The sequence below is a fragment of the Photorhabdus viridis genome, from assembly GCF_040256935.1.
Classification (GTDB): domain Bacteria; phylum Pseudomonadota; class Gammaproteobacteria; order Enterobacterales; family Enterobacteriaceae; genus Photorhabdus; species Photorhabdus viridis.
Map to the genome: position 1 here is coordinate 1 of NZ_JBEJZY010000021.1, position 57,671 is coordinate 57,671.

Sequence of the window (57,671 nt, forward strand, 5' to 3'; positions counted from 1 at the left end):
TGATGGTAATCCCCGTAGGCAAGAGTCGCTTCCCGGATAGGGTTCAGCAGGGGCAACTGTAAGTTTCCGTTGCGGTCTTCCCCTTTGGGTGGGGGAATGGACAGGAAGGTTTTAGCCTGTGCCAGCACTTCTTCACCGGCCCGATAGTTCTTCTGATAGTTATCGTGCCAGCCTGCCCACAGCGCCAGAGCGACCGCGGCGCCGGCGGTGGAGAAGGTCAGGAGTTTGCGGCGGTTACGGCTTAACCACAGGCGGTTTTCCGCCGCCAGATTGGGCTCGGCCAGCAACACGTCTTCAAACAGCGAGCGGGTGAAGTAAGGAGCGGTATCGGCCACCGGCCAGGTCGGAAAGGCCTGTGGTCCCAGGTGATATTGCACGGCGGCAGACTGGGTAAAGATGTCATCCATCTGGCCGATTTGTCTGGAGGAGGTGAGATAAACGCCGCGCAGTCCGGGCTGTGCCGGGCCGCCATTGTAGAGGATGCCCTCCAGCAACTGGATCAGGTAGCTGTGCAGCCCCTGTATCTGGCGGGTGAAGCTGAACAGCGGGCTGCGCTGGTTGATATCCACCCTGTTGAGCATCATGTCCGGCATCGCGGCATTGAGTTGTTGCATCCACTGGCGCCAGAACTGCGCCAGTTCAGTACGCCAGCTGTGTTCATCATGCGCATTCAGGCTGAAGGTGACGCCCAGTATCTGGGTGCGTTGTGGCTTGTCCAGCGACTGGAACGCCGCACTGAATCCATGCAGCAGATCCAGTTTGGTCAGCACCAGATAAAAGGGCAGGTGGTTGTGCAGGGTTAACCGCAGATCTTGCAGGCGCAGATGGAGCGCGGCGATATACCGTTCGCGCTGCTCTTTGTTGTCGGTCAGTAAACGGTGGGTGTCCACCGTCAGAATAATGCCGTTGAGGGGCTGACGCTGACGGTTTTCGGTCAGCCAGGTGAGCAGGGATTGCCACAGGCGGGCGGGCAGCTGAGGCTTGCCGGCGTCTGACGGCGATATCTGGTCGATAAGAAAGCCGTCCGGGTCAATGATGACCGCTTTTTCCCCCAGCCAGCAGCGCAGGTGCAGGGGGTGAGCCTCTTCCCCTTTATGGCTGTCCGGAAGGGCAATGTCAGTCAGTTTGTAGCCTTCCTGAATCAGTGCGGTCTTGCCGCTGCCGGTGTTGCCCAACATCAGGTACCAGGGGCGCTGGTAGAGGTAATTCCAGGTGCCGAGATGGCGTTGTAACCGCTCTTTCCAGTGATTAAGGTAGCTGTCCTGATGAGTAATATCGGCCAGTACCGGATCGACTTCCCTTAACTCCACATCCAGTTTGAGTTTCTCGAGCTGACGCAGACGGCGCCAGATTTTGGTCCCGATAAAGCCCAGTGCCAACAGCAGAATAATGACGGTCGCTAGCCAGCGGGCGGAGAGATTTTCCAGCGGGTGGGTTTGTCTGAATTGCCAGCCGGGCCCCCACCACCATATCCAGATGAGGGCAATACAGGGCAGTAGGGCCAGTATCAGCGAGGCGGTGGCTTTGAGCGGCGGCAGGCGCGGCATCGCCGGTTTTTTGATATTTTTCAGAAGAAGAGAGAGCCAGTTCATGGGTTAACGCTCCTGTTTGTCATCGTATCCTTTGAGGCGGCGATCATTGCGGCTTTTTCTGCCAGTACCGCCAGCAGGCCGGGCTCCCAATGGGTGAGTAACAGGTGTTGTCCTACCTGTAACAGATGCCGGTAATGTTGTTGCGCCAGGGCCGTCATGCCCGCCTGTTCAAGCAGCTGTGCCGTGAGCAGCTGACCGTAGAATTGATCCCGGGGTTCGGTCAGTTGTTGCTGGCGCTGCTCTGCCGCGTTGAGTGCGGCTTCCAGTCCGTGTTGCCGGAAACAGTGCCAGATGGCTTCCTGATCCTGTGTTGCGCCGCTGTTAACGGCCGCCGTTGCCGGCGGTTGCAGCCAGTTCAGGGTTGAGGATGAGATAAACGGACTCATATCGGAAAAAGAGAGGGTCTGTAAAACCGGCAGGCGTTCTAGAAACACGTTCAGTTCATCACGGATGGCCGAAGCGACGGTGGTATAGCCGAGTTTTTCGGCGGCCTGAGCCGCGATAGCGTGACCGTCAAGCCAGTAAGGGGCGAGGGTCAGGCTCTGTTCTATCTGTCGCAGCAAAGCGTTATCGGCTGTGGGCAGTTTTGCCAGATAATCAGCGGTACGGTCTGCCGAAGCAGGCGCGAGCGGGGTTTTGCCTTTACTGCTGGCCATCGGGGCGGTGGTCAGTGTGGACCAGATGGCATAACGGCGCAGACGGTAACCGGTGGCGGTGTCGGGCTGGCGTTCGCACAGGAGATCAGCGACGGTGAGTAAGGTTTGTTTCCAGGCTTTTTCACTGGAGCTGTCTACCGCGACATCTGGTGCCGGTGTCAGCGCTGAGGCGCCTGCGGGCTGTGCGGCGGTTTCTGCTGAGTCAGCCGGTGCGGCGACGGGTTTTGGCGCGGGTTTGCGGGCATAGCGGGGGCGCAGCTGATCGATCTCTTTAGCCAGTGCGGGTTCATCGGTATGCCAGCATTGCGCCAGATGAGCCAGTGCGCCTTGTGCCTCTTCGCGCTGAGTCTCATCAGCCTGTTCGCAGAAGCCGGCCTGAGCAGAAGCAAAACGTTTAATGACCTGTTGTGCCAGGCGACGTTTGAGCTGGGGTTTTTGCGGCCAGGCAGTTTGCCAGTAATGCTGGATGTAGCCAGCCAGCAGCTCCATTGCCAGTATTAGTTCAGTGGGATTGCTGCTGTGTTGCAGTGTGCGCAACAAATGAACCATCAGCCTGAAATCTTTGCTTTTTTCGCTGAACAGTTGCAGCGCCTGACGCTGGATTTCTTCAATATCAAGGGTGGAATGGGCCAGTGATCCCAGCTTAACCATTTCCCCGTCAATATATTCCCAGGCGGGTTCGTTTTCATCGAGTTCTCTGCCAGTCAGTTCATCCGATAAGGGGGTCAGCAGGAGCTCCTGCCAGTCAAATTGTTTCCTGATATCCATGGGATCACCAACGACAGGCGGTGCGTAAAGGTTTCACCGCCTGTTCCAGTTGAGAAATGTTGAATGTTATCTGACTGCCGTTGTCAGTTTTGATGGTCAGGCTGTGGCCTGTCATCAGTCGTTTAAGTTGTTCAATACTTGGTAGCCCACGGCTGGATTCCAGCAGGTAGCCATTTTCGCGTAAGAACCAGTCGGCGCTGAATTGGGTTATGTCAGTCGAAATCATCACCGTGCCACTGTCTTGTGGTTTAGCTAGGGCGACCTGTATCCGGGTGATGCTATCGATACAACTTAGCATCAGTACCGGCCGTGGCGGCAGTGCGCCGATCGCGGGCGTGGTGAGTATGACGCGGGTCGGTGTTCCCGTGGATTGGGTCGTGATAAAACCAGTTGAATGGTCAGTTCGTTTCATTTCCTGTTCCATTGCCTGTCTCCAGACCGGACCGGTTTTTTCTAACGGGATAACGGCAATGTTATCCACTTTATCTAATAGACGGTCATAGCAATCGAGTCTGATCAGCGGTGAAGGCTCTGAACGACATTGCAGTAAGGCCGATAATAGGGGCTCTGTTGTGGTTTCCTGAGCTGGCTGAATATCAGGTGTGCCCGTCAGAGATGCGATTAATGAACTGACAAGTAGCAAGAAGCTCATAATTTACACCTGTATTTCGCCAGCTTATAAGTCAATGTGCGGGGAGCAATTCCCAGGCTTTCAGCAATTTGTTTGGTGTTGCTGCCGTAGACATGCTGGCGTTGTATCAATACCGCACATTCAAACTCTTCGATTGCCTGAGGCAGGTTGTCAATTTTGCTGTAATCGTGAGAGACGTTGGCCGATGTTTTGTTTTCTGCTGTGGTGCTTAATGAAGCCAATAATTCATCAAGCTGTTTTTCTTTTTGGCGCTGGGTCTGAAAGACTTGGCGGATCTGGCGCAGTTGTCCACGCAGTTGTTCTAATTCCTGCAATCTTTTCAGCCGGTGCTGCATGACATAGCAGTAGATGTAAAATATGTTGCTATCGTCAGTAAAGCGACTGACATCTTCGGCGAAAACAGCAATTACACCACATGCTTGTCCGTTGCAGTTAAATAGCGGGATGGCATGCAGACCGCAGCGGTGGGGAAGCTCTTCTACAAAGGTACGAAAGTTTTGATTGTCTACTCGCACTCCTTGATTGAGCGACCCCCAAGTTGTGGGGGTTCCTTTGTACAGGATTTGTACCAGCGGATGGTTGATATCGCCAATATTGACGTCCAATTGCAGAGCGCTTATTTGGTTTGGCGCTGGCAGCCGGTAGCATTCAAGGCGGTTTTCATTCACGTTAAGCAGAGAGACCAGCAAGGCGTCAAAACGCTGGCGTTGGTGATTCACCTGAAGAAAGTGGTGAACCAGCTGCTCAATAGAGTCATTTTCCAATAACGCTAATGCGCTTTTCAGCCGTTGTTTCATGGTATCTCCTCAACCACCGCGTTGAATTCATGTGCATCAACGGTTAGCTGGATGGTACTGATCTGTTTCCCTGAAGCCATTTTTTGCAGCAGCAGCAGGGATAGTGGCGGCAATAAAGCGCCATCAATGATCGATTCCAGCATACGTGCGCCGTTTTCAGCTCGGGTTGCTCGTTGCAGTATCTCTTCAATGACATCGTCACTGATGGTGACTTCGGCATTGAAACGTTGACGTAATAGGTTATCAAGGCGAACCAGTTTGCCCTGGATAATGGTTTTCAGGGTGTCGTATCCCAACGGCAGATAAGGCACCACTTCCATTCGCGCCAGTAGTGCCGGTTTGAAGAAAGCCGCCAGTTCAGGGTAGAGCAGGTCGTTCATCTCTTCCGGTTTATCAGCGTTATCAACAATGGTTTGATAGCCCAGGTTGGAGGTCAGGAAGAAGACCACGTTTTTACAATCAATCACCCGGCCTTCACCATCGGCCAGTTCACCTTTGTCGAATGCCTGATAGAACAGGTTCAGTACGTCAGGATGGGCTTTTTCCACTTCGTCAAGCAGGACAACGGAGTAAGGTTTTTGGCGAATAGCTTCGGTGAGTACGCCACCTTCACCATATCCCACATAGCCGGGAGGTGAGCCAATCAAGCGGGAAACGGTGTGTTTTTCCTGAAATTCGGACATATTGATGGTGGTCAGGTATTGACGGCCTCCGAACATTAATTCCGCAATTTGCAAAACGGTTTCCGTTTTGCCAACACCGCTTGGCCCTACCAACAGAAAAGCGCCTAGTGGGCGACCGGGGCGACGCAGGTCGGCTCTGGCTGTCAGCAGATGTTGATGCAGACATTTGATGGCGAGATCTTGCCCTTTGATGCTTTGTCCCAGATGGATTGGTAGTTCAGTGACAACAGAGAGTTCACTTTGTGAAAGACGATTAAGTGGTACGCCGGTCCATTCAGCGATAACCGCCGCAATCTGGTTTTTATTCACATGAGGAGAAACTAAGGTTTGTTGTTGCTGTAACTGCTCCAACTGTTGATTAAGTTCAGCCAGTTTGGTAATCAATTCTTCGGTTGTTATCTCTGCGGATGATGCACTTTCTTCTGTTTTATCAGTTGTTTCATCCGTTAGTAGCTGACAACGAAGTTCAATAATTTGATGAACCAGTTGCTGTTGTTGCTGCCAACTGGCTTCCAGTTCAGTTAGTTTTTCTGTTGTTTCTTGCTGTTGCTGCTGTAGTTCACCCAGTCTGTCAGTATGCTGGTTAAGCCCCATCCGTTGTTCCCTTGCCAGCACATCTGATTCCATTTGCTGCTGGTGGCGTTGGTTTTTCAGTGCGGAAATCTGACGCGGAGGTGCTGTCAGGTTGATGGCAACACGTGCACAAGCGGTATCCAGTACATCAATTGCTTTGTCTGGTAGCTGGCGACCGGAGAGGTAGCGGTCACTTAATACCGCAGAGGCTTTCAGCGCTTCGTCATCGATCAATACGCCATGAGCTTGTTCATAGATTGCTCGCAGGCCACGCATAATAATAGTGGCTTCTTCTGCTGTCGGTTCGGCTACTTTGACCAGTTGGAAACGGCGGGAGAGGGCTGCGTCTTTTTCGAAATATTTTTTGTATTCGCCCCAAGTGGTTGCGGCGATAGTTTTCAATTCACCACGAGCCAAGGCGGGTTTCAGCAGGTTGGAGATATCCAGCCCGCCCTGTTGATTGCCTGCGCCAATCAGCGTATGGGCTTCGTCAATGAATAGAATAACCGGTACGGATGATTGGCTGATTTCACTCATGATGCCTTTGAATCGTTTTTCAAATTCACCTTTTACCGCCGCTCCCGCTTGTAACGCGCCTAGATCCAGCGTCATCAGTTCACTGTTGCGCAATTTTTCCGGTACTTGGTTATCGATAATGCGCAAAGCCAGTCCTTCAATCAGTGCGCTTTTACCCACGCCCGCTTCACCCACCACAATTGGGTTGTTTTTACGGCGACGGCAGAGAATATCGATCATCAGGTCGATTTCGGTGTCACGGCACAGAACGGGATCGAGTTTTCCCTGACGGGCCTGTTCGGTCATATTCTGGGTAAAACGGGCGAGCAGGCTGTCACTGTTGGCGGGAGTTTTGCCTTGTCCGTTTTTATCGTTCTCTACATCAGGTTGTTCGGCAGAGCCGGTAGTCCATTGTGTGAAATTCTGACGCAGCAATTCGCGGTTTATTCCCGACAGAAGACGAGCAGATTGTGGTGTCAGGTAGCGTAACGGGCTGAACAGCAATGTCATCAACATGACTCCGCTGCGTAATTCTTGATGCTGCATTTCGGTTGATGCTAACAGCCAGCTATCCTGTAACCACTCCACCAGCATCGGGGAAAAGTTGGGGTAGGCTTGAATCATCGTTTGATGGTGAGGGATCATTTGATCAAGCTGTTCTTTCAGCAAGTCACTGTCCACCTCGGCTTGACTGAAGATCGCTCTGACATCACTGAGAGGTGTGTTGATCATTTGCAGCAGTAGCTGAGAGACAGTGATCTCAGGTTGCTGCTGACTGACACACTGTGCCGCCGCCGTTTCCAGGGCGTGCCGGGTCATCGGATTTAAGCGGTTAACTAATGTGGGTAGATCAATCTGGATCATCGGTTCTTTCCTAGCTCAGTAAATTATTTAGCTGTTGTAAGATGTTCTCGGTCTGGCTGTGCAGCCGGGCAGCATAGAAGCCATAAACCACGGCGAGCAGCGCAGTGCCGCTCCAGAACAGGTGTTTGATGGTCAGACGTTTACCCAGTCGGTAGCGGCCATCACGCTCGTTAGCGTTACTGTGCAGAATGGTTGTTGGCGCTTCTCCCCGCAGTGTGTGCAGTTGTTGGTGTAACCGGCGGAATAAATGTTCAAAATCATCACCTTTCTGCGAAGCCACTTTGTAGCGGCCACGGTAGCCAAGGCAGAAGCAGAGATAGATAAATTCCAGCAGATGCTGATAGCGCTTAGGTTCACCCATTAAACGCTCCAGCAATTGAAAGACTTTTTCACCGCCCCAGGTTTCATTGTGAAATCTCACCAGCAGTGATTGTTGCAACCACTCATTTTTGCTGTTCCAACCATGTCCCAGTGCGGTTTCGTCAATGAAGGTACAGAGCATGTAGCGAAAAGAGACAATTGCGCCCGGTTCATAACCTTGAGTTTGCAGAAATTGTTCGATTGCCTGAATATCGGTCACGACCTGTTGGTAAAGCTGGTCCGGCAGTGGCTGATCACCCATGTCTTTCATTCGCATTACCATACCGAGTAGCGGCGTGGCGGCATCAATCATTGGGTTCAGGCTTTCTCCACGCAGCGGTAGCTGATACTGACGATGCAAAACAGTATCAGTGACTTCCGGCGTTAGTGCCGGGTTGTCATTGATGGCTTCGGTTTTCATTAGTCACTCCCATTGCTGACTGCCCAGAATTGCATGTCTAATCCAGGGAAGTCCCCCGAGACATGGAAGGCAATGGTGGTGCCTTTAAGAATCTCTTGCCACGCCGAGCCTTGTTGATCAAAACGGAAATAGGTGTAGCCAGCGTGATAAGGCAACTGACGTGGAGCCGCAGGAAGTGCGACCAGTGCTACGCCAGGCAACTGGACGCTGACTCTTTCGCGGATTTTTTCCAACGATGTGACTTTGGTTTGCTGAGAGAATTGGCGGAGTAATTGATCCTGTGGCATCTGTGCGCGGACTGCCAGAATGAAATCCGCTTTGGTCAAGACATCACGATCATGAATGTTTGCCACCTGGATGCCATTTGATTGAGTCTGTAGCTTAATCGGGATCGCGCGTGGGGTCAGGACAACACCCAGTGCTTCGCGCATGGGGACCATGATTTCCTTGAATGTCTTCGTGAGATTGTCATGAGTGTAATTTGGTACAATGCCAACCTGACGTGATGCAGCCGTGAATGTTCTTAGTTCACCACAGGTTTGGATTAACTGAGTGAAAAAATCTTGTGGGTGCAGAATGGATTGTCTGGCGTAGTGGGTAAACCATGGTTGAACCCGGTTAACTAACTGGAGCATCATAAATTCAGCAACATCAGCGACTCCTTGCTGACTAGGCGAACCAATCCGATCAGAGAGTGATCTACCTCGTTCTATCAGTGCCCTATCCACTTCATCCATGTAGACTTTTAACCGGCTGGAAACATTGATGGATGTACAAGTTGGCACGAATTCTTCATTCAGTATGAGAGTCCCGGTCGGCAACTTTTCTACTATCTGGCATAGCGGCAGCAAAGAGAACGCGCTGAGATCCTCTGAGCCCTGTTTCAAAACTGGTGTCAGTTGTGCCAGCGTGAGCTGGCTGACATCACCGCCATCGGTGTGCAGGTCACGGATATCCGCCGTATGTTCACGGTAGCGTACAGCCCCGGCCTGATTGGATTCCGAATGGGAGATTTCATTGAGGGTGTCGTTGGCTATTGGCAGTGCCAGGTAGATATTTTTGCTGTCGCTATCGTGAAGATTCTCTACATCAAGTGGTTGGGGTGTGGCATCCTGGTGAGGAATGGAGAATACGGTGCCATCCGGCATGATACCGCTGGCTTCGGTGATACCGATACGCCCCAGAGCGAGAAGATCCTTGTCGATAGTCAGGGAACTGAAACCGTAACCGTAACTGGTTATGGTTGCCAAGCGGCTGTGAGCCAGATAGTCATTATGTTTTTGTTGCTGCTGAAAGTGTTGTGGCTTGATAAATAATCCTTCACGCCAAATCACCCGATTTTTACCTGACATAATTATTGCTCCTCTTTTCTAAGTTCAACTTCGTTCGCTCTGATGTGCACCAAGATGTGGTATTGCTGCCCTATGTCTTTTACTTTGATCACTTTTTTCCATTCGGATTGATTGATATCGGCATAACGAACAATGACGCCGATGTAACGGCTATTTTTTTCCAGTGGGATGACTGGCAACGGTTTGTATTGCCCCGGCAATAAGGTGTAATCCTGGTGGTCGATGTAATTTTTCCCCAGCGCTTTATCCAGTTTGTCGCTCTCAAGTTGATCATAATCAGCGGCAAGCAGACGGGAATCTTCACTGAGATAGATCAGATGCATTTCAACCGGCGTGGGTTCGCCATTTTTGTTGGGATTGATATCAGGCTCTGCCAGCAAAGTGATCGCTGCGGTGGAAGGTAAATCCGCAGGTTGACCGACTGGGGTCGATGGGTCCCAGACAACTTGTCCGACTTTCTTCGTCGCCTGCCATGCACTGCTGCAACCGCTTAACATCAGCGCTGCCAGCAATACAAACCATAAGGTATGATTACTGAACCATGAGGTATTACCGCCGGAGCGTTTCATTACTGGCTATCCTCTAAACCCTGACGCAGAGCGCGGTCATAAGCCTGTTCATAGACTTCACTAAACAGTTTTTCGAATCCCTGCTGGCGGCTGGAAGCCAGTTCACGGTAGTAGCTGGTGTACATTTCCCACGCCCAGGTTGCGTCTTTCTCCTGCGTTTCATTACTGCGACGGTATTGGGCGAAACGGTTGAGCAGGTGCTCCGGTGAGAAAGCATCCAGCATGGTGTTCAATGCGGCAGTGATCGCGATTCGGTTAGCCTGATAGTGCAATTGCAGATTGTGCAGGCTTTCAGCGACAGCTGATGGCGCAGAGAGATGTACCGGGCTTTTTTGATCCGCGAACATCACCTGCATGGTGGTGTCGTAATCCATATTAAGCCGCAGTGGGTTATCTTCGATAGGGCGTAGCTGCTTATCACGCAGACCATGCTGTGCACTTTGTAATGCCAGTAAACCTTCAATCGCCGCTTTCATGGTTTTACCCATTTCTTCCAGAAAGTCGTTGGCCTGTTGGCTGTTATGTAAAGGTAAGTGTGTGCTTAACCCTCGCATCAATGGCGTAATAGCGACATGCTGCTGTTCCATGTCCTGATATTGTTCACTTAAAGGTGAAGAGATACTCGGTAAATCAACAAAATCCCGATCCATAGCATTGCCTCTGTTGTCTGAGAGGGGAGAGAAGAATAATGGAGTGTTGTAATGGCCTTGTTGCAGGCTCTGGTTTATTTCATTATTCACTGGGGTTTGGTCCAGTGTGGTCAGATTTTCGCTGTCGAGAACCTTAAGTGGGTCATGGCTGAAATCGTGGTTAATCGTTGGCGCTAAAGAATGATGATCGGTGTAAGTGGTATCCTGGGCAGGATCTTTTTCCATCATGGCATCCAGTGGATTGCTATAGCTAGAGACAAGCGATTCCGGTGATACCATCATTGGATCAATCCGATCTGCGTCGGAAAAACTGATATGGCTTTTGATCACCAATTTGCCGACAGTAATTTCATCCCCTTGTTGCAATCGAATGAAGCCGGTACTTGAGGTTAGTGGTGACTGATTCACAAACAGAGGCCCGGCGATCATTTGCAGACAAAATGCGCCATCACGCCACTGAATAGTAAATTGTGATGGATTGATATTGCCTTTCTGATCCTGAACAGACCAAAGATGGCCTTCGCTGTTGCCGACGGTGCCGCCTTGAGTAGAGAACAGGCAACTGGCAGATTTGCCGCTTTCCAGTTGATCGCTGTTGATCACGCGTAATGAAAGGGTTGGCTGTTGTTTTTCCATCGTCTTTATCCACTAACTGAAATTGTGATAAAGGGTTTCTTTTCCGGCTCGCCGAGAAAGCTGGTCCACCCTAGGTTATTGTTTTGTTTCGTACCAAGCACCATGCCGCCCGCTTGGTTTTCGGCCAGCCCAAGACGCAGATCCCAAGCCAATTGATCTCGCAGGACAAAGCAGATAAACATCACCAGCGGTAGGAAATTTTTTCCGTCCGGTAGGAATGACAGGAAGTGTTCACGGGATAGCTCATTGATACATATCATAAATTTACTGTTGTAGCCTTTCACCCATGAACCGATGGTGAAGTTTTTGCCCAGTATGGACATTTTCACATTTTTCTCACCGTCAGCTTTCTGCTTTTGACCCAAGCGGTTTTGCTGTGATAAGGGAATAGTGACTTTCCTTAATTGCCAGCCATGCACAGTAACATCCTGTAGATCAAAGCAGTGTGAAATCAGGCTGCATATCACTTCCGGCGATCTGCTCGGACTGGCTAGCATCCCGGCATAGGCCAGCATCTTGCTGTGATTGATGTTCAAATCAGTACGATTCACATCACTGCCAAGTCCTACCAGAGAGAACATGCGCTGAGAAAAATCGTCCATGCCGTTTTTGTCAAAACAGATGTAATAACGATATTTCCGCCAGATTTGATAAAGCATGACGACTGAGCGGTGGTTGAAAATATTCAGAAAATTAGTCAGCCGGTTTTCGCCTTGAGCTTCTTCCCATGCCAGTGAATCAAGATAATAGCCAGGCATCGGCGACTGACTGCCATGTAATCCAAGAAAAGAGACTTCTACCTGAAAACGGCCTTGCTCGGTACGTTTCACCGAGACAACATCTCTGGTGGGGAAAGCCAGGCTGGCACTGGATCTGAAACTGATTGATTCCCGGTCTGGGCGATCGGTTTGCCCTGTTTTTTCCCACGCTACCGCCAATTGGTTGAGTAATTCAACCAATTGATAAAAGTTGTATTTTGATACATCTAGTACTCGATTTTCTGTCGAGTTTTTACCTGTTACATCAACGCGTGTTGACCTATTTGTACCGGCCATTGATAACATTCCTGATTATCTAAATTGATCACCTTCAGCATGTGGAAGGAGTTAATGCTGGCATATAATGCAAGGAAACGTGACAGTATGGTGCCGAACATATAGAGCTCGCCTTCAGAGCTAAAAGCCTGTTGTCGGATATATAATGTTGATTCTGAACCACGTACAGGGAGCCCCTTAAACAGGCGATCTATTGGTTTCGTTTCGATCCGTTCAATCGCGTTCAGCCGTTTTTTTGATGACCGTGATGACTGCCTATTATGTATGCTGGGGAGATCGTAGGTATTCAGGACCTGTTTCAGGGAGTCCTTATTCAGTAATGTCATATAGTTCAGTGACATATTGGAAATTAGCGACCAGTGATATTTGCCGCTCATCAATGGATAAAGTGGAACGGATGGGCGGGTTATATTACGAAATGACGCAAATGACGGGCTGCCCAATGAAGCGTAATTAATGTCACCCACCCGTAGTTGTAGTGGCAGTTCGCGGTTGGTGCAGGTCAATTTGACAGAAACATTTTCATGCCTTTCCAGTTTCAGTAGCTGTGATGCATCGCCACGTACGAAAGAGAGATAGTGCTCAAGCCCTTTGCGGAAAGGGGATTCTTTGACTCTGATACGGAAATAGCGGGTGTTGAGCTCGCTTTCATGCTCGATTTGATGATGAAAACTTTCAAATGGTACATAGCTCCGCTCACTACCGAGTGTGAAGTCGGGTTTACCATCTGGACCAAGCAGATTGCTTTCCACTTTATCAATGGAAAAAATGTCGTAGCGATCAGGATGGCTATAGTTGGCTTTTAATGGATATTCCTCCTGGCTGCCATCCAATAGGATAGCTTCGCTATCCATTGGGAAGAGGTTGATTGCCGGCACACAATGCAGCCGGAAAGTATCCTGACGGATTTTAACTTCCGGTGGAAGTGCTTCTGAAAAATAGAGATTCAGCGTAAAATCACTGGCTTTAAGATCTGCCGGTAATTTGGGGAAACCAGTGATATCAAAAAACAGAAACCCTTCAGAAAAGCAGAAGTATTCCTGTAAGATGCGATAGCCCATATAGGAGTTTTTCGGGTAAGGCAACAGGGCATCTTCCCGGTTAAAACCAACTGGAACGACATCAAAATCCGGCAATGAAATGGTGGTATCGCCTACGATAAGTTTTGCGTCTTCAAGGTAGTAACTGAGCCAAAAATAGAGCTGTGTACTGCTGTAATCATCGCCGCTAAGATAAAAACGCAGCTTATCAAGTTGCAGCCCTTGTAAGTTGAGTTCTGTTTTTGAGGTAAAGTTCAGACCAATAACACCTTGCTCATTGCTGTTATTGACGGAAATGTCCCTGATCGATATTGGAAACAACCAGACATCACGGCATAAAGTGAAAGTACAGCGGTTGTCTTTGTCTGATTTGTTTGGGTCGGTACTGCTTGAGTAAATATTTCCATCATCTTCGCTATCATCATTTGCTAGCAGACGACTCTGGATTTGAGTGCCGCGCTTAATCTGCGTGGCTTGTGTGACGGTGCCGTCATTGGGTGTGTACTGGATAATGGTCATGCTGGGTGTTGGCCGCAGATAATTTGGCCATAGCATATGCAGTAACCCATGAGTCAGTTCGGGGAACTGATCATCAATTTTTGCCCGTAAATTACCGGCAAGGAATGCAAATCCTTCCAATAGACGCTCAACATCCGGGTCAGAGCCTTGTTCAGACAGAAATGAAGCGAGGTGAGGATGTTCAATTGCAGCTTGTTTCCCCAATTGTCTCAGGTAATCCAATTCCTCTCTGAAGTATTTTTCAAGTGACATATTTACTGAGTCCGCTCTAGGCAATAACGCCGGTTGTTATCCAGTTGAATGTTAAATTCAACCACATCATTAATATCATCTAGGGATACCTGGGCGCTGATGTGAAAACTCAGCAGCAGCGGGTCGCTATCATCGTGGATGGCGCTGACAGAGACCGACGATATTCTGGGTTCATAACTTCTAATGCAATGCTCTATTGCCTGTTCAATGCTTTGCTTAAAGTCAGTTGCGGTGGTTGTGGCGTCATTGAGATCAATAACGCCAAGATCTACCGCACTCTGACAAGCCCCCGGATGGGTATTGAGAACATTATTCAGGTGCCGTCTGATGGAGTTGAGTAGCTCACGCATTCTTGACTGGCGGGAAGAACCGGAGTTCTTCCCCTGAATACGCTCAAACAAGCTGGCAGAGCCTTCTCTATTCCAACTGTACAGCGCAGCCATGACTCATTACTCCTTATCCAAACGCCCTACTAGCGACAACTCAAAGCTGGCTCCCATGTATTTGAAATGAGGGCGAACTTGCATTGCCACCTGATACCAGCCTGGATCGCCTTCCACATCCAAAACCTGAATTTGGGCGGAACGCAGAGGGCGACGGCTGCGGACATCTGTTGGTGGGTTTTCCTGGTCGGCGATGTACTGTTTCAGCCAGGTGTTCAGCTCACGTTCCAGATCCTGACGCTCTTTCCAGGAACCAATTTGCTCGCGTTGTAATACTTTGATGTAGTGTGCAAGGCGGTTGATGATGAACATATAGGGCAGTTGAGTACCCAGTTTGTAGTTGGTTTCAGCCATTTTCCCTTCTCGGGTGTTCGGGAATACTTTTGGCTTCTGAACTGAGTTGGCCGAGAAGAATGCGGCGTTATCACTACCTTTACGCATTGTCAGGGTGATAAAACCTTCTTCAGCCAATTCGAATTCACGGCGATCGGTAACCAGAACTTCTGTTGGGATCTTGGCCTGGATTTGTCCCATTGCTTCGAACAGGTGAACCGGTAGATCGCTGACAGTACCGCCGCTTTGCGGGCCGATAATGTTCGGGCACCAGCGATATTTGGCGAAGCTGTCAGTCAGGCAGGATGCCAGCAGATACGCGGTGTTACCCCACAGGAAATGTTCGTGATCTTTGCTGACATCTTCCTGATAGTTAAAGTTTTTAATTGGGTTTTCGATAGTTGAATATGGCAGACGCAGCAGGAATCGAGGTGTTGTCAAACCGAGATAACGTGAATCTTCAGATTCGCGTAGAGCACGCCATTTGGTGTGAGCTGGGCCTTCGAAGACGGATTTTAGATCTTTGATTGCTGGCAGTTCTGTAAAGCTGCTGATGCCAAAGAAATCAGGCGCGACCGAGGAGAGGAATGGCGCGTGAGCCATCGCACCAACCGCGCTGACGTATTGCATCAGTTTGATATCGGGTGAGCTATTGCTAAACGCATAGTTACCGATAACTGCGGCAACGGGTTCACCACCAAACTGACCATAACCCGTTGAGTAAACATGCTTGTATAAGCCTGACTGGATGATTTCTGGTGAGAATTCAAAATCTTCCAGTAATTCTTCTTTGGTGGCATGGATGATGTTGATTTTGATGTTTTCACGGAAATCTGTACGATCAACCAACAATTTCAGTGAACGCCATGACGATTCCAGCTCTTGGAACTCTTTGGCGTGCATGATTTCATCGACTTGAGTGCTCAGTGTCTTATCAAGTTCAACAATCATTCTGTCAACGACGAGTTTGTTGATAGGTTCTTCGTTAGAACCTGTATCCAAAATGCTGCTGATAAAAGCCGCAACACCTTGTTTTGCTATATGGTAGCCGTCATTTTCCGGCGTCATTCTTGCCTGAGACATAATCTCGTCAAGCAAAGAGGTGGTAGACCCCGGGGTTAATGTTGTACTGCTCTCTTCATGCAAGGACATGTTAAAAACTCCTGTTCAGTCAATTACTTTTGATTGACGATTTCAAGTTCTTTTAGAAGTTGTTCGCGGACTTTCTCATCACCCAGTAATTCTTGTAAACGGGTGCGGAACGCCGGAATATTTCCTAACGGCCCTTTGAGTGCGACAAGTGCTTCACGCAGTTCCAAAAGTTTATTTAATTCAGGAACTTTCTTTGCTACGTTATCGGGTGAAAAATCGTTTAGTGATTTTATTTCCAGATTAATTGGCAGGTCATCTCCACTATCATCATTGAGACGATTGGGGACACTAAATGTGAGATTGATGTTTGCTTCATTCATCACGGAATTAAAATTATTTTTGTGCACGGAAACAGCTTGACGTTCTTCAATTGGCGTATCTTCTTTCGTCCCTTTAAGATCACCGACAATAAGTAAATTAAGTGGTAATTCGATTTCTGCTACTTGATCACCGGTATTAGGAACGTATTTTATATTAATCCTTTCCTTCGGAGCTACACTACCTGGGCTATTTTTACTCATATTAAAATCCTTCGGGTAATACAATTTCGGCAATTAGGAATTATTTGATAACAATATTGATGAGAGAGTTGCCCCTGATACCTACCTATTATGTGGTGGATAACATAAAAATCCATCCTGATTTAATGAAACGGAGGATTGACTGCATTGAATTGGGTAGTAAGCCGACTTGTATGAGTATATAGATAAATACGGATTCAGAATATTCTTACTCATCGAGCAATAGCATCAATATAGACAGCTCTGCAAAGCAGAGTGTCGCATTTTGTTTTTTTATTGTAAAGATAAAACATAGGCAGATATACCCCCCTATTCGGGCTTTTGATGATTTTATGATATTTTGCAATAATTTACGTTTTGATCTTTTCTTAAGACACTTCTTTGTCAAGTCCCCCAATATAGTAATATTAGCAGCTATTTTTCTGGGTATTTATAAATTTTTAGTGATTTTTTGTTTCATTGTGTAACAAAGTGTTTCCAAGTGTATTTCTGTTTACATCTTGGAATTAGTTTCACATTGTAAATATTATTTTCGTTATTAATCAGGTGGGTGATTTTGATTTTTTGATCTATTTATCAATTTTCAATTGATCAAGAAACAATTTTTCTTGACTTTAATTAAATCTTTATTTTTCATGTTGATACGTCATTTATCCAATGAGGCGAATTATTGCTTTTAGTTAATTATTCTGTTTTTTGTTAAAAAACAATATTATTTTATTATAATGGCGTTAATTATAATATTTATGTTTGCTGGTGATGGGCAAACAATTTTGCAATTTAGATTTTATTTTGAAATGAGCTGTTTGGTATTTATTATTCATTTCAGCGTTCATACATTTGTAAGTGATTTTTTTCAAAATGAAATAGTTACTATTGAAATTAGTATGATCGCTATCTTAAATATGTTGACACAATTTCTTAAAGGATATTTTCATGCCAACTCCATGTTATATTTCCATCACTGGAAAAACCCAAGGTAATATTACCGCTGGTTCATTCACTGCTGAGTCAGTGGGTAATATTTATGTTCAGGGGCACGAAGATGAAATGCTGGTTCAGGCATTTGATCATGTAGTTACCGTACCAACTGATCCTCAATCAGGTCAGCCTTCTGGTCAGCGTGCTCATAAACCATTCCGTTTTACAGTTGCATTAAATAAATCGGTTCCATTGCTTTATAACGCATTGGCTTCTGGTGAAATGCTGACGAATGTGGAATTGAAATGGTACCGCACTTCTGTTGAAGGAAAACAAGAGCATTTCTTCACAACTCAGTTGGAAGATGCCACTATTATCGACATTGATTGCAAAATGCCTCATTGTCAGGATTCAACAAAATCTGAATTTACTCAGTTGGTTCGTGTTTCTCTGTCTTATCGTAAGATTAACTGGGAACATACAACCGCAGGTACTTCTGGCGCAGATGATTGGCGCGCACCTATTGTTGCCTGATAGGTAATATAATCATTCAGCCAATGGAATATCTTTTCATTGGCTGAAAAACTTAGTTGCTTTATTAAAATTAAGAATTATTAATAACTACCTTCAATTTCTTTCAGTTTGTTTTATTCTTTTTCTTTTCTGTTTTTACACGTATTATTTAACGATATTACTCAATGTTTACGATAACACTCAGTCATCTTTTTATGCTTTTACAACTTTTGCGTATTTATAGTATGTAAGCATTTCTTATGATTGGCAGAGAGAACACAGGTAGCAGCACTTTCTTAAATATCATATTTTATCCTGATAAAATGTTTTACCTATCTTAAACGTGAATAGATATGACAAGATTGCTTTTCTGAGTTTGGTATTCAGGATCCTGCCATTTTTATCGCTAATGGGGCTATAATGATGCCTTACCATCTGTCCCATCTACTGGGATGGGTTTTTAGTTGTCAGGTATTCCATACTGGCAAGTAATCTATTCTCTGCTCTGGGATCTAAAACCTAATGCTAAGTTATCGTCACAGCTTTCACGCCGGTAATCATGCCGATGTACTGAAACACACTGTACAAAGCCTGATCATTGAATCTCTTAAAGAAAAGGAAAAACCTTTCCTTTATTTGGATACTCATGCTGGTGCGGGTCGCTATCAACTCAGTGGTGAACGCGCTGAACGTACAGGTGAGTATCTGGAGGGGATTGCCCGCGTCTGGCAGCGTGAGGATCTACCACAAGAATTAAAAGCTTATATGAGTGCAGTAACTGCACTGAATCAGAGTAGTAATTTACGTTATTATCCGGGATCGCCTTTAATCGCCCGCCATTTGTTGCGACAGAATGATAAGCTTAATCTGACTGAACTGCATCCGAGTGACTATCCTTTATTGCGTAATGAATTCTCCCGTGATAACCGCTCTAGGGTTGTGCGTGAAGATGGTTATCAGCAATTAAAATCACAATTGCCGCCACAGAGTCGCCGTGGATTTATCCTGATTGATCCTCCTTATGAGCTGAAATCTGATTATCAGGCGGTTATTCAGGCCATTCAGGAAGGTTATAAGCGTTTTGCCACAGGTGTTTATGCGTTGTGGTATCCGGTGGTATTACGCCAGCCGATCAAACGTTTGGTTAGAGATCTGGAAGCAACGGGCATTCGCAGTATTTTGCAAATTGAGCTGGCTGTCCGGCCTGATAGCGATCAACGTGGGATGACCGCTTCTGGCATGATCGTAATTAATCCCCCCTGGAAGCTGGAACAGCAGATGAAATCGGTGTTGCCGTGGTTACACAAAGTTCTGGTGCCGGAAGGAACAGGCCACACATTGGTTAAATGGATTGCACCAGAATAACTTTCAGCAATGGCAGTGAGAGCCAGAACCATCACAACTGATTGATACTTTTTGCCATAATAGGCTATCGGGTATTGACTTTTTACACTGATTAGATGGAAACGATCCAAATGAGCAAACATTACAACTATATAGCAATTGGTGGTGGCAGCGGTGGCATTGCGTCAATTAACCGTGCGGCTATGTATGGGCAGAAATGTGCCCTGATTGAGGCTAAAGCATTAGGGGGAACTTGCGTTAATGTGGGATGTGTGCCGAAAAAGGTGATGTGGCATGCGGCGCAAATTGCTGAATCTATCCACCAGTACGGGCCGGATTATGGATTTGATACCACTGTCAATCGCTTTGACTGGAAGACACTGATTGCCAGTCGTACTGCTTATATTGATCGTATCCATCAATCTTATGAACGTGGTTTGGGTAATAATAAAGTTGATGTGATCCAGGGTTTCGCTCGTTTTGTTGATGAACATACGGTTGAAGTGAATGGAGAGAAAATAACCGCAGATCATATTTTGATTGCGACGGGTGGTCGCCCTGTGCGTCCTGATGTACCAGGCGCGGAATATGGTATTGATTCTGATGGTTTTTTTGAACTGGAAGAGATGCCAAAACGGGTTGCGGTTGTTGGTGCGGGTTATATTGCGGTGGAAATTGCTGGCGTATTGCACGCACTTGGCAGTGAAACCCATCTGTTTGTGCGCCAACATGCACCTTTGCGTACTTTCGATCCGATGATTGTTGAAACACTTCTGGAAGTTATCAATACCGAAGGACCCACTTTGCATACTGAATCTGTGCCGAAAGCAGTGATTAAAAATGTGGATGGTAGCCTGACTTTGCAACTGCAAAATGGCAAAGAACAAACCGTTGATACTTTGATCTGGGCTATTGGCCGTGAACCGGCAACGGATAATCTGAATCTGTCTGTAACCGCTGTTGAGCTGAACGAAAAAGGCTACATCAAGGTTGATAAGTACCAGAACACCCATGTGAAAGGTATTTATGCAGTAGGTGATAACACTGGTGCGGTGGAATTAACGCCTGTTGCGGTTGCAGCAGGTCGTCGTTTGTCCGAGCGCTTGTTTAATAATAAGCCGGAAGAATATCTGGATTACAGTAATATTCCAACTGTTGTATTCAGCCATCCGCCGATTGGTACTGTCGGTCTGACTGAGCCTCAGGCAAAAGAGCAGTTTGGTGAAGATCAGGTGAAAACTTATAAATCTTCTTTCACTGCGATGTATACCGCTGTCACTCAACATCGTCAGCCATGTCGGATGAAACTGGTGTGTGTCGGACTGGAAGAGAAGATTGTTGGTATCCATGGTATTGGTTTCGGAATGGATGAAATGCTGCAAGGTTTCGCTGTTGCATTGAAGATGGGAGCAACTAAGAAAGATTTTGATAATACGGTTGCAATTCATCCGACGGCGGCGGAAGAGTTTGTAACGATGCGGTAATAATATTGTCAAAAATTCATCTATACATCTTTTCTATTCTGGAAAATACGTTTAAAGGCCGGTTTTATCCGGCCTTTTGCTTAAAGGGGGATGGGAAAACTTTATCAAACTCCTGGGATAAGCTGATGTAAATTTAGGAAATCTCAGCAAAACGGTTATGGCATCTATCCCTTCTATGACTTATCTGGCTTTCTATAATTTCCACAGAACAATTTCCTGAGATATCAGCTGTGATAATGCGGTGATGTTGTTGAAAACCTTCTTACTATATGTTCTAAATTCTGAGCAATATTCCTCAGAAGGTTAGATTCAACCAGTTTTTTTAAAGTGGATTAAATAAAAAGGATTGAATGTGAAAAAACTTCAACAACAAAGCCGTAGGGATTTTCTCAGTCACACTGGTAAGCTGACCACTGTTTGCGCGGCGATTTCCCTGACCGGGGGGATTGTACAGGCGGCGCCGTCAACCGTCGTAGCCGAGGCATCACAGAGGCAGACTACTCTTACGGATCGTCATTACTACCTAAGTGATGTGCTGCTGGAAGAGGGATTTGAATATGACGGTGATACGGTGATCGGCACCCGTACTGCATTATATACGTTGGAAATTAAAGATGGCAGGATCGTTGCCATCCATGCTTCTGGTATGCCGCTTAACACGAATCAGCCATGCTATCAGGCACAGGAGCAGTTGCTGTTGCCCACCTTCCGCGATATGCACATCCATTTGGATAAAACTTTCTACAGTGGCCCGTGGCAGGCGCCGAGGCCGCTCCAGGGTAAAACCATTATGGATATGATTGCTTTGGAGCAGACTCTGATCCCCAAACTGCTGCCCACTTCTCAGCAGCGGGCAGAGAGCCTGATTGCCCTGTTGCAATCTAAAGGCAGTACGGTGGCACGCAGCCATTGTAATATCGATCCAGTTAGTGGTCTGAAAAGCTTGGAACATTTACAGTATGCTTTGGAAAATCACTGTGATGATTTCACTTGCGAAATCGTTGCCTTCCCACAGCACGGTTTGCTGCATTCTAAAGTGGAAGGGCTGATGCGCGAGGCGATACAGATGGGCGTGCAATACGTTGGCGGGCTGGACCCTACTAACGTGGATGCTGCGATGGAAAAATCATTGGATACTATGTTCCAGATTGCGCTTGATAATAACGTTGGTGTGGATATTCATCTGCATGAGATAAATTCGGAGGGTGTTGCTGCTATCAACTATATGATTGATACGGTGGAGAAAATACCGGCTTTGCGAGGCAAGGTGACTATCAGCCATGCTTTCGCTTTGACTACGTTGGATGAGGGCAAATTGGCAGAAACTGCTTCCCGTTTAGCGGAGCAGCAAATCACTATTGCCTCCACTGTACCGATCGGCAGCCTGATGATGCCGTTACCGCAGCTCAGTGCCAAAGGGGTGTTTATCATGACGGGTACTGACAGTGTGATTGATCATTGGTCGCCATTCGGCACTGGTGACATGTTGGAGAAAGCTAATTTGTATGCGCAATTGTACCATGGTTCAGATGAGTTTCATCTTTCCCGTTCTATGGCTATTGCTACAGGCGGTGTGTTGCCGCTTAACGACCAAGGCCAGCGTATTTGGCCTCAGGTGGGTGATAAAGCTGACTTTGTCCTGGTGGCAGCGAGTTGTTCTGCTGAAGCGGTGGCACGTCTGCCTACCCGTCAGGCAACGTTCCATCAGGGGCGTCTGGTGGCTGGTACTGTAGTCAAGGCTTGATTCAGAAAAAAGTACCGTCCTCGCCACTTTAATGATGGCGCTACCCCGGTAGAGAAAGATGGCACTGTTTGCCGCTGAAAAAGGGGACGTCCATCACATCACTACAAAATAGTAACGCCGGGCAATGGCCCGGCGAAAGGGTTAATGCAGCATCAGAATTTCAGCGAACCTTGCATGTAGAATATGCGCGGCTGCCCGGCGTAGATGCCTTTATTGTTATCATCATAGGAGCGGGTGTAATATTCGTGGTCGAAAATGTTTTTCACCCCAAAGGCCAGAGTTAGATTGGCCATTTGCGGACCGAAGTCATACGCCATGCGCGCATCCCACAGCATAAAGCCCGGAATGCGGCCGGTGCTGCCATCGGCGCTTTCCTGTACTGTGTTAGCGTTATCGGCAAACTGGCTGGATTGGAATTCGCTGTTGAGGTTGAAGGTCCAGTTGCCAGGTTTGTAATCCATACCAAGTGTACCTTTATGCTTCGGAGAGAACGGTACTTGATTGCCGTAGGTATCGCCTTTTTCACGAATTTCCGCGTTTACATACGTGTAGTTGGCGTAAACCGAAATGTTCTCCAGTTTAGGCGTAAGCTCGGAAAGGTTGTAACGTGCCTGAGTTTCCAGCCCTGTGTGTCGGGTTTTCCCACGTGCCGTAACAGTATCGTTGGTCTGGTTGGAGTCGTACTGATTGTTGAAGTTAATCAGGAACAGACCCATTTCCGCAGTCAGAGCGCCGTCGTCGTAGCGGGTTCCAACTTCCCAGGTTCGCGCTTTTTCCGGTTCTACATTGCCGCTCCGCACAGCCTTACCAATCTGGCTGTACTGTACGGTACCGAATGAGCTTTCCGTATTGGCATAAAGATTCCAGCTGTCAGTAACGTGATAAAGAACGTTGAGTGCAGGCAGCGGCGCATTGTAGCTTACTTCTTGGCGGGTGCCTTTCAGGTTGTTGTTTTGGATGGATTTGATATGTTCGAATCGTATCCCTGGAGTGATGGTCCAGTTGCCGATATCAATGCGGTCGTCAATGTACCAAGCATGAGCCTCGGTGCCGGAGCGGGTATTACGGTCATAAGGGCTCGACGTGCTGGGTAATTCGCCGCTGTTGGTGGCGGTGTAGTAACGCATTTCGTGACTGGATTCATTCACGTAACGGTAGCCAATCCCTACTTCATGGGCTGAAGGCCCTAAATTGAAGAGCTGGCTATAGCGCGGTTCGATGCTGCGCACCCAGTATTCCCGTGGGGAAAGGGTAATGCGTTTGCCCTGTTCGAGATAACCGCTGCGCAAGGTATGGGTATATAAGCTCTGAATATTGAATTTGTGCTGCTGGTCGGGCTGATACTGATAGCTGAGGCTTGCGAGCTGACGGCGGCCCCAGAAGCGATCATATGGGCGAGTGGATTGCCAGCGATTGGCATCGTAATCGGCGCGTGAAAGGCCGCCGGGCATGTCCGCGCTGCCATCATAATATTGCAGTAGGCTGTTGAAAGTGTGCGCTTCATTGGGTGTATAGCGGCTTTTGAGCATCACATCGTCAATGTGCGTGGCGCTGTGCTCGCGCCAGTCGCTGCCACGTGTGCCGGAGTAGAGAAGCGCTGTGCCGAAACCGTTATCTGCTGTACCTCCAATCACCAGATTGTGGGTTTCTTTTGGATTATTTTGTGAAGAGGTGGGGCTAAGCTGGCCTTCCACGCTTGCCTTAATACCAAAATCCTGTGGGATAGCGCGAGTCACGAAATTCACCACACCACCTACGCTTTGTGGTCCGTAGCGCACAGCGCCGCCGCCGCGTACCACGTCTACTGCGTCCATGTTGCCGAGAGATACTGGCGCCAACGATAGCTGTGGCTGGCCGTAAGGCGCGTAGGGGACCGGAATGCCATCCATCAGGACCGTAGAGCGGCTGGCAAGACGCGGGTTTAGGCCACGAATGCCGAAGTTCATCGCCAGGTCGTGGCTGCCGGTACCGTTGTTTTCCGGTGCGCTGACGCCAGGAATGCGGTTTAGTACTTCACGCATTGTTGTTGCGCCTGTTTTGGCAAAATCTTCACGGCGGATGACATCGCGTGCCCCTGCATGTTCAAACACGTCAGTTTCACGAGCACTGCCCAGCCAGTCGCCTATTACGGTCATCGAATCTTTCTGCATGACAGGCGCGGGTTCGAGCGTGAACGTGTTATCACCCAACGTTTTCGCCTGTAAATCAGTACCGGTCAGTAAGGTGTTCAGTCCATCGGTGATGGAATAATCGCCATGTAGGCCGTTACTCTGTTTGCCGCGCGTTAAACTGGCATCTACCGAAAGGGTAATACCAGCGCGGGTGGAATACTGATTGAGAACTTTATCCAGTTCGCCTGCATTAATGTCATAGTGTGCGCTAGCTGGCGCTACCGAAGCATACGCGATCCCGGAGGTTAGGCAAGCCAGCGGTAACAGGCTTAAGTGAACCGCCATTACCAGCGGTGTTGTTTTGTGAAACGCGCTCAGTGACCGTGCACGTAAAGGCATCATAACGTCTCCATAATCTTTTGTTGCTGTATTTACTTATAAGTCGAATGAAGAGGCAAAAAGGGACAACCGAAAATGATTATTTTTACGTTAATGATTTTTATGCGGGCAGAACATTCACCCAGTAACGGGTAATATATTGAATCTTAACGGGAAGTGTTTTTTCTATGACGGTTAATACCGTATCGGTATTTTTTATCGGGAAAGTGCCGCTTAACCGTAGTGAGGCGACAGCTGGGTCGCAGCGTAATACGCCGTTGCGATAGTGTGCGAGGGTCGCGATCACTTCATTTAGTGGCTTGTCGCTGAAGCTTAATATACCCTGCGTCCACGCGTTATCTTCGGCGATTGCCGTTGTCAGTTCGCTAAAATCGGTAGCGCTGAATCTTAAGCTTTTACCTTGACTCACAATATATTTGCGGTCAGCGCCGGTCAATATCACTTCTACGGCATGCTGCTGCACGCTAACTAGCGTGGTGTTGTCTTCCTGACGAACCGTAAATTCGGTACCCAACGCGGTCAGTTGTGCCTGGCGGGTTTGTACGCGCAATAACCTTGTTCCGGCATTGTGCCCGGTGGTGATGGCAATTTCGCCATACCAGAGATGCACCAGACGTTGCTGAGGGTCAAAACGGACATCTACTGCGCTGTCAGTATTGAGTGTAAGCAGTGTACCATCACTCAGTCGATGCTGCTGAATGTCCCCTTTAGCAGTACGGTAACCGGCTCGCAGACCCTCTCCTGTTTCTGAATGCCACAGTTGCCAGATACCGCCAACCCCTAGTAGCAACAGCACGCTTTACATCATTCTGCGGCGTGACAGGTGCGTTTCCTGAAGTGTACGGCTTGACACATTGCCTGGCACCACAAGCATCTGGTTACGCAGATTTTCCACCTGTTGCCATGCCCACTGATTATCCTGATGTTGTTCGTACCAACGTTGCCATTTTTCGGTTTGCCGTGGGCTTGCTTGATCGCTACTCAGTACTGCATACCAGTGTGATGCTGATTTTAGGGCCTGGAGACGAGAATTGGTCAATGTGGTATTCATATCAGAGCCCATGCTCCAGGCGAAACAGCAAGCAATGCTCGGTGGCTTTAGCCATATATTTTTTTACGGAACTGACAGACACATTAAGACGTGAAGCGATGTCGCTGTAGGTCAGACTTTCAAGCTGAGACAGTAAAAACGTTTGGCGCATTTTGCTGCTCAGGCCATCGATCATCTGGTCGATTTGTTGGAGCGTCTCAAGTTGACACTGACGAATTTCTGGCGAGGGTATAAGCGCCTCAGGCTGTTGCGCAAGTAGTTCCAGATAGGCTTTTTCCAGAGCGTTGCGGCGAAACAGATCGATCATCACCCTTTTGGCGATAGTGCAGAGGAAGGATTTTGGGTCGCGAATTGTCTGTAGCGAATCATTGGTTATTACGCGGAGGAAAGTATCCTGTGCTACGTCGTCGGCGTCAAAGGAGGATTGCAGTTTGGGCGTGAGCCAGTTTTTCAGCCAGCCGTGATGCGCGCCGTAAAACGATTCAAGCGTCAGCTCAGCGGAAACAACAATGTAGTCAGACATAGCTTTATAATATCAAAAGTTAATAATCACGGTATCATCTTAATGTGAGAATGGTAATCATTACAATTGTTCTTGAAGGTTTTTATTTCATGTTAACGTGATGTCGAGTCGGTGTGGTCGCGAGACTTGTCGCAAGCCGAGCTTGAATTTACGTGATCCTGAAATTGCTGCTCTTAAGCAAAGCTGACGTTAAATAAGTTGCTTCTCAGTAGGGCGGTGGTGATAAAGGCAAACCGAAACATATCCGCAAAGTCGTTATCACCACTGATGTTTTTACTGTAATTCTTTACGAACCAATTCAATTACCTGTTTGACTTCGTTGCTGTTTAGCTTACCTTCTTTGGCAAACTTCGCTACGCCGTTTTTATCCAGGACAATAATGGCGGAATTTTTAGGTTCCAACTGCCAGGTTTTTTTGACTACACCATTGCTGTCAGCGATAAACTGGGACCAAGGAAACTCTTTTTTACTGTCTTCAATACTGCTGCGGACAAATGGCCCGGTACCAAATATGGCATCACTAACATTGATGATGGTGGTTGTTTGGTATTTTTCTTTTGAGAAATCAGCACGTTTTATTTCTTCTATCAGTGGAGCATTCAGTTCTTTCGCTGCACTACGACCTGCAATATGTTGTATGACTCTCACTTTTCCGATCAATTTTCCACTATCCCAATTTTGGTAGCTAAACTTATTATTGTTGAGTAACAACTCACCTTTATCAGAAACACTGACCGCAGGAACATTCTGTTCCAGGTTAATGTTGTGAGCCAATGCCAGAGCAGGAGAGCAAAGTAGTGCAGCATATAACATAAAATTCTTGATCATAATTTTTCCTTTGTAAGTGAATGTGACGATGCACGGGTTTTTAGCATAGCGGTTATCAGTTGATTTATCTCTTTAAAGAAGATCAATTTTTTAACATTAAGTAAGAGATAAATTTACATAATTATGCATATCTAAATATCTGTCATTTTATGTAAATTCAGTGCGTAAAACTAAAAATGGGGGGAACAAAATCCGATAAACTCAGTCTACTATTCTACATAGCGGTGTGGTGTATGGAGTTGGTGCGCCAAACGTAACCGTAAGAAGCATAGGAGGAAAAAAGCAGAGATGAAAATTTTTCACCGATATAACCCACTGAAAATTGCTCTCTACGTTAAAACTTTATTCCGTGGACGTTTATACATTAAAGATATGGGGGCTTTTGAATTCGACTGCGGCAAAATTTTACCGCCGAAGGTGAGAGACAAACGCCATTTCAGTGTGATGAGTGAAGTTAATCAGCAGGTGCTACGTTTGCAGGCCGAAATAGGATAGATAACGAGAATAGCCGCGAGTAGCATACTGAATGATCTGCGCCACGATTAGGTGGCGCTTTATGAGAAGATTAAACGGCCTCAGTTTAAAAACAGGCCGTTTTTATTTATCATCACAGATGGTTGGGTTATGAGCGGGAGCCGTGATGAGGGTGTCAGTGATTTTTGTGACTAATAGCTGATCGATTTTGTAGTTATCAATATCGACAACTTCGAACTTATAACCCGCAAATTTGACTGAATCAGTACGTTTTGGAATTTTCCTTAACCGGAACATCATAAAGCCTGCAATGGTTTCGTAGTTACTGGAATCAGGGAAATCATCAATATCCAATACCCGCTGCACATCATCAATCGGTGTTCCGCCTTCAACCAGCCATGAATTTTCGTCCCGGACGACAATCTGCTCTTCTTGACCTTGACCAACCAAATCACCCATCAGGGTAGTCATAACATCATTGAGGGTAATCACACCCATGACCAGCGCATATTCATTCAGGATAATAGCGAAATCTTCACCGGCAGCTTTAAAGCTTTCCAGGGTATCTGAAAGCGTTAAGGTATCTGGAATGATCAGCGCGTTGCGGATCTGGACGCCTTTATTGAAGCTCAGGCTTTGACCACTCAGGACTTGGTTAAGCAGATCTTTGGAATCTACATAACCGATAACATGATCAATATCTCCGTCACATATCAGATATTTGGAATGTGGTTGGGTGGAAACCTGTTGTTTGATACTTTCTTCGCTTTCATTTTTATCAAAGTAGACGACGCTTTCCCGTGAGGTCATGGCAGAAGGAACGGTACGGGATTCGAGCTCGAATACGTTTTCAATCAGTTCATGCTCTTGTTTACGCAGAATACCAGCAACAGCTCCTGCTTCCACAACCGCGAAAATATCGTCAGATGTGATGTCTTCATTACGCGCCATCGGAATTTTAAAGATTTTAAAGATAAGATCAGCCAGCCCATTAAATAACCAAACTAATGGGCGGAAAATTGTCAGACAGAAACGCATTGGATTAACGATTTTCACCGCGACAGCTTCTGGCTTGATCATACCGATACGCTTTGGCGTCAGGTCAGCAAGTAAAATAAATGCACTGGTTACAATGATAAATGAACAGATAAAGCCGAGTTGTTCTGCCCATTCTGGTCGCATAAATTGAATGAAAAAAGTTTTCAGTGAAGGAGAGAATGCCGATTCACCGACAACACCTGCCAAAATGGCGACTGCGTTCAGGCCGATTTGCACAACGGTAAAAAACATCCCTGGAGATTCTTGTAATTTGAGGACATGAGCTGCATTGATATTACCTTCATCTGCCATCAGTTTTAATTTGATTCTCCTTGAGGCGGCAAGAGAGATTTCAGATAACGAAAAAAAGGCGCTGATCGCGCACAGTAGAAGCACCACTAATAGACTATTGAGCATAAGGTATCCATGTTTTACCTCCGGTGATAGGGTAGGTTATCGTTGAAAGAACACCAGAGGAAACAATAAAAATCATATAAAATAAAAAGTTGTAATAAATGCTTAGAAAGCTATTGATTAGTGTGTAAATTATAACACCAGTTTAGATGAGCCGGCTAGTTTTTGCTCATTTGTGGCAGGCAAACACCGATGCCGCCTAACCCGCAGTATCCCTCAGGATTTTTAAACAGATACTGCTGGTGATAGTCTTCAGCAAAGTAGAATGGCCCTGCCTTTGTGATCTCGGTGGTAACAGGTCGGTTATCTTGTTGTTGTTGCATGGCTTTTTGGAAGTGCTCAAGGCTGGCTAATGCCAGTTCATGTTGCTGAGGTGACACAGTATAAATCGCGGAACGATACTGACTACCAATATCCCCTCCCTGACGCATTCCTTGAGCCGGGTCGTGGTTTTCCCAGAAAAGTTTTAACAGGTTTTCGTAACTATTTTTTGCCGGATCATAAACAATTCTGACAACCTCGGCGTGACCGGTCAGGCCGCTACAGACTTCTTCATAAGTTGGGTTTGGTGTTGTACCACCGCTGTAACCCGCAGAAGTAGTGTAAATATCAGATTGTTGCCAGAACAGCCGTTCTACGCCCCAGAAGCATCCCATACCAAAGTAGGCAACTTCCATATTGGCTGGAACAGGCTCTATTGCATGATTGGTGACAGTATGGTTAGGTGAAATCTTCAGTGGTTCAGCTCTTCTTGGTAATGTACTTTGAGGATCAATAGATGGGGTTTTATTAGCTAAAGTTGGCACAATTCCCTCCTGTAATTATTAAGTTTTCAGATATTGATAGATTGTATATATTATAAACTTTACTCAAGATTAATTTTATTATAGTCAAATTATTCCGATTAGGTTAGGAGTTCGCGTGTCGAGATACCCCATTTTATGCTTTCTTTGTGTGTCTATCGCAACTCCCATCGCTCATAGTGCTAGTCTTCGCCTGAAAATAGAAGGATTAACTGGCAGTTTAGAAAAAAATGCCCGAGTTCATCTTTCCACCATCAGTACTGACGAAGTTGCGGCAGATGGTCGTTTCCGCTCTCGTGTGGATAAAGCGATTCGTGAAGGTTTGCGTCCCCTTGGTTATTATGAACCCATTATCGAATTTACCTATCAGGAAAATAAACCCCCCGCTCGTTCGGTATTAACAGCAAAAGTCACGGTCGGTAAACCTGTACGGATTGCCGGTGTTAATGTTGTTTTGGAAGGTGGGGCTAAGACAGATGGAGATTATGCCAAACTTGTTAAAAACAAAAGCCCGAAAAAAGGGACAATTCTTAATCATGGTGGTTATGAAAGCTTTAAAGGTTCTCTGACCGGGCTTGCTATTAGAAAAGGTTATTTTGACGCCGTAATGGAAAAGAGCCAATTGGGTGTTGCTAAAGAGCGGCATGAGGCATTTTGGGATTTTAATTTTAACAGTGGTGAGCGTTATCACTTTGGTCAGATATATTATCGTGGTTCACAAATTCGTGAAGATTATTTGAGTCACTTGGCGCCGTTCAAAGAAGGGGATTTTTATACCTCGGAACAATTGGCTGAATTCAACCGGCGGCTGGCCGAAACGGGTTGGTTTAATTCAGCATTAGTGATACCTGATTTTAATGCTGCCAGAAAAAGTGGCAATAAGATTCTCCCTCTTGATGCGGTATTAATACCACGTTCCAAAAACTATGTTGAATTAGGTGGGGGTTATGGAACAGACGTCGGGCCACGGGTAAAAGCTAAGTGGACAAAACCGTGGCTGAATTCTCGTGGGCATAGCCTTGGCGCGAGTATTAACTTTTCTGCACCTGAACAGGTAATTGATGCTACCTATAAAATGCCGCTGAAAACGAATCCTTTGGAGCAATATTATGCGTTGCAGGCGGGTTATAAACGTAAGGATGTCAATGATACCGTATCAGATACTGCGACGGTGAACCTTTCTCGTAATTGGGATCTTTCAACTGGTTGGCAGTATGGGATCAATATGCGCTGGAGCCTCAGCCACTTTACTCAAGCGAATGTCACGAACACTGCTATGTTGTTGTATCCGGGAGTGAACGTGAGTCGTATCCGCCAACGTGGGGGTACGATGCCTTATTGGGGCGATAGCCAGCGTTATTCTATTGATATTTCTGATACCCTTTGGGGTTCTGATGTGGATTTTCTGGTATTACAGGCGCAAAACGTTTGGATCAGAACTTACTGGGATAATCATCGTTTTGTTGCCCGGGGTAATTTGGGGTGGATAGAAACCAATGAGTTCCAGAAAGTCCCCCCTGATTTACGTTTCTTTGCGGGTGGCGATCGCAGTGTCCGTGGTTACCAATATCAGAAAATTTCTCCTAAAGACGATAAAGGAAAATTGACCGGGGCATCCATGCTGATCGTGGGTTCGCTTGAGTATCAATATAACGTAATGGGTGATTGGTGGAGTGCCGTTTTTGTTGATACTGGTGAAGCAGTCAATGATGTTAGAAGGAGCAATTTTAAAACCGGCGCAGGTGTTGGTGTGCGTTGGGCTTCTCCTGTCGGACCCATTAAGTTTGATCTTGCCAGGCCAATAGGGGATTCAGAATCCCGTAATATCCAGTTTTACATCGGGTTAGGATCTGAATTATGAGATGGATTAAGAAGGTCAGTATTGCTTTTTTGCTGATTATTACGCTGTTGGTTATTGCTGTTGCCGGATTAGTAGGAACGCAATCTGGCCTGCATACTCTGATTAACAGTGCCATCCGTTGGGTACCGGGGCTGGATATTGCCAGTGTCAGTGGTGGCTGGCGTGATTTGACCCTGAAAGGTATCAGGTATCAGATGCCCGGTGTTGATGTTAATGTGAATCAACTCCATCTTTCGTTGCATCTTTATTGTCTTAAAAGTAGTCAGTTATGTATTAATGCATTGACGACAGAAGGCGTAAAAGTGGCGATTAACACCAAACAATTGCCACCTGCGAGAGAGCCATCGTCAGAATCAGCGCCTTTGACTGAATTAGAGACGCCGTATCCGATTTTACTGAACTTGCTATCCATTAAAAATGCGGTGGTCACTGTAGATGATAGGGTATTTGCCCTTGATGAATTCAGGACTGCGGCTAAGTGGCAGCAAAAGGCATTAATTCTTAAGCCAACGAAAATCAATGGATTGCTGGTGGGATTGCCAAAAACGACTTCTGAGCAATTGAAAACAGCGGAAGCAGCAGAGAAAGCAAAGCAGGAAGTTGAACCAAAAAAGTCGTTGGGAGAAATCCTGAAGACATTATTCTCTCAGCCGCTATTGGCAGCGTTACCTGAAGTGCCTATTCCACTGGATATTACTGTTGAAGAGATCAGTGGTAAGCAATTACGGCTGACTGGTGACACCAATATCACAATCAATGATTTATTACTGCAAGTGAGTAATCAGGGGCAGCAGATTCAGCTCGATAAATTGAATGTAAAGGCACCGGAAGGTTCTTTAGCCGTTCATGGTTCCGCGACTTTGGCACAGCAATGGCCGGTAAAGCTGTCAATAAAAGGTGAGATAGATCAGCAAGAGATTCAAGGGCAAAAAGTTGACTTGAAGCTTAATGGAGCCTTGCTGGAACAACTCAACTTAATTCTGAATTTGTCTGGTCCTGTCAAAGCTAAAATTGATGCCCAGGTGGAACTGGCTAAGACAGGTTTGCCAGTGCGTATGACGCTTGAAAGTCAGCAACTGAGTTGGCCTTTGGCGGGAGAGCCTGAATATCAACTTGATAACGTAAAAATGCGCCTGAATGGTAAAACGAGTAGTTATGATTTGTCATTGCGTTCGGACATTAAAGGTAATGAAATTCCACCGGCATTATTGGTGTTGGATGCTAAAGGTAATGAAGAACGCTTTAAGTTGACTCGCTTGCGCTTGTCTGCTTTGCAAGGAAGGACTGAACTGGTCGGTGTGGCAGATTGGAGTAAAGCGGTAAGTTGGAATGCGGTGTTGACGCTTTCTGGCATTAATACCGTTGAACAGTGGCCGGAATGGCCAGCCAAAATAGAGGGAAAAATAGTGACCCGTGGCAGTTTACACGGTGGTAGCTGGCAGCTCCGAATCCCGGAAATAACGCTTGATGGTAATGTAAAACAGAACTTGATAAAAGCCAGGGGTAAGATTTCAGGTAATGCGGCTGGTCAGTGGAATATTCCTCAATTTGAGCTGGCTTTAGGGAGTAATAAAATCAATCTCCAGGGGCAGTTGTTCAAACAGTGGCAACTTGATGGCGATATCAGAGCACCGAGGCTGGATGGTTTATTACCGGGACTTGGCGGTGTTGTTAATGGGACGCTGAAACTGCGTGGTAATATGCAAGCGCCTCAAATTCTGGCTGATCTGAATGCTAATGGGTTGAAATGGCAGAATTTGCGCATTGATAGTGTGAATGTGAAGGGTGATGTACGCTCTGCTGCGCAGATCCAGGGCGATTTTGCTATTAAAGTCGGTCAGTTGAAACAGGCTGATTTAATCGTTCGTAGTTTGACGTTGAATGCTAAGGGCAATGAAAAACAGCATAATTTGCAATTGAAGGTCGATGGTGAGCCAGTTGCCGGTCAACTTGCGCTTAATGGTAGTTTTGATCGCAAGCAACAACGATGGAAAGGCGATATTAATAATACCCGTTTTGATACCCCGGTTGGCGAATGGCGTTTAACCAAAGCTATTACTATTGATTATTTCAATCAGCAACAGAAAGTCACTGTGGGTACTCATTGTTGGTTGAATCCACATGCGCAGCTCTGCGTACCGAAACCCATTGAAGCGGGTGCCAACGGTAGTGCATCTATTGCTCTTGATCGTTTTGATCTTGCTATGATTCAACCATTATTGGGGCCTGAAACACATTTGAAAGGTGTATTCAGTGGTAATGCTGATGTTAAATGGAGTGCTGGGGGGGGATTGCCTCAGGCTAACGTTAATCTGCGTGGTGATGCGGTGCAGGTTAAGCAAGTGATTGATGGCATCGCATTACCTGTAGATTTTCAAACCCTGACACTCAATGTAGGCTTGAAGAATGGAGCCGCAGAGCTGAATTGGCTGTTTAAAATTATGGGAAATGGTCAGTTTAACGGTGCGGTACAGGTTGCTGATCTTGAAGGGCGTCGCAAACTATCGGGCAATGTAGGTATTCAGGATATTTCACTGGCGTTGATCAAACCGATTCTTGGAAAAGGTGATAAGGCAGAGGGTCATTTGAACGCTAATCTGAGTCTGGGTGGAAATGCCAAAAATCCATTACTGTTTGGTCGGTTGAATTTGAGTGAACTGCAAGCTTCGGGCCATTGGATTCCATTTGATATCACTCAAGGGCAACTTGGTGTAAATTTTGATGGAATACGTTCCGATCTTGATGGTGTTCTCAAAACCCCGAAAGGGCAGCTTAACCTGAATGGTGATGCTGACTGGCGTAATTTGGATGCGTGGCATGCAAGAATTGCCGCTAACGGTGATAAGTTGAGGGTAACTTTGCCACCAATGGTGAAAATTGATGTCAGCCCTACTCTGGTGTTTGAGGCTTCTCCCCAGTTGCTGAAATTGGGTGGTAATATTGATATTCCCTGGGCGCGTATTACAGTTAAAGAACTACCCGAATCGGCTGTTGAAGTTTCATCGGATGAGATTATGTTGGGTGAGAATCTTCAGCCGTTGGAAGTGAAAAAAGCGTCAATCCCGATTCAAAGTAATTTGACGATTCATATAGGCGATGATGTTCGACTCAGTGCATTTGGCCTCAAGGTGAAACTTAGAGGCGCGCTGAAAGCTGTTCAGGGTGAACAAGGCTTGGGTTTGAATGGTCAAGTTGATGTTCTCGATGGTAGTTTCCATGCCTATGGGCAGGATCTGATTGTTCGTAAAGGGATGATTGTGTTTTCAGGTCCACCGGATCAACCATTGCTTAATATCGAGGCTATCCGTAACCCAGAATCAACTGATGGTCGTGTTATTGCAGGGGTGAGAGTTACCGGTTTGGCGGATCAGCCAAAAGTGGAAATTTTTTCAGAACCTGCCAAATCACAACAGGAAGCGCTTTCTTACCTGTTGCGTGGTCAAGGGTTGGAGAGCAGTGACTCGGACAACTCACAGATGAGGGCAATGTTGATAGGTTTGGGGATTGCGCAGAGTGGTCAGTTGGTGGGTAAAATCGGTGAAATATTTGGTGTTTCCGATTTAGCACTGGATACTCAAGGGGTTGGTGATAAATCACAGGTAGTTGTTAGCGGAAATATCACAAAAGATCTGCAAGTTAAATATGGCGTTGGTATATTTGATTCACTGGCAACATTAACTTTACGCTATAGGTTAATGCCTAGATTGTATCTGGAAGCAGTGTCTGGTATTGATCAGACATTGGATTTGCTCTATCAGTTTGAGTTTTAAAAATGCGAATTATTGTTTATGGCAGCTTACGGCGCAAACAGGGCAATCATCACTGGATGACCGATGCTCAATGGTTAGGGGATCATAAGCTGGAAGGTTATGAGCTGTATGACCTTGGGCATTATCCTGCGGTTATCCGTGGTGACGGGAGTATTGAGTGTGAGATATATCGTATCAATTCTACTATCCTGACAGAATTAGATGATTTGAAAGATAATTCTCGAGAGTACGTAAGGGAGTTGATTCAGACTCCGTATGGCAGTGCATGGATATATCTTTATCAGTTTCCGGTCGCGGGTTTACGACGGATAAAAAGCGGCGATTGGCTGAAACGCCACGAAAAAGAGTAAAGCGAAGTTCCCTTTTATACTGAAGGTAAAGGGACTGTGATATTAAAAACCTCTGTTAGAGATCTTTTGGCAGAGGTTTTTAATTATGTAGGCAGAGAAAAATTATTTCTTAGCCGCACGTTCGAAAGAGGAGATAATTTCTGCTTTAGCAGCTTCGGCGTTATCCCAACCGTCAACTTTAACCCACTTACCTTTTTCCAGATCTTTGTAGTGCTCAAAGAAGTGAGTGATCTGAGCGCGTAGCAATTCTGGCAGATCGTTCATATCTTTAATGTGATCATACTCTTTGGTCAATTTGCTGTGTGGAACCGCAACCAGTTTCGCATCTTCACCTGATTCATCAGTCATTTTCAGAACGCCAACTGGACGGCAACGGATCACAGAACCTGGTTGCAGTGGGTATGGAGTTGGAACCAGAACATCAACCGGATCACCATCCAGAGACAGAGTATTGTTGATGTAACCATAGTTGCATGGATAGAACATTGCGGTAGACATAAAACGATCTACAAACAGTGCACCAGACTCTTTATCAACTTCATATTTAATTGGATCTGCATTTGCAGGGATTTCAATGATGACGTAAATGTCTTCAGGTAGTTCTTTCCCTGCCGGTACTGAGTTCAGACTCATGAAAGTTTCCTTTATTTCAAATCAGAATGGAGTGGGAGGGTATTATAGCCAAAACATTTTTCAAAGTACTCTCCATTTTTCTGACAAGTCGCTTGTTGGTAAATGCTGTCTCTGAGTTTGCTGATAGTCCCGTGGTGCAGTCACTAACGGATAATACAGATTGCCCACTTAATGCCTGACGAGATCCAGCTTCCCGTAAGACACCAGCCAGATAGTATTTCTCATTCTGACCCGATGTGACGATACGTTGTTGTCCCCGTAATTGCCAGTTTGCACCTATTTTAGGATTGAAGTGTATATCGACTTCATCTTCGTAAAATATCGGATGGTCAAGACTGCCTTTCTTCAGTACTTCATTTATCTGGAACAGTTATTTAGCAAAAGTCGGCGAGCTCATGGAGTAGGCTTTGGTGAACAACATAAGTGAAAGTAAAAAGAAAGAATGTCAGTATTATTGGAAAGTTATTTGGTTGGTGTTAACTACATTAAATATTTCAAATTCCACAGTATGTTCACATTGATTTTACATTATTGTTCTGATTTGTTAGTATAAATAACAAATTATAGGATGATTTGTTTCAGGGGCAGGGATGTTTGTACTAGATAATGCTGTTCGAGAAAGAAAAATTGAAAAATTATTGGAAATCGAAAAGTATATTTCAAAAAGTTGGTACTATAGGTCTTTAGGAGGAAAAACCCAGTTTATCCCATATCATTTCAGAAGTTCGGAACACTATACACGGATAAAACATACCAACGATGTTATCAATTGCATTCCTCTGTTTGGTAGCGAACTCGATGAATTTGAGCTTTGTCTTTGCCGTATTTCTGGAATGCTTCATGACATTGGTCATCCCCCGTTTGGCCATTCAGGCGAGCGAGTATTGAATGAGCTAATGTCAGAGCATGGGGGGTTTGAAAGCAATGCTCAAAGTGTCAGGATAGCTTGCCAGTATCTTGAACTTCCAAGTTTAATTTCTTCACTTTGTATTAAATACAATTATGTAATCCCAATACACCCACATTTTCGAAACACCACACTATTCAAGGGGGTTTATGAATCGGAAAGTTTTCTTCTGACGTTATCAAGGGATTATAATCTGGAGAAATTAAAAACTGTTGTGAATTACGCCGACGAAATCTCTTACACTATCAGCGACATAAAAGATATGGTGACTGAGCGAGGGGATGCGATTCTTTTAGACTCATATCGAAAAACACATTATCTGGATGTGTGTAAGGTCATCACTGAGATGATAGATCAAAGTACCACCGAGATAGCTTCCACAGTACTTACACAATTTTTCTTCGATTCTAAAGGGCAGATTAATTCCAATGCCCTCCGAGATTTCACCAGCTGTGCAGCGGCAATCAGTAAGCATTTCTTAATCGAACACGAATACGCAACAAAAGAAGATGAATATTCAAGACAGATACTTTCTTGTTTATTTGAATCACTGATTCAGAGGCGGCAAGAGAATGAATCAGCTCGAGATATCGTTGATTTGATTTCATCGTTAACTGAGCAACAAACATTAACATATTATTAAAGTAAGGAGAGTAGTAAATGGAGCAGTTTAGCGTGTATGGAGATGCATATCTTAATGATAGATACTCAGTATACGAACGTTTGAGAAATGAAACCCCTGCATATTTTTCCGAAGAAATGAATTCATGGTTTATTACACGACATGAGGATGTATCAAGCTTATTGCGTTCTAACGATTTGATTACCAGCCACCTTATTCAAGAAAAGCTAGATAATCTCAAAGAAGGTGAAAGTGAGCATTTCAAAGAAATTATCGATATTATCTCAACTTGGATGATTTATAACGATAAACCAGTTCATACACGCCTTAGAAAATTCATGAATCAAGCATTTATGCGAAAAGAGCTTGAAATTATCAAGCCTGAAATTGCTAGGATTACACATACATTGATTCAAAAGATTACAGATAGCGGCCATACAGAAATCGATTTCGTGGAGGAAATTGCTCATCCATTACCTGCGATGATTTTGTGTAAAATGTTAGGTTTGGATGAAAGTGAAGTAGATAAATTCATCAAATGGTCGGATGATATTGCTGATTTCATGCAAAATTTTGTGGTATCGAGTGTACCTGATAAAGAAATTTCGGATATTACTAAAAAGAGCATGAGGGAAATGTTTGATTTTCTGTTCGAAACTATCAAATCTCGTCGTAAAGTACCTCGAAATGATCTCATTAGCCGTTTGGCCAATTCTGAGAAGTTTGAAGATGAGGCGATGTTAAGTGATTCAGAAATAGCGGCTCAAACTGTTCATCTGATTTTCGGTGGACATAAAATTCCACAATTTATGCTAACGAATATGTTGCACTGTCTGATTACTCATCCTGAACAGATGGAAGCTCTTAAACAAGATAAGTCACTACTTGATAATGCGCTCATAGAATCAATGCGTTTTGAGGGACCAATTCAATATGTAACTCGTCATGCTGCTAAGGATATCGTACTACACGGAGAGACTATTAAAAAATACGATTCGGTTTATCTATTTTTAGGTGCCGCAAATCGTGATCCACGTGCTTTCAAATATCCCGATGTGTTTAATATTCGAAGAGAAGAAAAGTCAAATCATGTTGCGTTTGGCGGTGGATACCATGCGTGTATTGGTGCTGCATTTGTACAAATGGAGCTCAATGTGATATTAGAAAAGCTGTTTGGTACTTTTAAAGACATTCAACCTAGCTACAATATTCACAGTCCTGATTGGTCACACAATCCAACTTTCCATGGTATTAAGTCAATGAGTATTAAAGTTAAATAATGATGATGCCCCATTAGTTGTATTACTTTTGGGGCGGTAATATATTATATGAAATTTATAATTTTAACTGATATTTACGGAATTTCAGAACATGTGGAATTGATCGCAGAATATTTAGATGGTGATGTATCATTTATTTCACCTTATGAAGTTGGAAATATAACTCCAAATGATAAGAATACAATGTATGAATATTTTCATCGTGTATCATCAATAAATAAATACACCCGGAAAGTGAGATGTGCTCTTGAATATATTTATTCTCCGGTGACACTAATTGGATTTAGTATCGGGGCTACAGTGGCATGGAGAATATCTGGTGATAAATATTTACCAATTCAGAATTCTATTTGTATTTTTGGTTCACGTATTCGTGATTGTTTGAGTGTAAAACCAATTAAACCTATATCGTTGTTTTTTCCAACGATGAAAAATATTTTATGGATAAGTTAAAGTACTCTGATATGGTAACCATAGAACTAGTAAATTGTGCCCACTCAGCAATATCTGAACTAAAAGGTTTTAATATTGCTATAAGATTGATAAATAAGGCGTTAAGGTAGTAGTCATATATGTTAAATAATGCATTAAAAACACTATGTTTCTCTTATTTCTTTTCATGGGCTATTTTTCTCAACTTTTATTTTGTTATTGCTGAGAAAAGTGGTCTTAGTGCAAATATGTCAGGAATAGTCAGTAGTATATCATTCTTAGCCCGTACTGTGGGGCTGCTTACGTTCTATCCCTATTTAATTAAACATTTTGGTACTAAAGGAACAGGGATATTACTTACAAGTGGAACAATAGTAGCGTGTGTCTTGCTGTTAATATCGACAAGTAGTTATCTTTCAATAACATGTTTGATTGTCATTGCACTCTTCTTACCGATTGGCATACCTATAACTGAATCAATATTAGTTAGTTCTGGTTTAAAAGGTGGTCAATATGAAACGATTCGTTTATTTGGTTCATTTGGTTTTATTATTTCGATTATCTTTGCTAGTTTCTCATTTACTCATTATCAAAAAGAGATTTTAGTATTGCTAATTGCACTACCGATACTTATATATGGTATAATGATGACTATGAAAGTATTGAAAAACCAATATTATAATATTTCATTAACCAACTTTAAACCAATACATTTTTATGTGTTTAGCATCGTTTTTTTAATTCATGGCTCACATGCTGGTTTTTATGTATTTGGGGCTCCGTACTTTCATGGGTTGGGTTTTAACTCAGTGAAGATTTCGGCGATTTTCATGATCGGTGTTATGGCAGAAATTGGTATATTTAAGATCCTTTCTTCTAATCAATCTATGTCCTATCAATCTTTATTATTGGCTGCTACATTGGCATCGATTATTCGATGGGGAGTTATGATTACTTCAGACAGTTTTATGATCATATTTATATCAGCGATGCTGCATGGTATCACATTTGGTGCGACACATATTGCGTTTATTCGATTTATCAAACGTAATAATCCAAGTGATAATTTTATTTCGTCTTCATTCCTTGTTTATGGTGCGTTGCTTATGAGCTTAAGCCTTAGCATAGTGACATTCAGTATCAACTCAACTGCATTTGGAAGCTACTTTACGATACCTGTAATAGTATCGATTATTGCTTTTATACTAGTCGCCATGCTAATGGTGCATAGAAAAATACGGTTATTACATAGAATTTTTTAGGTTTTGTATTTGATAGAAGAGTGTTATTAGTGCTATAGGATAATATGCTAATTTTAGAAAATATTTGATTTGTTTTCCAATTTTTTGTTTCTAAAGAGGCGGCATACCGCCTCTTTAAGTTAACCGATGAAATTATTCATCTGGAAATTCAGCCATAAAACTTTCGGCTTTCTCTACCATCGATTTACTACCAACAAAGAAAGGTACGCGCTGATGCAGTTTGGATGGGACAATATCCAGAATGCGGTTGGCGCCATCACTGGCTTTGCCTCCGGCTTGTTCAGCCAGAAATGCCATTGGGTTACATTCATACAGCAGACGCAATTTTCCTGATGGGTGGCTGGCGGTACTTGGATAGATGTAGATGCCGCCTTTCAGTAAATTGCGGTGGAAATCAGCAACCAGTGAACCGATATAACGAGTGGTATAAGGGCGTTGAGTCGCTTCATCTTGTTCCTGACAATATTTGATGTACTTCTTTACCCCCATAGGGAATTTGATGTAGTTCCCTTCGTTGATGGAGTACATATTGCCTTTGGCGGGAAACTGTACTTTTTCATGGGACAAGCAAAATACCCCAAGAGATGGATCGTAAGTAAAGGCGTGCACACCACAGCCGGTTGTATAGACCAGCATAGTTGAAGAGCCATAAACAACATATCCGGCTGCAACTTGGCGGTTACCCGGTTGCAGGAAATCTTCTTCAGTGACGGGTTTGCCGACAGGTGTAATACGGCGATAGATAGAGAAGATAGTACCAACGGAAACGTTTACATCAATATTTGAAGAACCGTCCAATGGGTCCATCAAAACAACATATTTTGCATTTTCAGCGCGGTCGCCTTCGAAAATAACGATGTCGTCTTCTTCCTCGGAAGCGATACCGGCAACTTCACCGCGTGCTTTCAATGCTGCTTTGAGTTTTTCATTAGCATAAAGGTCCAGTTTCATCTGAACTTCGCCTTGGATATTGGACGCACCGCTGGTCCCTAAAATATCCACTAAACCGGCTTTGTTGATATCACGGTGAATGATTTTTGCTCCGAGCTTAATAGCGGAAAGCAATGCGGTAAGTTCACCCGTGGCATGAGAAAAATCTTGCTGCTTTTCGACGATGAATTCGCCTAATGTTTTCATGACGAAAGTCCTGAATGTGATTTGTATAGTGGTTTTAGAACGTGCATTGCACTCTTTCGTGGGCAGTTTAGCCAAAGAAAGGGATGATTCATAGGCTATTCCATTTCTTATCTTGCTTTTGATGGTTAGAATAGTGGCTAACTTCATGCTATGGAATGGGAAATCAATGCGTATTCATATTCTTGGTATCTGCGGTACTTTTATGGGTGGACTGGCAATTTTGGCACGTTCTCTCGGCCATGAGGTAACCGGCTCAGATACCAATGTTTATCCACCAATGAGTACCTTACTAGAAAAACATGGGATTAGCCTGATTCAGGGATATGATCCGGCACAATTGGATTCTGTGCCAGATATGGTCATCATCGGTAATGTCATGAGCCGTGGAAATCCTTGTGTAGAAGCTGTGCTGGAGCGTGGGCTTCCTTATACTTCCGGCCCTCAATGGCTACATGATTATGTCTTGCCGGAGCGTTGGGTTCTGGCGGTTGCAGGGACGCATGGCAAAACAACAACAGCCGGCATGTTGGCTTGGATTCTGGAAGCTTGTGGCTATAAACCGGGTTTCTTGATTGGCGGTGTTCCTGGGAATTTTGCAACATCTGCTCAGATCGGAGAAAGTCCGTTTTTCGTGATAGAAGCCGATGAATATGATAGTGCTTTCTTTGATAAACGATCTAAGTTTGTGCATTACAGCCCACGTACGCTGGTTATGAATAATCTGGAATTTGATCATGGGGATATTTTTGGCGATCTGGCAGCTATTCAGAGGCAGTTCCATCATCTTGTCAGGATCATTCCAGGTAGCGGCAAGATCTTTGTGCCAGATAACGATATTAATCTGAAACATGTTTTGTCTATGGGATGCTGGAGTGAATTGGAGTTGGTGGGTGAAACCGGTCGCTGGCAGGCAAAAAAGATAAGTACAGACAGCAGTGATTATCGGGTGTTTTATGGTGGTGAAATTGTTGGAGAAGTGAATTGGTCACTGGTTGGTGAACATAATATGCGTAATGGGCTGATTGCGATTGCAGCTGCACATCATGTTGGTGTCCAGCCAGCCGATGCCTGTCGTGCTTTGAGCGATTTTATTAATGCCCGCCGTCGCCTTGAACTACGCGGTGAGGAGAATGGCATCACCGTTTATGATGATTTTGCGCATCACCCGACAGCAATTCTGGCAACACTTGAAGCTCTGCGTAGTAAGGTTGGTGGAACTGCCCGTATTATTACTGTGTTAGAACCGCGTTCAAATACCATGAGAATGGGTGTAAGTAAGAATGAGATTGCGCCAGCGCTTGGGCGCGCTGATGAAGTGTTTTTATTTCAGCCCGCTAATATTAAATGGCATGTATCAGAAATTGCAGATCGCTGTGTTCAGCCGGCGTATTGGAGTGCTGATATTGATTCACTGGTGCATATGATTGTTGATAAGGCACAGAAAGGCGATCATATTTTGGTTATGAGTAATGGCGGGTTTAGCGGTATTCATGAGAAGCTACTATCTGAACTGAATAAAAAAACTTATCAGTCCTGAGGATGGCGGCAAGAAAAATGAATCGCGCCAGCATGGCGCGATTCATTTAAAGTTCTTGTTCGAACAATTCAAGAATTTTTTCACGTAACTGTTCAGCTGTGAAACCTCTGGCAAGTGTGATGAAGATGGTGTCGTCACCCGCGATACTGCCAAGTATACCTTCTGCTTTACCAAGGGAATCCAACAGGCGAGCAATAAGCTGAGCAGCGCCAGGGCTTGTACGAATGACAACAATTGAATGGTTGTGATCAACATCCAGTACCAGGTTTTTTAGTGGACTAGTGGCAGTAGGGACGCCAAGCTCAGCAGGAAGGCAGTAGACCATTTCCATTTTTGCATTACGGGTGCGAACAGCACCAAATTTAGTCAGCATTCTGGAGACTTTGGATTGATTAATATTCTCAAAACCTTCTTCCAACAAGGCGGTGACGATTTCTCCTTGAGAGCTAAATTTTTCTTCTTTCAATAACGCCTTGAAAGCTTTTACTAACTCTTCCTGTTTAGAGGGAGTACGCATATTTCACCATATTCAATCAGTTATGAAGATTATATTATGCATATAAATGAATTTTTATGCAATAGAAATGATTTTATCACCATTTTTAAAGCATTGGTTAGTCTTATGCTATATAGAAATTCATAAAATATGAATATGAGAATTTGCTTTTTTGGGCTGGTTATCATGTAAATATATTGTTAATCAAATGATATTGTTTGGTGTTGTTGTTGGGTGTAAGGTATTTAGCGGTTTATTTCATAAAATCATAAGGCAATTATCAAAATAGTGTCCATTATCTCATTAACAGATAAGCATTTTGTCTAGAATACGGCGACTTTTGTGTCCCACGATTAGAGCGTAAGTCCACAATTTGGCTGTTAACAGATTGTTTTCAAGAACGTAGTAATCTATGTTTATAACCAGATGAATTCACAGCATTTTAAAGTACAAAACGATTTAAGGAGTATCAGGATGAAAGTTGCAGTTCTCGGTGCAGCCGGTGGTATTGGTCAGGCTCTTGCTCTTCTACTAAAAACCCAGCTTCCTTCAGGTTCAGAACTCTCTTTATATGATATCGCTCCAGTGACGCCTGGGGTGGCTGTTGATTTGAGCCACATCCCAACGGATGTGAGAATTAAGGGCTTTGCTGGTGAAGATGCAACGCCAGCGTTGGAAGGAGCGGACGTTGTATTGATTTCCGCAGGTGTTGCCCGTAAACCAGGTATGGATCGTTCAGATCTGTTTAATGTTAACGCGGGTATCGTTCGTAACCTGGTAGAACAAGTGGCTAAAACGTGTCCGAAGGCACTGATTGGGATTATAACTAACCCAGTTAACACAACTGTAGCTATTGCTGCCGAAGTGCTGAAAAAAGCGGGTGTATATGATAAAAACCGCCTGTTTGGCATAACATCTTTGGATATTATCCGTTCCAATACTTTTGTTGCTGAATTGAAAGGTAGAAAACCGCAGGAAATCGAAGTGCCGGTTATCGGTGGTCACTCTGGTGTGACGATCCTGCCTCTGTTGTCCCAAATCCCTGGTGTGAGCTTTACTGATGAAGAGTTGGCTGCCTTAACTAAACGTATTCAGAATGCAGGTACTGAAGTCGTTGAAGCTAAAGCTGGTGGTGGATCTGCAACTCTGTCTATGGGGCAAGCTGCGGCTCGTCTGGGCCTTTCTTTGGTCCGTGGCTTACAAGGCGAAAGCAATGTTGTTGAATGTGCCTATGTTGAAGGTGATGGCAAATATGCGCGTTTCTTCGCTCAACCGGTTCGTTTGGGTAAAAATGGCGTAGAAGAGCGTCTGGAAATTGGCAAATTGAGTGATTTTGAACAAAAAGCACTGGAAGGCATGTTGGACGTATTGAGAAAAGATATAGAATTAGGTGAAAAATTCATTAATAACTAATTGGTATATTTTATAAATATAAAATATATACTTATGAAACAATAAAAACCGCTGGTACAACGAATTACCGGCGGTTTTTATTTAACAAAAATAATTCGTTAGCTAATTATTTGTTTGTTCGCGTACTTTTCTTTCTAATAATTCCCCGGTATTTGGATCAAAATAACGACTCGGCCAAATCTCTGAAGGATGTATTTCCAGATAATTCGCAATTATCCATTCTCCCTTTGGCCATGGGCGAGACAGTGCATTAGCGAGTGTAGATGAGCTCAGTCCCGCTTTGCGTGATACCTCAGCTAAGGTTGTTCCCCGCTTGCGTAAAGCTGCAATTATGTCGGCAGGATGCCAATCAGATTTCCTTGAAATCATTTTTAATCCTTTTTTTATTAAATTTGATGCTATCTTAGTGGTATAAATAACAGGTTTGCATGAGAGCAATAACGAACTGAAACCTGTTATTGAGAAACAGAATAGCATTATTTTTCTAAAAATATTTCCAAATTTTTTCTTAAAAACTTCTTTTTTGAACTTGGTTACAAAAATAGAGAAACGTGATGAAAAAAGAGTGGTTTTCGGCCAAGGAATTGGTTGGCGTGGGTGAGTTACCTGGATCACCACAAGGAGTTAATGCCAGAGCAAAACGCGAGGAGTGGTTATGTCAGAAAAGGCAAGGAATACAAGGCAAAGCAGTCGAATATCACTATTCCTGTTTTCCAGAGACGACCATTGCAGCGCTGGAGCTTCATGAATCATCTTCTGAGTATCAGGTGCAGAAGCAAGATCCTTTATCGATTTGGGTTGGAGCTTTCCACCAGTTGTCAGAATCTGAGAAACAGGCTGTGACAGCCATGATTTTACGAGATGGTATCAGAAGTTTTTTGGAAAAAATTTCTGTTATTTGACTCATTTTTGGAAATTAAAAGTGCCAATTAACTTGGCTTCTTCTTCATTATCCCGGTGCAAAGTGAGAAGAAAAGTATGAAAAAAGAATGGTACTCAGCTAAAGAGCTGGTTGGTATTGCCGGACTTCCTTCTTCGCCGCAGGGAATAAATCTGATGGCAAGGCGGGAAGGATGGGAATATAGACGTAAACTGGGTGTTCAGGGCAAGGCTCTTGAATATCATATAAATAGTTTGCCTGAAGATGTACTTAATATGTTATCCGTAGGGGAAAACACAATTGATTACGCAAACAAACGGCAGGACCCATTCTTAATCTGGGTTGAAGCTTACTATCAACTAACTAAAGTTGAGCGGGAAAAAATTGTGAAATTCATTCTTCGGGAAGGATTGGCAAAACTTATTAGCTATATTGATATTGAAGATGTAGAGAAAAACCTGGAGGCAGATTAACCCCAGGTTTTGCTGCTATCAATTAAGAGAGGCGTTGTACGGCGATATGTGCTAACCCTACAAGTGCTTGCTTGTATGGGGAGCTTCCCAGCACCTGTAAAGCAGCAATGGCTTTATCTGCTTCTTCTTCTGCTCGCTTACGGGTATATTCCAGCGAACCGCACTGTTTCATTGTTGTCAGTACGGTTTCGAGTAAATGGCGCCCATTACCTTTTTCAATTGCTTCACGGATAAGTGATGATTGTTCTGGGTTACCATGATTCATAGCGTGCAGCAATGGTAATGTTGGTTTACCTTCATTGAGGTCATCACCAGTGTTTTTGCCTAGTGTGTCGCTATCGGCATCATAGTCCAGCAAATCATCGATTAGCTGGAATGCAGTGCCTAAATAACGCCCGTAATCTTGTAAAGCAGCTTCCTGTTTTGGTGTCGCGTTGGAAAGAATCGCAGAAGAGTGGGCGGCAACTTCAAACAGCCGCGCTGTTTTACTGTAAATCACGCGCATATAATCGTCTTCAGAGATATCTGGGTCATTGCAGTTCATTAACTGTAAAACTTCGCCTTCAGCGATAACATTGGTTGCTTCTGACATCAGCTTAAGAACTCGCATAGAGTTAAGAGTCGTCATCATCTGAAAAGAGCGTGTGTATATAAAATCGCCAACCAGTACACTGGCCGCGTTACCAAAAGTGGCATTGGCTGTGGCTTTGCCACGTCGCATATCCGATTCATCCACAACATCATCATGTAACAAGGTTGCTGTGTGAATAAATTCAATTAAAGCGGCAACAGTAATATGCTTATCACCCTGACAACCTAATGCTCTGCCAGCGAGAATGGCAATGATTGGGCGGATGCGTTTTCCACCGCCACTGATTATGTAGTAGCCCAGTTGATTTATAAGAGTAACGTCAGAATTCAACTGGCTAAGAATGGCTTCATTTACCGCTGCCATATCATCAGCGGTTAGCTTGATAATAGATTCTAAATTCATGTTTTTTCGGCTATGGGTTCTTAATGCAGAGCAGTGTCCATATTAACATTATAATAGTTATCGCTGTGTCTTGATTGTACTCGAAAAACAGTTCAAATAAATGACAATTCAGAAACTATGTTTTTTTATCATCTGCTCTAATTCTGCTCTTGTCTTCTTAGGCTTTTTTGCGTAGAATTCGCGCCCTATTATGAATATTTATAGCGCGCTCTGGAATGATATTTAGGGGGCGTGCGGAAAGCGGAGTTTATATGTACGCGGTTTTCCAAAGTGGTGGTAAACAACACCGAGTCAGCGAAGGTCAAACAATTCGCCTGGAAAAGCTGGACATCGCAACAGGTGGAACTGTTGAGTTTGACCAGGTTCTGATGGTCGCTAATGGTGATGACATCAAAATCGGCGCTCCTGTAGTTGAAGGCATTAAAGTCAAAGCTGAAGTGGTTGCTCATGGTCGCGGCGAGAAAATTAAAATCGTTAAGTTTCGTCGTCGTAAACACAGCCGTAAGCAGCAAGGCCACCGTCAGTGGTTCACTGATGTTAAAATCACTGGCATCGCTTAAGATTTAGGAGAGCAGATTAATGGCACACAAAAAGGCTGGCGGCTCAACTCGTAATGGCCGCGATTCTGAAAGTAAACGTCTGGGTGTAAAACGTTTTGGTGGCGAGTCTGTATTAGCAGGCAGCATCATTGTTCGTCAACGTGGTACTAAGTTCCACGCTGGCAGCAACGTTGGTTGTGGTCGTGACCACACCCTGTTCGCATTAGCTGACGGGAAAGTTAAGTTCGAAGTTAAAGGCCCGAAAAACCGCAAATTTATCAGCATCGAAGCTGAATAAGTTTTTCGAGTTATAAACCGAATCAGAAGCCCTGCAATGCGTTGCGGGGCTTTTTATTATTCTGAATACGCCATCTCTGGGTAGAACAGCCGTCCAGCACTATAGTGGCTATCATACGGAGAAAAAATATGAAATTTGTAGATGAAGCCAGAATACTGGTTGTTGCGGGTGATGGTGGCAATGGTTGTGTCAGCTTCCGCCGTGAAAAATATATTCCGAAAGGTGGGCCAGACGGTGGTGACGGTGGAGATGGTGGAGATGTTTATCTGCTGGCAGATGAAAATCTCAACACACTGATTGATTATCGTTTTGAAAAGTCTTTCCGGGCGGAACGTGGGCAAAATGGCCAGAGCCGTGATTGTACCGGTAAACGTGGTCAGGATATTACGATTAAAGTACCTGTTGGTACGCGTATCCGCGATGTGGCAACCGGTGAGGTTCTGGGTGATATGACTCGTCATGAACAGCGTCTGATGGTCGCGAAAGGTGGGTTCCATGGACTGGGTAATACCCGCTTTAAATCTTCTGTTAACCGGGCTCCTCGTCAAAGAACAATGGGGACTTCAGGTGAAACCCGCGAATTGATGCTGGAACTGATGTTGTTGGCAGATGTTGGTATGCTGGGGATGCCAAATGCGGGTAAATCCACATTTATCCGTGCTGTTTCCGCCGCTAAACCAAAAGTTGCAGATTATCCATTTACAACTCTGGTACCAAGCTTGGGTGTAGTAAGGATGGATAACGAGCAGAGTTTCGTGGTTGCGGATATTCCAGGGCTTATTGAAGGTGCTTCCGACGGCGCTGGCTTGGGTATTCGTTTCCTGAAACATTTGGAACGTTGTCGGGTGCTGTTACACTTAATTGATATTTGCCCTGTTGATGAATCAGATCCTGTCGAAAATGCCCGTATTATTGTCAATGAGCTACAGCAATACAGCGAAAAATTGGCAGAAAAACCACGCTGGTTGGTATTCAATAAAGTTGATCTGTTAGAGCCGGAAGAAGCTAAACAGCGTGCGCAAGCTATCGCCGATGAATTAGGTTGGGAAGGCGATTTTTACATGATCTCAGCGATAAATCGTCTGGGTGTTAAAGAGCTTTGTTGGGATATTATGGAGTTTATGAAAACCAAACCTCGTAATATGAGTACAACAGAAGATGGAGCTCATCCTGAGAAAGTTGAATTCATGTGGGATGATTACCATAAAGAGCAGCTAGAACAGGTTTCGGAAGCAGACGATGACTGGGATGATGATTGGGACGAAGATGACGATGAAGGCGTTGAGGTTATTTATAAACGTTGATGCTCCTGATCTTTCATTAATAGCTAAGGGCGCCACCTATTTGTGGCGCCGATTTTATTAGTTGTGTTGGTATAAATCTTTATATAATCTGCTTTCGAACCGTACCAAGGGAACACGGCGGTTGCGGTGATCTTTTTGTGGTACAGCATAAGCAGAAATAAATTGTACGAAAGCAACTCGCTGACCGCTGGCAGTGGTTATAAAGCCAGCCAGATTATACACTCCTTGCAGGGCTCCGGTTTTAGCCGAAACTTTCCCGTTTACTCCTGCTTCATCTAATCCTCCCCGGTATCTTAGAGTACCGTCATGACCAGCTAATGGCAGCATGGAAATGAAATCTAATTCTTGATCATGTTGAGCAATAAACTGCAATATTTCCATCATGGTTGCTGGGGTTATCAGATTATGGCGGGATAATCCTGAGCCATCTACCATCACGGTATTTCCCAGATCGATGCCTGCCTTTTGTTTCAATACTTGCCGTACCGCATCAGAGCCTGAACGCCAGGTTCCTGGTATATTAAAGTATTGTCGGCCTATTGTCCTGAATACGGTATCCGCGATCATATTGTCAGATTTTTTTAGCATTATTTTCAGTAGATCATGTAATGGCGCTGATTGATTCTGAGCCAGAACTTTACCCGGCTCAGTTGGTAAGCTTTGGCGTTTGAGGTTGCCTGTAATTTCAATTCCCGCAATTTGTAGTTCATTTTTGAGAATTGCCCCCGCATAGCTGGTTCCGTTCTGAATAGCGAAAGCTAATGGTAATGGTTCGCTGCGCTGAGTAAGGCATCCGGTAAGTGTAAAACGATTGAGTTCTCCTGGAACGACATCTAATTCACAGTACTGGCTTTCAGGAGCGCCTTTTGCCAATGTTTTAACTTCACTGAACATATTTACTGGATAAAAAGATGCAACACGGATGAATGCAGTATCACCGGGACGTTCTGCGCTATACAGTGAAACGGAAAAACAGTTTCGATCCACGATTGCGGCTGCGGGTGGCGCACTAAAACATTGGGTCATGTCATTCCATACCCAGCCGGGAGCCTTATCGTGGCTGGCAAAAGCGGAAACATCTATTAAGAGATCACCATCAATTTTTTTCACGCCGGCTTGGCTCAAAACTGTAACCATATTGCGAAGTTGTTGACGGGTTAGTGTTGGATCTCCGACAAAACGAGCGATCAAATTCCCTTTTAAAATACCGTTTGAAATTTTGCCATGACTTTCCAATGTGGTGATAAAACGATAGTCTTTTCCCAGTTGTAACAATGCTGCAAGCGCTGTGACAACTTTCAGCGTACTTGCTGGCAGAGCCATTTGCTGCCCGTGATAATCAATTACCGGGGTACTGGCGCCAACTTTCTGAGCGATTAACGCAAGATTAGTGCCATCAGGCAGATATTGCGTATATTCCTCAACAGGTGTGGCGTTTGCGTTGGGGGTAGCCAAGTACAGACAGGTAACGCAAACTAATTTGCTGGCAATTTTAAAGAAGGACATAAATTTCGCATATGGATGTGGACATGCCACAATACTAAGACGCAACGAGGGGGAAAGTAAACGATGACCCATCATCAAGTCTACGTTAGAATGATATATTAATATGTAGAATATGACTGTGAACTCTGTGTAGCGCGGTGGTTCACATTATTGTTTATTATTGTCTGGAAGCCCGCCCGACAAGGCGTGCTCATTGTGCTGTTATCTGAAAACATCAGGATGATGCTTGTTTTTTACTCAGGAAAGATTTAGAGGATTAATAAATGAAACAGATTCCAATGACGGTACGTGGCGCGGATAAGTTGCGCGAAGAGTTAGATTATCTAAAGAGCGTACGCCGTCCAAAAATTATTTCAGACATTGCTGAAGCGCGTGAACATGGTGATCTGAAAGAAAATGCTGAATATCATGCAGCTCGTGAACAGCAAGGTTTCTGCGAAGGCCGTATTCAGGAAATCGAAGCTAAACTTTCTAATGCACAAGTGATTGATGTCACAAAAATGCCCAAGACTGGGCGCGTTATTTTTGGCGCTACAGTTACAGCTTTGAATGTAAATACGGATGAAGAGCAGACCTACCGGATTGTAGGTGATGATGAAGCCGATATTAAAGAAAACTTAATCTCAGTGAATTCACCGATTGCCCGTGGTCTGATTGGTAAAGAAGCTGATGACGTTGTTATTATCAAAACACCAGGCGGTGAAGTTGAATATGAAATCCTGAAAGTTGAATATATTTAAACTTCAGAATTAGCCTGTTGCTATTGATTCCTATTAGGTAAAGTTACACAAAAATCGTAGAGAAGGTAAAAAAGGCCGGATATGGCCTTTATTTACCATAATCATGCGCATGGCATTTTTATATAAATGTGGTTTGATTATTTAGGTAAAATAATTTTGCGTTCTTCCGATTGGCGGTAAAGAACCAGTGTTTTTCCGATAATTTGCACATTATATGCACCAGTTTCGCGGACAATTGCATCGGCGATCAAATTTTTGATTTCACGATCTTCGCCTGCGATTTTGACTTTGATAAGCTCATGGTGTGCCAGCGTTTGTTCAATTTCAGCCAACACGCCCTCAGTCAAGCCGTTGTTACCAATCATGACGACAGGTTTTAACGGATGAGCTAGACTTTTCAGGTGTTGCACTTGTTTTTTATTAAGAGTCATTGTTTTTTTGCTTAGTTAGGATTGAAAACGGGACATTCTACCGCCATCTCATATCTATCACCATACAATAGTGTGTTGTGGTTTTGGTGTGCGGAGCAATAGATATCTGGCTCTTTATTAGTATAGTTGGAAAGGACAATGGCCAATAAAAAACGTTCGGCAAGCTCCAGCCGCTGGTTACAGGAACACTTTAGTGATAAATATGTTCTTCAGGCACAGAAAAAAGGGCTTCGCTCTCGCGCTTGGTTTAAACTTGATGAAATTCAACAAAGTGACAAAATTTTTAAGCCTGGCATGACCGTTGTCGATTTAGGCGCCGCCCCTGGTGGATGGTCTCAGTACGCAGTGAGTCAAATTAATGAGAATGGGCGGGTGATTGCCTGTGATCTTTTACCGATGGATCCAATTGTTGGAGTCGATTTCCTTCAGGGCGATTTTCGTGATGAACTTGTATTGAAAACATTGCTTGAGCGAGTTGGTGATAACAAAGTCCAGGTCGTCATGTCGGATATGGCGCCCAATATGAGCGGAACACCTGCGGTCGATATTCCTCGATCCATGTATCTGGTTGAATTGGCGTTAGATATGTGTCGTGATGTGCTGGCCCCCGGGGGGAGTTTCATTGTCAAAGTGTTTCAGGGAGAGGGCTTTGATGAATACCTGAGGGAAATTCGCTCCCTGTTTACGAACGTGAAAATTCGTAAGCCAGACGCTTCGCGGGCACGATCGCGTGAAGTATACATTGTAGCGACAGGGCGGAAACTATAGTACCCTGAATGCTATTTGTTAACACAGTTGTAATATGAGGTTAATCCCTTGAGTGACATGGCGAAAAACCTGATTCTCTGGTTAGTTATCGCAGTTGTGCTGATGTCGTTATTCCAGAGTTTTGGTCCCAGCGATTCCAATAGTCGTAGGGTGGATTATTCTACCTTCATCAATGAGTTAGCCCAGGATCAGGTGCGCGAAGTTCGTATCACAGGTCGTGAAATTAATGTTAGTAAGAAAGATAACAGCAGATACACCACTTACCTACCAATACAGGATGAAAAACTACTTGATACGTTACTGAATAAGAACGTGAAAGTGGTTGGTGAACCGCCGGAAGAACCAAGCCTGCTAACTTCTATTTTCATTTCCTGGTTCCCGATGTTACTGCTTATCGGGGTCTGGATTTTCTTTATGCGTCAGATGCAGGGCGGTGGCGGTAAAGGGGCAATGTCTTTTGGTAAAAGTAAAGCCCGTATGCTGACAGAAGATCAGATTAAAACCACTTTTGCTGATGTTGCTGGTTGCGACGAAGCGAAAGAAGAAGTCGGTGAACTGGTAGAATATCTGCGTGAGCCAGGTCGCTTCCAGAAATTGGGTGGAAAAATCCCAAAAGGTATTCTGATGGTCGGGCCTCCAGGTACTGGTAAGACTTTGTTGGCAAAAGCAATCGCCGGTGAAGCAAAAGTGCCATTCTTTACTATTTCCGGCTCTGACTTTGTTGAAATGTTTGTCGGTGTTGGCGCATCCCGTGTTCGTGACATGTTCGAACAGGCGAAGAAAGCGGCACCTTGTATCATTTTTATTGATGAGATTGATGCAGTAGGCCGCCAGCGTGGTGCCGGTTTAGGTGGTGGTCACGATGAACGTGAGCAGACTTTGAACCAGATGTTGGTTGAGATGGATGGCTTTGAAGGTAACGAAGGTATTATCGTTATTGCCGCAACTAACCGCCCTGACGTACTTGATCCGGCGTTACTGCGCCCTGGGCGTTTTGACCGTCAGGTTGTTGTCGGTCTGCCAGATGTACGTGGCCGTGAGCAGATTCTGAAAGTTCATATGCGTCGGGTTCCTTTGGATACTGATGTCGATGCTTCTGTCATTGCGCGCGGTACCCCGGGATTCTCTGGTGCTGATCTGGCGAATTTGGTGAATGAGGCAGCTTTGTTTGCTGCCCGTGGAAACAGACGTGTAGTTTCTATGGTTGAATTCGAAAAAGCGAAAGACAAAATCATGATGGGTGCGGAGCGTCGTTCCATGGTGATGACGGAAGAGCAAAAAGAATCAACTGCTTATCATGAAGCAGGCCATGCCATTATTGGTCGTTTGGTTCCTGAGCATGATCCTGTTCATAAAGTTACGATTATTCCTCGTGGTCGCGCTTTGGGAGTGACTTTCTTTCTGCCGGAAGGGGATCAGATCAGCGCTAGCCGCCAGAAACTGGAAAGCCAGATTTCAACCTTATACGGAGGCCGTCTGGCAGAAGAGATTATTTATGGTCCAGACAGTGTTTCTACTGGCGCATCTAACGATATCAAGGTTGCAACATCGATTGCCCGTAACATGGTAACGCAGTGGGGTTTCTCGGAAAAACTCGGCCCATTGCTCTATGCGGAGGAAGAAGGCGAAGTGTTCCTCGGGCGTTCAGTTGCGAAAGCTAAACATATGTCTGATGAAACTGCTCGTCTGATCGATCAGGAAGTTAAGGCAATTATCGACCATAACTATCAACGTGCTCGTGAGATTCTGATGGGCAACCTTGATATTTTGCATTCGATGAAAGACGCATTGATGAAGTACGAAACTATTGATGCACCTCAGATCGATGACTTAATGAATCGTACGAATGTGCGCCCGCCGGCAGGATGGGAAAATGGTAACGGTAGCAACAATAACAGCCGACCAGCAAGTAATACACCATCGCCACAGTCTGCAAAACCAACTGATGATGTCAATACGTCAGTACAAGATGGTGAGCAATCAGAAAATAAAGATCTGTAATTGTTCCTTAGTCCGATAGATATATGCATTAAACCCCAGGCAAGCCCTGGGGTTTTGATATTAAAGGTAGACCAGCATGAAACTCATAGCTAGAGATAATGTTCTCGATCTCTGTTGCCCGCGAGTGATGGGTATTTTGAATGTTACTCCAGATTCATTTTCTGATGGCGGTGCTCATAATACTTTGGATATGGCCTTACGACATGCTGAAAAACTGGTTCTCGCAGGAGCTGCAATCATTGATGTTGGCGGAGAATCTACTCGTCCGGGTGCTGATGAGATCAGTGAACAGGAAGAAGTAAATCGGGTTGTTCCAGTGATTGAAGCTTTAGCTCAACGATTTAATATTTGGATTTCTGTTGATACCTCAAAAGCATTGGTTATGAGTGAATCAGCAAAAGCTGGTGCTCATTTGATTAACGATATTCGTTCATTGCAAGAGTCTGGTGCTTTGGAAAGTGCTGCTCAATCTGGCTTACCTGTTTGTTTGATGCATATGAAAGGTCAGCCGAGGACTATGCAGGATGCGCCACATTATGAAAATTTGTTGGGCGAAGTGAAACAATTTTTTACTGAGCAAATTGAACGTTGTATGGCGGCAGGGATAGCAAAAGATAAACTTATTCTTGATCCGGGCTTCGGTTTTGGCAAAGACTTGACGCATAATTATCAGTTACTGGCGCATTTAAACGAATTTCATCAATTTGGTTTGCCTGTGTTGGCAGGAATGTCGCGTAAATCCATGATAGGTCAGCTGCTTCATGTCCCACCGCAAGAAAGGGTTGCCGGTAGTGTGGCCTGCGCTGTTATTGCCGCTATGCAAGGAGCGCAAATTATCCGGGTACATGACGTTAAAGAGACCGTGCAGGCAATGCGAATTGTTGAAGCAACACTTTCAGTAAAGGAAGAAAAGAAACTATGAGTAACCGCAAATACTTTGGTACTGATGGCATCCGTGGCAAAGTGGGCGATAGCCCAATCACGCCGGATTTTGTGTTAAAGCTCGGTTGGGCTGCGGGTAAGGTACTGGCTCGTCATGGTTCTCGTAAGATCATTATCGGTAAGGATACCCGCATTTCTGGCTATATGCTGGAGTCTTCTTTAGAAGCAGGTTTGGCAGCGGCTGGTTTGTCTGCTTCATTTACTGGTCCTATGCCAACACCAGCTGTTGCTTATCTGACCCGTACTTTCCGTGCTGAAGCTGGAATTGTTATTTCTGCTTCTCATAATCCTTATTATGATAATGGTATTAAATTCTTCTCTATTGACGGTAAGAAACTGCCGGATGATGTGGAAGAAGCGATTGAAGCCGAAATGGAAAAACCACTGACTTGCGTAGAATCCGCAGAATTAGGACGTGCAAACCGTATTGTTGATGCGGCTGGTCGTTATATTGAGTTCTGTAAAGGTACATTTCCAAGCGAACAAAGTCTCAATGGGTTGAAAATTGTTCTTGATTGCGCTAACGGTGCGACTTATCACATTGCTCCAAATGTACTCAGAGAGCTAGGGGCTAATGTTGTGGCGATTGGCTGTGAGCCGAACGGGATTAATATCAACGAAAAATGTGGTGCTACCGATACTCGGTTGTTGCAGCAACGTGTTGTGGAAGAGAAGGCTGATGTCGGCCTGGCATTCGATGGTGATGGTGACCGTGTGATTATGGTTGACCACTTGGGGCAGAAAGTTGATGGCGATCAGATCCTTTATATTATTGCCCGTGAAGCCTTGAGACAGGGACAACTGCGTGGTGGTGTTGTGGGCACGCTGATGAGCAATATGGGATTGGAGTTGGCATTGAAGCAGCTTGGTATCCCATTCTTGCGTGCTAAAGTGGGTGACCGTTATGTGCTGGAAAAATTGCAGGAAGAAGGCTGGCGTTTAGGTGCTGAAAATTCTGGTCATGTTATCCTGCTTGATAAAACAACCACAGGTGATGGTATTGTTGCTGGCCTTCAGATTCTAAGTGCAATGGTGCGTAACCAT

At 44.8% G+C, this 57,671-nt stretch carries 50 protein-coding genes and 2 pseudogenes (1 of these 52 running past the window's edge); 24 read left to right on the top strand and 28 right to left on the bottom strand.

What is annotated here, in order from left to right; genetic code table 11:
- The 14 genes from tssM to tssB all read right to left on the bottom strand — a co-directional run.
- Positions 1-1,592, bottom strand: a 1,592-nt coding sequence (gene tssM, locus ABR397_RS10665; protein ID WP_350305741.1) for a type VI secretion system membrane subunit TssM, incomplete at its 3' end; no start/stop codon positions are given.
- On the bottom strand, positions 1,589-3,016 hold the full coding sequence (gene tssA, locus ABR397_RS10670; RefSeq protein WP_350305742.1) for a type VI secretion system protein TssA: 1,428 nt from the start codon (positions 3,014-3,016) through the stop codon (positions 1,589-1,591). The genes tssA and tssM, both read right to left, overlap by 4 nt.
- Positions 3,017-3,020: 4 nt before the next feature.
- Complete coding sequence (gene vasI / locus ABR397_RS10675; protein WP_350305743.1) at positions 3,021-3,668, bottom strand: type VI secretion system-associated protein VasI; 648 nt, start codon at positions 3,666-3,668, stop codon at positions 3,021-3,023.
- On the bottom strand, positions 3,665-4,465 hold the full coding sequence (locus ABR397_RS10680) for a helix-turn-helix domain-containing protein (RefSeq protein WP_350305744.1): 801 nt from the start codon (positions 4,463-4,465) through the stop codon (positions 3,665-3,667). The genes vasI and ABR397_RS10680 overlap by 4 nt, the downstream gene beginning before the upstream one ends.
- Entirely contained in the window at positions 4,462-7,101 is a 2,640-nt protein-coding gene (tssH, locus tag ABR397_RS10685; RefSeq protein ID WP_350305745.1) for a type VI secretion system ATPase TssH, read from the bottom strand. Before tssH ends, ABR397_RS10680 begins: the two co-directional genes overlap by 4 nt.
- Before the next feature lie 10 nt (positions 7,102-7,111).
- Complete coding sequence (gene icmH, locus ABR397_RS10690) at positions 7,112-7,882, bottom strand: type IVB secretion system protein IcmH/DotU (RefSeq protein ID WP_350305746.1); 771 nt, start codon at positions 7,880-7,882, stop codon at positions 7,112-7,114.
- Complete coding sequence (gene tssK, locus ABR397_RS10695) at positions 7,882-9,234, bottom strand: type VI secretion system baseplate subunit TssK (protein WP_350305747.1); 1,353 nt, start codon at positions 9,232-9,234, stop codon at positions 7,882-7,884. Before tssK ends, icmH begins: the two co-directional genes overlap by 1 nt.
- 2 nt (positions 9,235-9,236) lie before the next feature.
- Positions 9,237-9,803 (bottom strand): type VI secretion system lipoprotein TssJ, encoded by a 567-nt coding sequence (gene tssJ / locus ABR397_RS10700; RefSeq protein WP_350305748.1) that lies wholly within the window; start codon positions 9,801-9,803, stop codon positions 9,237-9,239.
- Positions 9,803-11,089 carry a type VI secretion system-associated FHA domain protein TagH gene (gene tagH, locus ABR397_RS10705; protein WP_350305749.1) on the bottom strand — a complete coding sequence of 429 codons (1,287 nt, stop codon included), beginning with the start codon at positions 11,087-11,089 and terminating at the stop codon, positions 9,803-9,805. Before tagH ends, tssJ begins: the two co-directional genes overlap by 1 nt.
- 5 nt (positions 11,090-11,094) lie before the next feature.
- A complete protein-coding gene (gene tssG, locus ABR397_RS10710) occupies positions 11,095-12,144 on the bottom strand; it encodes a type VI secretion system baseplate subunit TssG (RefSeq protein ID WP_350305750.1) in 1,050 nt (349 codons plus the stop codon).
- Positions 12,108-13,955: a type VI secretion system baseplate subunit TssF gene (gene tssF / locus ABR397_RS10715; protein ID WP_350305751.1), complete on the bottom strand. Its 1,848-nt coding sequence runs from the start codon at positions 13,953-13,955 to the stop codon at positions 12,108-12,110. The genes tssG and tssF overlap by 37 nt, the downstream gene beginning before the upstream one ends.
- Before the next feature lie 2 nt (positions 13,956-13,957).
- Positions 13,958-14,398: a type VI secretion system baseplate subunit TssE gene (gene tssE, locus ABR397_RS10720; protein WP_023043433.1), complete on the bottom strand. Its 441-nt coding sequence runs from the start codon at positions 14,396-14,398 to the stop codon at positions 13,958-13,960.
- Between the two features lie 6 nt (positions 14,399-14,404).
- Complete coding sequence (gene tssC, locus ABR397_RS10725) at positions 14,405-15,883, bottom strand: type VI secretion system contractile sheath large subunit (protein ID WP_350305752.1); 1,479 nt, start codon at positions 15,881-15,883, stop codon at positions 14,405-14,407.
- 23 nt (positions 15,884-15,906) lie between these two features.
- Positions 15,907-16,404 (bottom strand): type VI secretion system contractile sheath small subunit, encoded by a 498-nt coding sequence (gene tssB, locus ABR397_RS10730; RefSeq protein WP_046974843.1) that lies wholly within the window; start codon positions 16,402-16,404, stop codon positions 15,907-15,909.
- A gap of 936 nt (positions 16,405-17,340) precedes the next feature.
- Here tssB and ABR397_RS10735 point away from each other — a divergent pair.
- The 4 genes from ABR397_RS10735 (at position 17,341) to ABR397_RS10750 (ending at position 22,410) form a co-directional block, all read left to right on the top strand.
- Entirely contained in the window at positions 17,341-17,859 is a 519-nt protein-coding gene (locus ABR397_RS10735; protein ID WP_021323277.1) for an Hcp family type VI secretion system effector, read from the top strand.
- Between the two features lie 501 nt (positions 17,860-18,360).
- The gene (locus ABR397_RS10740) at positions 18,361-19,203 is read left to right on the top strand and encodes a 23S rRNA (adenine(2030)-N(6))-methyltransferase RlmJ (protein WP_350305753.1); all 843 of its coding nucleotides are present in this window, start codon (positions 18,361-18,363) and stop codon (positions 19,201-19,203) included.
- 110 nt (positions 19,204-19,313) lie between these two features.
- Positions 19,314-20,666 carry a glutathione-disulfide reductase gene (gene gorA / locus ABR397_RS10745; RefSeq protein ID WP_350305754.1) on the top strand — a complete coding sequence of 451 codons (1,353 nt, stop codon included), beginning with the start codon at positions 19,314-19,316 and terminating at the stop codon, positions 20,664-20,666.
- A gap of 352 nt (positions 20,667-21,018) precedes the next feature.
- Positions 21,019-22,410, top strand: a complete 1,392-nt coding sequence (locus tag ABR397_RS10750) for an amidohydrolase family protein (protein ID WP_350305755.1) — start codon at positions 21,019-21,021, stop codon at positions 22,408-22,410.
- Positions 22,411-22,562: 152 nt separating this feature from the next.
- Here ABR397_RS10750 and fecA read toward each other — a convergent pair whose 3' ends face one another.
- From fecA to ABR397_RS10770, 4 genes and pseudogenes are all read right to left on the bottom strand, one after another.
- Positions 22,563-24,923: a TonB-dependent Fe(3+) dicitrate receptor FecA gene (fecA, locus tag ABR397_RS10755; protein WP_350305756.1), complete on the bottom strand. Its 2,361-nt coding sequence runs from the start codon at positions 24,921-24,923 to the stop codon at positions 22,563-22,565.
- Positions 24,924-25,020: 97 nt separating this feature from the next.
- Positions 25,021-25,971, bottom strand: a pseudogene (fecR, locus tag ABR397_RS10760) (ferric citrate uptake sigma factor regulator FecR).
- A 1-nt stretch (position 25,972) separates the two neighbouring features.
- On the bottom strand, positions 25,973-26,494 hold the full coding sequence (gene fecI, locus ABR397_RS10765; protein ID WP_350305757.1) for a ferric citrate uptake sigma factor FecI: 522 nt from the start codon (positions 26,492-26,494) through the stop codon (positions 25,973-25,975).
- Between the two features lie 273 nt (positions 26,495-26,767).
- Entirely contained in the window at positions 26,768-27,322 is a 555-nt protein-coding gene (locus ABR397_RS10770) for a YtfJ family protein (protein ID WP_350305758.1), read from the bottom strand.
- Between the two features lie 288 nt (positions 27,323-27,610).
- On the opposite strand from ABR397_RS10770, the gene ABR397_RS10775 reads away from it, so the two are divergent.
- Positions 27,611-27,817: a DUF1107 domain-containing protein gene (locus ABR397_RS10775; protein WP_011148633.1), complete on the top strand. Its 207-nt coding sequence runs from the start codon at positions 27,611-27,613 to the stop codon at positions 27,815-27,817.
- A gap of 102 nt (positions 27,818-27,919) precedes the next feature.
- On the opposite strand, the gene ABR397_RS10780 is transcribed toward ABR397_RS10775, so the two are convergent.
- Together ABR397_RS10780 and msrA are read right to left on the bottom strand one after the other, a co-directional pair.
- On the bottom strand, positions 27,920-29,251 hold the full coding sequence (locus ABR397_RS10780; protein WP_350305759.1) for a hemolysin family protein: 1,332 nt from the start codon (positions 29,249-29,251) through the stop codon (positions 27,920-27,922).
- A 155-nt stretch (positions 29,252-29,406) separates the two neighbouring features.
- Complete coding sequence (msrA, locus tag ABR397_RS10785; protein ID WP_350305760.1) at positions 29,407-30,054, bottom strand: peptide-methionine (S)-S-oxide reductase MsrA; 648 nt, start codon at positions 30,052-30,054, stop codon at positions 29,407-29,409.
- 115 nt (positions 30,055-30,169) lie between these two features.
- Between msrA and tamA the strand changes: the two genes are divergently transcribed.
- The 3 genes from tamA to ABR397_RS10800 are packed head-to-tail and all read left to right on the top strand — an operon-like array spanning position 30,170 to position 36,032.
- Positions 30,170-31,912 (top strand): autotransporter assembly complex protein TamA, encoded by a 1,743-nt coding sequence (tamA, locus tag ABR397_RS10790; RefSeq protein WP_350305761.1) that lies wholly within the window; start codon positions 30,170-30,172, stop codon positions 31,910-31,912.
- Complete coding sequence (gene tamB / locus ABR397_RS10795; protein WP_350305762.1) at positions 31,909-35,682, top strand: autotransporter assembly complex protein TamB; 3,774 nt, start codon at positions 31,909-31,911, stop codon at positions 35,680-35,682. Before tamA ends, tamB begins: the two co-directional genes overlap by 4 nt.
- A gap of 2 nt (positions 35,683-35,684) precedes the next feature.
- A complete protein-coding gene (locus ABR397_RS10800; RefSeq protein WP_350305763.1) occupies positions 35,685-36,032 on the top strand; it encodes a gamma-glutamylcyclotransferase family protein in 348 nt (115 codons plus the stop codon).
- 102 nt (positions 36,033-36,134) lie between these two features.
- Here ABR397_RS10800 and ppa read toward each other — a convergent pair whose 3' ends face one another.
- Positions 36,135-36,665 (bottom strand): inorganic diphosphatase, encoded by a 531-nt coding sequence (gene ppa, locus ABR397_RS10805; RefSeq protein WP_350305764.1) that lies wholly within the window; start codon positions 36,663-36,665, stop codon positions 36,135-36,137.
- 192 nt (positions 36,666-36,857) lie between these two features.
- A pseudogene (locus ABR397_RS10810) lies at positions 36,858-37,026 on the bottom strand (IS630 family transposase); the annotation flags it as partial.
- 229 nt (positions 37,027-37,255) lie between these two features.
- On the opposite strand from ABR397_RS10810, the gene ABR397_RS10815 reads away from it, so the two are divergent.
- From ABR397_RS10815 to ABR397_RS10830, 4 genes are all read left to right on the top strand, one after another.
- Positions 37,256-38,215 carry an HD domain-containing protein gene (locus ABR397_RS10815; protein WP_350305765.1) on the top strand — a complete coding sequence of 320 codons (960 nt, stop codon included), beginning with the start codon at positions 37,256-37,258 and terminating at the stop codon, positions 38,213-38,215.
- 17 nt (positions 38,216-38,232) lie between these two features.
- Complete coding sequence (locus tag ABR397_RS10820; RefSeq protein ID WP_350305766.1) at positions 38,233-39,474, top strand: cytochrome P450; 1,242 nt, start codon at positions 38,233-38,235, stop codon at positions 39,472-39,474.
- A 48-nt stretch (positions 39,475-39,522) separates the two neighbouring features.
- The gene (locus ABR397_RS10825; RefSeq protein WP_350305767.1) at positions 39,523-39,927 is read left to right on the top strand and encodes a hypothetical protein; all 405 of its coding nucleotides are present in this window, start codon (positions 39,523-39,525) and stop codon (positions 39,925-39,927) included.
- Between the two features lie 119 nt (positions 39,928-40,046).
- Positions 40,047-41,168 (top strand): MFS transporter, encoded by a 1,122-nt coding sequence (locus ABR397_RS10830; protein ID WP_350305768.1) that lies wholly within the window; start codon positions 40,047-40,049, stop codon positions 41,166-41,168.
- Between the two features lie 132 nt (positions 41,169-41,300).
- On the opposite strand, the gene fbp is transcribed toward ABR397_RS10830, so the two are convergent.
- Positions 41,301-42,305, bottom strand: a complete 1,005-nt coding sequence (fbp, locus tag ABR397_RS10835; RefSeq protein WP_350305769.1) for a class 1 fructose-bisphosphatase — start codon at positions 42,303-42,305, stop codon at positions 41,301-41,303.
- A 166-nt stretch (positions 42,306-42,471) separates the two neighbouring features.
- On the opposite strand from fbp, the gene mpl reads away from it, so the two are divergent.
- Positions 42,472-43,842, top strand: coding sequence for a UDP-N-acetylmuramate:L-alanyl-gamma-D-glutamyl-meso-diaminopimelate ligase (gene mpl / locus ABR397_RS10840; RefSeq protein ID WP_350305770.1), 1,371 nt, complete (start codon positions 42,472-42,474; stop codon positions 43,840-43,842).
- Between the two features lie 46 nt (positions 43,843-43,888).
- Here mpl and argR read toward each other — a convergent pair whose 3' ends face one another.
- Positions 43,889-44,359: a transcriptional regulator ArgR gene (gene argR / locus ABR397_RS10845; protein ID WP_021323292.1), complete on the bottom strand. Its 471-nt coding sequence runs from the start codon at positions 44,357-44,359 to the stop codon at positions 43,889-43,891.
- Between the two features lie 453 nt (positions 44,360-44,812).
- Here argR and mdh point away from each other — a divergent pair, with 453 nt between their 5' ends.
- Entirely contained in the window at positions 44,813-45,751 is a 939-nt protein-coding gene (gene mdh, locus ABR397_RS10850) for a malate dehydrogenase (RefSeq protein ID WP_350305771.1), read from the top strand.
- Positions 45,752-45,853: 102 nt separating this feature from the next.
- On the opposite strand, the gene ABR397_RS10855 is transcribed toward mdh, so the two are convergent.
- Positions 45,854-46,120 carry a helix-turn-helix domain-containing protein gene (locus ABR397_RS10855; RefSeq protein WP_021323294.1) on the bottom strand — a complete coding sequence of 89 codons (267 nt, stop codon included), beginning with the start codon at positions 46,118-46,120 and terminating at the stop codon, positions 45,854-45,856.
- 185 nt (positions 46,121-46,305) lie between these two features.
- Here ABR397_RS10855 and ABR397_RS10860 point away from each other — a divergent pair, with 185 nt between their 5' ends.
- Positions 46,306-46,653, top strand: coding sequence for a DNA-binding protein (locus ABR397_RS10860; protein ID WP_350305772.1), 348 nt, complete (start codon positions 46,306-46,308; stop codon positions 46,651-46,653).
- 76 nt (positions 46,654-46,729) lie between these two features.
- A complete protein-coding gene (locus ABR397_RS10865) occupies positions 46,730-47,104 on the top strand; it encodes a DNA-binding protein (RefSeq protein WP_350305773.1) in 375 nt (124 codons plus the stop codon).
- Between the two features lie 22 nt (positions 47,105-47,126).
- Here the strand turns inward: ABR397_RS10865 and ispB are convergent, their stop codons facing one another.
- Positions 47,127-48,098: an octaprenyl diphosphate synthase gene (ispB, locus tag ABR397_RS10870; RefSeq protein ID WP_046974869.1), complete on the bottom strand. Its 972-nt coding sequence runs from the start codon at positions 48,096-48,098 to the stop codon at positions 47,127-47,129.
- Between the two features lie 251 nt (positions 48,099-48,349).
- Here ispB and rplU point away from each other — a divergent pair, with 251 nt between their 5' ends.
- The 3 genes from rplU (at position 48,350) to cgtA (ending at position 50,239) form a co-directional block, all read left to right on the top strand.
- Positions 48,350-48,658, top strand: a complete 309-nt coding sequence (rplU, locus tag ABR397_RS10875) for a 50S ribosomal protein L21 (protein ID WP_350305774.1) — start codon at positions 48,350-48,352, stop codon at positions 48,656-48,658.
- A 19-nt stretch (positions 48,659-48,677) separates the two neighbouring features.
- On the top strand, positions 48,678-48,935 hold the full coding sequence (gene rpmA / locus ABR397_RS10880) for a 50S ribosomal protein L27 (RefSeq protein ID WP_015836118.1): 258 nt from the start codon (positions 48,678-48,680) through the stop codon (positions 48,933-48,935).
- 128 nt (positions 48,936-49,063) lie between these two features.
- Entirely contained in the window at positions 49,064-50,239 is a 1,176-nt protein-coding gene (gene cgtA, locus ABR397_RS10885; protein ID WP_350305775.1) for an Obg family GTPase CgtA, read from the top strand.
- Between the two features lie 57 nt (positions 50,240-50,296).
- Here the strand turns inward: cgtA and dacB are convergent, their stop codons facing one another.
- Positions 50,297-51,745: a serine-type D-Ala-D-Ala carboxypeptidase gene (gene dacB / locus ABR397_RS10890; protein ID WP_350305776.1), complete on the bottom strand. Its 1,449-nt coding sequence runs from the start codon at positions 51,743-51,745 to the stop codon at positions 50,297-50,299.
- Between the two features lie 263 nt (positions 51,746-52,008).
- On the opposite strand from dacB, the gene greA reads away from it, so the two are divergent.
- Positions 52,009-52,485: a transcription elongation factor GreA gene (gene greA / locus ABR397_RS10895; protein WP_350305777.1), complete on the top strand. Its 477-nt coding sequence runs from the start codon at positions 52,009-52,011 to the stop codon at positions 52,483-52,485.
- Between the two features lie 137 nt (positions 52,486-52,622).
- On the opposite strand, the gene yhbY is transcribed toward greA, so the two are convergent.
- Positions 52,623-52,916, bottom strand: a complete 294-nt coding sequence (gene yhbY / locus ABR397_RS10900; protein ID WP_350305778.1) for a ribosome assembly RNA-binding protein YhbY — start codon at positions 52,914-52,916, stop codon at positions 52,623-52,625.
- A gap of 138 nt (positions 52,917-53,054) precedes the next feature.
- Between yhbY and rlmE the strand changes: the two genes are divergently transcribed.
- The 4 genes from rlmE to glmM form a co-directional block, all read left to right on the top strand.
- Positions 53,055-53,684 carry a 23S rRNA (uridine(2552)-2'-O)-methyltransferase RlmE gene (rlmE, locus tag ABR397_RS10905; protein ID WP_015836112.1) on the top strand — a complete coding sequence of 210 codons (630 nt, stop codon included), beginning with the start codon at positions 53,055-53,057 and terminating at the stop codon, positions 53,682-53,684.
- A 57-nt stretch (positions 53,685-53,741) separates the two neighbouring features.
- Positions 53,742-55,685 carry an ATP-dependent zinc metalloprotease FtsH gene (gene ftsH / locus ABR397_RS10910; protein ID WP_350305793.1) on the top strand — a complete coding sequence of 648 codons (1,944 nt, stop codon included), beginning with the start codon at positions 53,742-53,744 and terminating at the stop codon, positions 55,683-55,685.
- A 76-nt stretch (positions 55,686-55,761) separates the two neighbouring features.
- The gene (gene folP / locus ABR397_RS10915) at positions 55,762-56,607 is read left to right on the top strand and encodes a dihydropteroate synthase (RefSeq protein WP_350305779.1); all 846 of its coding nucleotides are present in this window, start codon (positions 55,762-55,764) and stop codon (positions 56,605-56,607) included.
- On the top strand, positions 56,604-57,671 hold the 5' portion of the coding sequence (gene glmM / locus ABR397_RS10920; protein ID WP_350305780.1) for a phosphoglucosamine mutase. The gene runs 270 nt beyond the window's last position; only the first 1,068 of its 1,338 coding nucleotides appear in the window; the start codon lies at positions 56,604-56,606; its stop codon lies off the right edge, out of view. Before folP ends, glmM begins: the two co-directional genes overlap by 4 nt.

Coding starts and splice junctions, on each gene's coding strand:
- tssA (WP_350305742.1), bottom strand. CDS start 3,016: ATGGATATCAGGAAACAATTTGACTGGCAGGAGCTCCTGCTGACCCCC.
- vasI (WP_350305743.1), bottom strand. CDS start 3,668: ATGAGCTTCTTGCTACTTGTCAGTTCATTAATCGCATCTCTGACGGGC.
- ABR397_RS10680 (WP_350305744.1), bottom strand. CDS start 4,465: ATGAAACAACGGCTGAAAAGCGCATTAGCGTTATTGGAAAATGACTCT.
- tssH (WP_350305745.1), bottom strand. CDS start 7,101: ATGATCCAGATTGATCTACCCACATTAGTTAACCGCTTAAATCCGATG.
- icmH (WP_350305746.1), bottom strand. CDS start 7,882: ATGAAAACCGAAGCCATCAATGACAACCCGGCACTAACGCCGGAAGTC.
- tssK (WP_350305747.1), bottom strand. CDS start 9,234: ATGTCAGGTAAAAATCGGGTGATTTGGCGTGAAGGATTATTTATCAAG.
- tssJ (WP_350305748.1), bottom strand. CDS start 9,803: ATGAAACGCTCCGGCGGTAATACCTCATGGTTCAGTAATCATACCTTA.
- tagH (WP_350305749.1), bottom strand. CDS start 11,089: ATGGAAAAACAACAGCCAACCCTTTCATTACGCGTGATCAACAGCGAT.
- tssG (WP_350305750.1), bottom strand. CDS start 12,144: ATGGCCGGTACAAATAGGTCAACACGCGTTGATGTAACAGGTAAAAAC.
- tssF (WP_350305751.1), bottom strand. CDS start 13,955: ATGTCACTTGAAAAATACTTCAGAGAGGAATTGGATTACCTGAGACAA.
- tssE (WP_023043433.1), bottom strand. CDS start 14,398: ATGGCTGCGCTGTACAGTTGGAATAGAGAAGGCTCTGCCAGCTTGTTT.
- tssC (WP_350305752.1), bottom strand. CDS start 15,883: ATGTCCTTGCATGAAGAGAGCAGTACAACATTAACCCCGGGGTCTACC.
- tssB (WP_046974843.1), bottom strand. CDS start 16,404: ATGAGTAAAAATAGCCCAGGTAGTGTAGCTCCGAAGGAAAGGATTAAT.
- ABR397_RS10735 (WP_021323277.1), top strand. CDS start 17,341: ATGCCAACTCCATGTTATATTTCCATCACTGGAAAAACCCAAGGTAAT.
- ABR397_RS10740 (WP_350305753.1), top strand. CDS start 18,361: ATGCTAAGTTATCGTCACAGCTTTCACGCCGGTAATCATGCCGATGTA.
- gorA (WP_350305754.1), top strand. CDS start 19,314: ATGAGCAAACATTACAACTATATAGCAATTGGTGGTGGCAGCGGTGGC.
- fecA (WP_350305756.1), bottom strand. CDS start 24,923: ATGATGCCTTTACGTGCACGGTCACTGAGCGCGTTTCACAAAACAACA.
- fecI (WP_350305757.1), bottom strand. CDS start 26,494: ATGTCTGACTACATTGTTGTTTCCGCTGAGCTGACGCTTGAATCGTTT.
- ABR397_RS10770 (WP_350305758.1), bottom strand. CDS start 27,322: ATGATCAAGAATTTTATGTTATATGCTGCACTACTTTGCTCTCCTGCT.
- ABR397_RS10775 (WP_011148633.1), top strand. CDS start 27,611: ATGAAAATTTTTCACCGATATAACCCACTGAAAATTGCTCTCTACGTT.
- ABR397_RS10780 (WP_350305759.1), bottom strand. CDS start 29,251: ATGCTCAATAGTCTATTAGTGGTGCTTCTACTGTGCGCGATCAGCGCC.
- tamB (WP_350305762.1), top strand. CDS start 31,909: ATGAGATGGATTAAGAAGGTCAGTATTGCTTTTTTGCTGATTATTACG.
- ABR397_RS10800 (WP_350305763.1), top strand. CDS start 35,685: ATGCGAATTATTGTTTATGGCAGCTTACGGCGCAAACAGGGCAATCAT.
- ppa (WP_350305764.1), bottom strand. CDS start 36,665: ATGAGTCTGAACTCAGTACCGGCAGGGAAAGAACTACCTGAAGACATT.
- ABR397_RS10815 (WP_350305765.1), top strand. CDS start 37,256: ATGTTTGTACTAGATAATGCTGTTCGAGAAAGAAAAATTGAAAAATTA.
- ABR397_RS10820 (WP_350305766.1), top strand. CDS start 38,233: ATGGAGCAGTTTAGCGTGTATGGAGATGCATATCTTAATGATAGATAC.
- ABR397_RS10825 (WP_350305767.1), top strand. CDS start 39,523: ATGAAATTTATAATTTTAACTGATATTTACGGAATTTCAGAACATGTG.
- ABR397_RS10830 (WP_350305768.1), top strand. CDS start 40,047: ATGTTAAATAATGCATTAAAAACACTATGTTTCTCTTATTTCTTTTCA.
- fbp (WP_350305769.1), bottom strand. CDS start 42,305: ATGAAAACATTAGGCGAATTCATCGTCGAAAAGCAGCAAGATTTTTCT.
- mpl (WP_350305770.1), top strand. CDS start 42,472: ATGCGTATTCATATTCTTGGTATCTGCGGTACTTTTATGGGTGGACTG.
- argR (WP_021323292.1), bottom strand. CDS start 44,359: ATGCGTACTCCCTCTAAACAGGAAGAGTTAGTAAAAGCTTTCAAGGCG.
- mdh (WP_350305771.1), top strand. CDS start 44,813: ATGAAAGTTGCAGTTCTCGGTGCAGCCGGTGGTATTGGTCAGGCTCTT.
- ABR397_RS10855 (WP_021323294.1), bottom strand. CDS start 46,120: ATGATTTCAAGGAAATCTGATTGGCATCCTGCCGACATAATTGCAGCT.
- ABR397_RS10860 (WP_350305772.1), top strand. CDS start 46,306: ATGAAAAAAGAGTGGTTTTCGGCCAAGGAATTGGTTGGCGTGGGTGAG.
- ABR397_RS10865 (WP_350305773.1), top strand. CDS start 46,730: ATGAAAAAAGAATGGTACTCAGCTAAAGAGCTGGTTGGTATTGCCGGA.
- ispB (WP_046974869.1), bottom strand. CDS start 48,098: ATGAATTTAGAATCTATTATCAAGCTAACCGCTGATGATATGGCAGCG.
- rplU (WP_350305774.1), top strand. CDS start 48,350: ATGTACGCGGTTTTCCAAAGTGGTGGTAAACAACACCGAGTCAGCGAA.
- rpmA (WP_015836118.1), top strand. CDS start 48,678: ATGGCACACAAAAAGGCTGGCGGCTCAACTCGTAATGGCCGCGATTCT.
- cgtA (WP_350305775.1), top strand. CDS start 49,064: ATGAAATTTGTAGATGAAGCCAGAATACTGGTTGTTGCGGGTGATGGT.
- dacB (WP_350305776.1), bottom strand. CDS start 51,745: ATGTCCTTCTTTAAAATTGCCAGCAAATTAGTTTGCGTTACCTGTCTG.
- greA (WP_350305777.1), top strand. CDS start 52,009: ATGAAACAGATTCCAATGACGGTACGTGGCGCGGATAAGTTGCGCGAA.
- yhbY (WP_350305778.1), bottom strand. CDS start 52,916: ATGACTCTTAATAAAAAACAAGTGCAACACCTGAAAAGTCTAGCTCAT.
- rlmE (WP_015836112.1), top strand. CDS start 53,055: ATGGCCAATAAAAAACGTTCGGCAAGCTCCAGCCGCTGGTTACAGGAA.
- ftsH (WP_350305793.1), top strand. CDS start 53,742: ATGGCGAAAAACCTGATTCTCTGGTTAGTTATCGCAGTTGTGCTGATG.
- folP (WP_350305779.1), top strand. CDS start 55,762: ATGAAACTCATAGCTAGAGATAATGTTCTCGATCTCTGTTGCCCGCGA.